We start from the raw sequence: 57,330 nt of genomic DNA on the forward strand, positions 1-57,330 counted from the left end.
CGCCGAATGGTATTCGCTGGCCGCCAAGAGCCTGAAGGGAGCGATGTCTTCGCCATACACCGAGACGACGACGGGCGACAACAATTCGATGTCCTCGATCGCCTATCCGGTCATTTCCAACGGCAAGTTGATCGGTGTCAGCGGCGTTGACGTCTCGCTGACGTCGCTCGCCAATAAGGTCAAGGACATGCATCCCTTCGGCACCGGCCGTGTGACGCTTCTGTCCCAGACCGGCAAGTGGCTCGTCGCTCCGATCCCGGACCTGCTGATGAAGGACTATGACGGCATCGGCGCCGATGTCGTCAAGAACGCGCTGGCCACGTCGCAGCCCGGAATGATCAACGATCTGACCTATGACGGCAACGAAACCTTCGAACGTGTCGTCTATCCGTTCTCCCTGCCCGATGTGAACACCACCTGGGTCGTCCTCGTCGACGTGCCGCAGAGTGCCATCAACGCTCCGGTGCTCGACCAGACCTACATGATGATCATCGGTGGCCTGATCGTTCTTGGCGCTGTGCTTCTCGGGCTCTATCTCGCCGTCCGCAGCTTTGTTCAGAAGCCGCTCGCCGACCTCGTCAGCGATGTCGCCAATCTCAGCACCGGTGTCTACACGACAGCGATCTCGGGTCAGGACCGCTCCGACGAAACCGGCTCGGTCGCCAAGGCGCTGGAAGGTTTCCGCCACCGGCTCGCCGATACCAAGCGCCTGGAAGCCGAGGCACGCCATGAGCGTCAGCAATCCGAACAACAGCGCAGCCAGTCGGAATCGGAGCGCGCCCAGTCGAACGCCACCCAGCGCGAGATCGTCGCCAAGCTCGCCAAGGGCCTGTCGCATCTCTCGTCCGGTGATCTCGCCTATCGGATTTCCGATAATTTCCCCGGCGAATATGCGCAGCTGAAGAGCGACTTCAACTCGGCCATGGAAAGCCTCGAAGAGACGATCCAGACGGTCAACACCTCGGTCGTCAACATCGGCAACGGCACCAGCGAAATCAGCAACGCCGCCAACGACCTGTCGCACCGCACTGAACAGCAGGCTGCAAGCCTGGAAGAAACGGCGGCAGCACTCGATGAGTTGACCTCGCAGGTCAATGCCAGCGCCGACAATGCCAAGGTGGCCGCGAAATCCGTGGAAACCGCAAGCAACGATGCCGAACAGTCCGGTGAAGTCGTCCAGAAGGCGATTGCTGCCATGAAGGGCATCGAACAGTCGTCCGGCGAAGTCAGCCGCATCATCGGCGTCATCGACGAAATCGCCTTCCAGACCAACCTGCTCGCACTGAACGCCGGCGTCGAAGCGGCGCGTGCCGGTGATGCCGGCAAGGGCTTCGCCGTCGTCGCCCAGGAAGTCCGCGAGCTTGCCCAGCGTTCGGCCAATGCCGCCAAGGAGATCAAGACCCTGATCAACACCTCGGCCGGTCAGGTTCGCGACGGTGTCGATCTCGTCGGCCGTGCCGGTGGCGCGCTGCAGAAGATCGCCGACCAGGTCGTCCAGATCAACGGCCTGATCCGTCAGATCTCCGGCTCGGCTTCCGAACAAGCCGTCGGCCTGAAGGAGATCAACACGGCGGTCAACCAGATGGACCAGGTAACCCAGCAGAATGCCGCGATGGTGGAAGAGACCACGGCCGCCAGCATGACGCTCAACGAGGAGGCACGCTCGCTCAGCACGCTGGTATCGCGCTTCCAGGTGACCCGGCAGGGGACCTCGGCGGACATGCTGCGCGGCACCGCCGAACGCATGCGGGCGCCTGCCAAGACTCCGGCGGCAAGCTACAACGCACCCGCAAGGGCGGCTCCCGCCCGCACCGTCGCCCCGGTCCAGAAGGCCGCTCCGCAGGTCTCCGGCAACACGGCGCTGGCACAGGACAATTGGGAAGAATTCTGAGGTCCTGGACTGATCAAGAAGCAAACGGCGCCCCTGTGGCGCCGTTTCGCATTTGAGGGCGCCTGCACGGCTTGTTTGAATTGTTCTCTGGCAGAACGCTCGACGGGCATGTCCAGCGGAACTTCCGCGAAGGTTTCGCGTTTTACCGATAGTTATCAACCCGGAGGAATTCCAGATGACTGATCGTGGACCCACAGTTATCAATACAGGCCGCAGCAGCAATACAGGCTGGGCGGTTGCCGTTATTCTGGCAGTCGTCGTCATCGGCGGCTTGCTGATGTTTACCGGCGTCATCGATATCGGCGGCGGTGGCGGCAATACCGACGTGAATGTCAACGTTCCGGCTGTCGAGACCCCGTCGACCGACACCAAGCCGGCCACCGACACGCCGGCAACAGCACCGGCAACGACGACCCAGTAATTGCATCCAATCTACGACTATCCCCCGAATGCACAACGGCGCCCTCATCAGGCGCCGTTGTTGTATCATCCAATCGGTCAGGCAGCCTCTCAAAGACGGCCGATGCGTTCCGTCAGCAGGTCGAAAAAGCCTTGGTCGTCAATTTCGCGCATGACTTTGGCATTGTGCTTGCGCTTGGTGACCTGCCACCAATCGACCACGGTCATGCCGACGGTCAACTCGGACTGTGTCTCGATCTCGACATTGCAGTCGCGGCCCTTGAAGAGTTCGGGGCGCAGCAGGTAGGCGATAACAGTCGGATCGTGCAGCGGGCCGCCATCCGTACCGTATTTCTCCACGTCGAAGCGCTCGAAGAATTCCAGCATCTCGGCCATGGCGACGGCCGCGGGCGAGCCGATCGCCTTGATCTTCTCGACCCGTGCCTTGGTGGTCAGGACCCGGTGCGTCACATCGAGCGGCATCATCACGATCGGGATACCGGACTTGAAGACGATCTCGGCCGCGTCCGGATCGACATAGATGTTGAATTCGGCGGCCGGGGTGATGTTGCCGCCCTCGAAGAAGCCGCCGCCCATCATCACCAGTTCCCGCACGCGTGGCGCGATCTCCGGCGCCTTGTCGAGCGCCAGCGCGATATTGGTCAGTGCGCCGAGCGTGCAGAGCGTCACAGTGCCCGGTTCTGCGGTCAGCAATGTCTCGATGATGAAATCGACGGCGTGCTGCGGCTGCAGCGGCATGGTCGGCTCTTCCACCACCGGGCCATCGAGGCCGGTCTTGCCATGCACGTGTTCCGCCGTCACCAGTTGGCGTTTGAGCGGCCGATCGGCGCCGGCATAGACCTTGATGTCCCGGCGGTTGGACAGTTCGCAGACGACGCGGATATTGCGGGAGGTCTGCGCGACCGGAACGTTGCCGGAGACGGCGGTGATGCCCAGCACGTCGAGTTCGTCCGGGCTGCCGAGCGCCAGCATGATCGCGGCGGCGTCGTCCTGCCCCGGATCGGTGTCGATGATAATCTTTCTCGGCGCGGCCATTCGGGTCTCCTTGCAAATCAGCGAGCGGACTATGATTTGCCTCCCCTCCCGGCGCAAGCGCCTTGCGCTCGCTACGCACAGCTACCATATTGAGCCGTGCGGATGCTGCCTCGCAGGCCCGTGCAACGGTCGCTTGACAGCCAAGGACTAACGTATGACCCGGATTACGCCCTTTACGAGCCCGCTATTGCTCGGTTTCGATGCCATGGAAAAGACCCTTGAGCGGATTGCCAAGGGCAATGACGGCTATCCTCCCTATAATATCGAACGCGTCCGCCGTGATGAGACATCCGGCGAGCCGGAGCGGCTGCGAATCACGCTGGCCGTCGCCGGCTTCGGCGAGGATGACCTCGACGTTACCACCGAGGAAAACCAGCTGATCATCCGCGGCCGGCAGGCGGAGACAGGCGAACGCGACTATCTGCATCGCGGCATCGCCGCCCGTCAGTTCCAGCGCATGTTCGTTCTGGCCGATGGAATGCAGGTCTCGAAGGCCGAATTGAAGAACGGCTTGCTTTCCGTCGACCTCATCCGTCCGGAACCGGTCCGCATGGTAAAGAAAATTAATATTTTGGTCCCAGAGTAGGATAACCGGCAAAGCAATGCCGGCTGCATCAGGCGCCGGCTTTGTCCCAAAGGCTGAAACTTCGTGCAGCGAATCAATGAGTTACAGTTTTCCGCGTCATTGGTTGGCGAGTGATTCTGTAAAGCCACGGAGTATCACTCATGGGATTGAAACACGTCAGCTCGCACCTGTCGAAAAACGACCTGGCCCATCTCGGCGCCGGTGAAGTTGGCTATATCCGCAAGATGCGGTCCGACGAAGTGTCGCGCGTCTTCCCGGAAGCGCCTGACATGGATCCAGGCCTCGACCTCTGGGCCCTTTTCGGCGCCGATGGCACGCCGATCCTCTTGACCGACAATCGTTCCAGCACCTTTTTCAAGGCCGCTGAAGACGACCTGCGGACCGTCAGCCTGCACTAAACCGACTTGATAATAGCGTTCCGGCTTTTGTTTAGAGCCGCCGGAACGTCAGATAGGCAGATTTGCGCCCTTCCCGTCGTGCCTTGGCCTCGTAGCGCGTGCTCGGCCAGCCGGGATAGGGTGTCAGCCAGTCGCTCGCATTGTCCGCCGTCCATTCGAAGGCGGCATGATCGCGACAGAACGACAATGTCCAGTTCACATAACCGTCGATATCCGAGGCGAAGCAGAACGTGCCGCCGGGCTTCAGCACCCGTGCGAAACGATCGAGGTTGACGGCGGAAACGAAGCGGCGCTTCCAGTGCTTCCGCTTCGGCCAGGGATCCGGATAGAGCAAATCGATCTGGTCGATCGAGGCGTCCGGCAGCCAGTCGAGCACCTGCGTCGCATCATCGTCGTGCAAGCGGATATTCCGGGCACCCTTCTCCTCGATATGCCCCACGAGCTTCGCCATCGAATTGACGAAGGGCTCGACGCCGATGAAGCCCATGGCAGGGCTTTCGACGGCCCGATGGATCAAGTGCTCGCCGCCGCCGAAACCAATTTCCAGCCGCACGCGATCGACAGGATGGCTGAACAGCGCCTTGATATCGTTCGGCGCCGGCGAATCGAGCGACAGGCGCAGCACCGGCAGCACTGTCTCCAGATGGGTCGCCTGCAGCGCGCGCAGGGGTTTGCCCTTGCGGCGCCCGAAGAAGGCTTCGGTCGAGCGGTTGCGGTGCTGGTCGGTCATGGCAGTGGTCTTTCACGATAAAAGCGGACGTCTCCGCCCGGAGACATCCGCTTTACAGTCTTATCGGACTGTCCGTCCAGAGGTCTGGTCGTCCAGATGCTCAGGCGGCCTTCAGCGCTTCCTTGAGCGGCTTGACGAGGTCGAGCTTCTCCCAGGAAAACGAACCGTCACGGCCAGCCTTGCGGCCGAAATGGCCGTAAGCGGAGGTCTTGGCATAGATCGGCTTGTTGAGGTCGAGGTGACGGCGAATACCCGACGGCGACAGGTCCATCGCTTTGCGGATCGCGTCTTCGACCTGGTCCTCGGTAACCTTGCCGGTGCCGTGCAGGTCGACATAGATCGACAGCGGCTGGGCAACGCCGATCGCATACGAAATCTGGATCGTGCAGCGATCCGACAGGCCGGCGGCAACGACGTTCTTGGCGAGGTAGCGGGCTGCATAGGCCGCGGAACGATCGACCTTGGTCGTGTCCTTGCCGGAGAACGCACCACCGCCATGCGGGGCAGCCCCGCCATAGGTATCGACGATGATCTTGCGGCCGGTGAGGCCCGCGTCACCATCCGGACCGCCAATGACGAACTTGCCGGTCGGGTTGATGTACCAGTTGCAGTCATCGGCGATTTCGATGTCGTGCAGCGCTTCGCGGATGTAAGGCTCAACCACCGCGCGAACCTTGGCGGAATCCCAGCTTTCGTCCAGATGCTGCGTCGATAGCACGATGGAGGTGACTTCCGCCGGCTTGCCGTCGACGTAACGCACGGTCACCTGGCTCTTGGCATCGGGACCAAGCCGTCCGGCATCGCCCTCTCCCGTCTTGCGGGCGGTTGCCAGCAAAGCAAGAATGCGGTGCGAGTAATAGATCGGGGCCGGCATGAGGTCGGCGGTTTCGCGGCAGGCGTAACCGAACATGATGCCCTGGTCGCCAGCGCCTTCGTCACCCTGCTTGTCGGCAGCGTTATCGACGCCCTGCGCGATGTCGGCGGACTGCGGATGCAGGAGTACATCGATCTTCGCGGTCTTCCAATGGAAGCCGGCTTGCTCGTAGCCGATTTCGCGGATCGCCTTGCGGGCGGCAGACTTGAACTTGGCGGGATTGATGACCGGGTGGCCGGCTGCGTCCTTGACGACGTTGCCGTCCTTGTCCTTCTTCAGGAGCGTATCGGGAACGCGAACCTCACCGGCGATCACGACCCGGTTGGTGGTCGCCAGCGTTTCGCAGGCGATTCGAACACCCCAGGGATCGACACCCGTTTTCGCAGCTTCACGATACACAAGATCGACGATTTCATCCGAAATCCGGTCACAGACCTTGTCGGGATGGCCTTCTGCTACGGATTCACTCGTAAACAGGTAGTTTGTGCGCATGCGGGAAGTCCCCTCAAAGAAAAAACTGCTTGGAACGTGTTAGTGATTTTGCCATCAAAAAACAAGCACACAAGGACATAAATATATCTTTATATCCGCGCCAGAGGAACGTTTTTCCTGCTTTTTGATGCAGTATGCCGCACTTCGCGACAAACAGCCGCCGCTTCGACGCAGCAACGCATTCACCGAAGCGTCACATCCGGGCACAAAAAAAGCGGCACTGTCCGGCCGCTCTTTTTCAGTTTCGGCTTGCGCCAGCCTTATTCGGCTTCCGCCTCGGCAGCGAGCGCCTTGACGAGATCGACCAGTTTGCGGCGCACCTTGGGATCGCCGATCTTGACGAATGCGCGGTTGAGCTGGAGGCCTTCGGAGGAGGACAGGAAATCAACCACATAGTTGGAGCTGGACGCTTCCGCCATGCCTGACGGGCCTGACAATCCAGAATCGCCCGGTGCGTCCTCGAAGAAAAACGAGACGGGAACATTCAGAATGCTTGAAATATTCTGGAGACGGCTGGCGCCGACCCGGTTCGTGCCCTTCTCGTATTTCTGGATCTGCTGGAACGTGATCCCGAGGCTCTCGCCGAGCTTTTCCTGGCTCATTCCCAGCATGGTACGGCGAAGACGAATCCGGCTACCGACGTGGATGTCGATCGGATTTGGCTTTTTCTTGTTTTCTATCATGATGGTTTCCTAATAAGCAAAGTTTCAGTTTCTCCATAACCTGGACACTTGCCGAGAGCAGACTACACGCCACGTTGTGTAGCCGGGCGGAAACCCTCTGAACATAGGTGAAGATCTATGGTGAAGACCACTATGCAATTTTAGGGGTTTTTGGTCAATTCTCTCGCAAAATAAAACTAACGCGGGAAATAATCGCGAGCGCCAGCAGGAAAGCGGCGATGACCATGCCGTTCCGCTTCTGCTCCTCCGGGCTCATAGGCAGAGCAAGCTTTCCCGGCAAAATTGTGTCAACAAAGCCGCGGGTTCCAAACGGAAAACCGGTGACGATTTCGCCGCGCGCATCAACGACCGCCGAAATTCCGGTATTGGCGGCGCGGATGAGCGGCATTCCGTTTTCGACGGCACGCAGCCGCGCCTGCTGGAAATGCTGATAAGGGCCAGGGGTATTTCCAAACCAGGCATCGTTGGTCAGGTTGAGCAGCGCGCTGGTGCGCAGAACGTCATCACTGATCTCGTCCGGGAAGATCGCCTCATAGCAGATCAGCGGATAAAGTGCTGCCCCACCCGGCAGGGTCAGGAGCGAACGCGTCGCGGCCGCTGAAAATCCGCCGGGCATGGACGCGGCGATCGCATTCAGGCCGGCCGAATAGAGCAGGCTTTCCATCGGCATATATTCACCGAAGGGAACGAGATGCACCTTGTCGGACGCGCTGATGATCTGGCCTTGGTCATCGATGACATAGATGGAATTGTAGTAGCGCGGCGGCAGGCCGGCGCCCGCATCCTCGGCCCGCACGGCGCCGGCGATCAGCACCTGCCCGTCCTGCAGAACGTCGGCGATCCTCAGCAATGCATCCGGATTTTCGGTGATGATGAACGGCACAGAGGTTTCCGGCCAGACGACGATATCCGGGCGCTTGGCGCCATCGAGCGGCGCGTCCTGCGTCAGCTTCAGATGCTCCTCGAACACGGAGGACCGCTCCTTGTCGTCCAGTTTCTTCGACTGGTCGATCATCGGCTGCACGAGCCGGATGGTGACGGCCGGATCGGCCGGCGGCGGCGAGGGTTGGTGCAGACGATAGAAACCATAGCCGAAATGGGCGCCGATCAGGAGCGTGGCGAGGCCCAGCCCCAAACCCATGCCCTTGCGCGTTCCGATCAGCGCCGGGGCGGCGAACACGAAGACGGCAAGCATGGTGACGCCGGCAAGACCGATCACCGATGCCGACTGCATCATCAGCGGCATGGGCATGGCGGCATAGCCGATGGCGTTCCAGGGAAAGCCGGTGAGGACGAAGCCGCGCAGCCATTCGAACAGACCGAATGCAAAGGCAAGGGCGGCGATCCGCCCCAGGCCGTTCGACCAGAGCAGGCGTGCCAGCAGCACCGCGAAAGCGTGGAAGACGGCGAGGAAGGCGGGCAAGCCGATGACGGCGAGCGGCAAGGCCCAGGCGAACTCATCCGCCTCGACCAGCAGCGCATTGCCGAGCCACCAGAGACCGCCGAGAAAATAACCGAAGCCAAAGAACCAGCCGATGGCGAAGGCCGGAAAGCCGCGCCGGATCGCGCCGTGATCGGGATCACCCGACGCGCCGTCGATCAGCCAGACGAGGATGGGAAAGGACAGGAAGGGAGCCGCGAAGATGCCGAAGGGCGGCAAAGCCAGAACGGCGATCAATCCGGCGACGAAGGCGACAAGTGCCCGGCGGGCTCCCGACAACAGCATGATCCTGCCCGCAAGCCACTCCATTCAGTTCTCCCGTTCTACAGCGCCGCGCGTCAAGTATGAAGCGCAAAGGTCGCTGTAACACTTTAAAGATGCTGCATAATTTATCCTTAAATCGATTTCGATTTTAAGGCATTACACAGTAGCGCGGGCCGCCACCGGCCTAAGGTCGGGGCAAGCAGCAAAGCGCAGAGATCGCCCGTCCGAATCAACGCGTGGGCAGTCTTCCAAAAAAGCGGCTGCTTGTCCCGCCTTGAAACGACTTATGGGATCTCGCGGCTGACGGTCATCCAGCTTCGCGCATGGTTTTCTCAGGCGCGTCGGCTTGCGCGGTCTCGACCGGCAAATCCTCTTCACCCTTGACCATGCGACGGCGGGCCGGCGGACGTTTGCGCACGATGCGGACGCGCTTCACGCGGCGCGGATCGGCATCGAGAACCTGGAATTCGAAGCCCGGCAGGGCCTGCACGACCTCGCCCCGGGCCGGTATCCGGCCAAGCGATGCGAAGACCAAGCCACCGAGCGTATCGACATCCTCAAGCTGTTCACGGACATCGAAATCCGGGCCGATCGCGGCGGCGATCTCTTCCAGTTCCACGCGCGCATCCGCAACGAAGACGTCGTCCGACGTCTTGGCGAACATCACTTCTTCGTCGTCATGCTCATCCTCGATATCGCCGACGACCATCTCGACGATGTCCTCCAGCGAAGCCAGCCCGTCGGTTCCGCCATATTCGTCGATGACCAGCGCCATCTGGATACGGGCAGCCTGCATGCGCTGCATCAGGTCGGAGGCATGCATGGACGGCGGCACGAACAGGACCTGCCGGATGATGCCGGCCTCTTCCACGGTCTTGCTGAGATCGATGCGGGCAAGATCAAAGACGGCCTTCGGCTGACGGGGCGACTTTTCAGGTCTCTCACCCGCCGTTGCGACCACGGCAGGCGTGCGACTGCCGGCGCGGCGCTTATTGCGCGCCTGCTTGGTGACATAGGATAACAGGTCGCGGATATGCACCATGCCGCGCGGATCATCGAGGCTTTCGCTGTAGACCGGCATGCGCGAGCGGCCCGACTCCTCGAAAATCACCATCAATTCGGCGATCGTGATGCTCAGATCCACCGCTTCGATATCGGCGCGCGGCACCATCACGTCCTCGACGCGGACTTCGCGAAAGCGGAGGATATTGTTGAGCATGGCGCGCTCGGCCGGCGAAAAGGCCGTATCGGCCTCGGCGCCACTGGTCATCAGCGCATCTGCAAGATCTTCGCGCAGGCTTGAGCCGCTGCTGGCGCGCCATATCCGCGCTGCCCGACTCCAGAAGGAGGAGCCCGATTTGCCGTTTTCAGGTTTCTGGCCGGCGCTACTACTGCCGCCCTCGTCCTGACTGGAGGCTTCCGCCTCATCTCTAACAGCCGCGGTCGGCTGTGCTCTAAAATCGCTCATTGTTCCAAACTATCAAACGGGATCGCTGTCCCCATAGGGATCAGATAAACCAAGACCGGCTAAAATACGAGTCTCGAGGCTCTCCATTCTTTCCGCTTCGTCGTCTTCCAGGTGATCATACCCGAAAAGATGCAGAAATCCATGCACGAGCAAATGGGTGAGATGCTCGTTGAACGGCTTGCCGAGGTCGTCGGCCTCGCGCACCAGGGTCTCGTGGGCGAGAATAATGTCGCCGAGCATCGGCCCCGGCTTCTTGCCCGGCATCAGCGGAAAGGCCGGAAAGGACAGGACATTGGTCGGCTTGTCCTGCGAGCGCCACTCGGCGTTGATCGACCGGATCGACGCATCGTCGGTGAAGACCAGCGAGACTTCCGGCGGCACTTTCGGAAACGGCTGCTTTTCCTCGCGCTTCAGGAAATCGGCGGCGGCCGTAAGCACGCGTTCGCTCAAGGCCTGGAGGTCCGCCTCGGAAGGCCAGGGGCCTTCCTCGATACTGATCTGAATATCAAGCATGATCATGGGATGGGCTTGCGGCCGCCTCAGCGGTCGCCCTGCTCGCTTTCATCGTGAACGGCGGTCGTCGCCTCATAGGCGCGAACGATGCGGGCCACCATCGGATGACGAACGACATCGGCATCCTTGAAGCGGATCACCGAAACGCCCTCGACGCCTTTCAATATCTGAAGAGCTTCCACAAGGCCCGACTTGACGCCGCGCGGCAGATCGACCTGGCTCGGGTCGCCGGTGACGATCATGCGGCCGTTTTCGCCGAGGCGCGTCAGGAACATCTTCATCTGCATCGCCGTGGTGTTCTGGGCTTCGTCAAGAATCACGGCGGCATTGGCGAGCGTCCGCCCGCGCATGAAGGCGAGCGGCGCGATTTCGATCACGCCGGCGGTGATCGCCCGCTCCACCTTGTCGCCGGGCATCATGTCGTAGAGGGCATCGTATAGCGGCCGCAGATAGGGATCGACCTTGTCCTTCATGTCGCCGGGCAGGAAGCCGAGGCGTTCGCCGGCTTCGACGGCCGGCCGTGACAGCACGATACGATCGACCGCGCCGCGCTCGAGCAACTGGGCCGCATGCGCGACCGCCAGATAGGTCTTGCCGGTACCGGCCGGACCGACGCCGAAGACGAGTTCGGACCGTTCGAGCGCCCGCATATAGGCATCCTGCGTCGGCGTGCGCGCGGCGATGGTCTTCTTGCGGGTGGAAATCTGGGCGAGGTTCAACTTGGCCTTCTTTTCCATGGTCGGCAGTTGCAATTGGTCATCCGCGGCCATGGCCATGCGGATAGCGCCTTCGACATCGGAAGGCTCGACGCTGCCGCCGCTTTGCAGGCGGCCATAAAGATAGTCCAGCGCCCGGCGGGCCTGGTTCGTCGCAACGATTTCGCCGGAAATGGCAACGGAATTGCCGCGCGGACGAGCATCGATGTGAAGCCGCTGTTCGATCAGTTTGAGGTTCTGGTCGAACTGGCCGAAAAGCTCGCTGGCGAACCGGTTGTTCTCGAAAGTAAGCACGAAGTGATTGACGTCTGTCGCGGATGTTTTCGACTGGCGCGGCGAAGATGAAACCAATTCGTGTCCGTTCAAGCGGTAAGGCTCCTTGAGCTGGCGGTCCCTTAGCTTACCACCTCGGCAAACAGACTGTTAGGGCCCGCACCAGTGATTCGTACACTTATAATGTCACCGATTTGCGATGACATTGCATCAACATTCACTGATTGCAGCCAGGGAGAGCGGCCGATCAGCTGCCCCGGCATGCGGCCGGGTTTCTCCAGAAGCAGGTCGATCGTCTTGCCGATGCACGCTTGCGCAAAGTCATTCTGCTGCTTCAAAAGCAAAGCCTGCAATCTTTCCAAGCGCTTCGCCTTCACGGCCTCCGGCACCTGATCGTCGAGATCGGCGCCGGGCGTTCCCGGCCTGGTGGAATATTTGAAGGAAAATGCCTGTGCATAACCGACCGTCTCGACGAGACGCAGCGTGTCCTCGAAGTCCTCATCGGTCTCGCCGGGGAAGCCGACGATGAAATCGCCCGACAGCGCCAGGTCCGGGCGGGCAGCCTTGATACGGGCGATCAGCGCGATGTATTCGGCCGTCGTATGGCGCCGGTTCATCGCTTTCAGGATGCGATTGGAACCAGACTGGATCGGTAGATGCAGGTAGGGCATCAGTTGCGGCAGGTCGCGATGCGCCTCGATCAGGCTGTCATCCATGTCGCGCGGATGGCTGGTCGTGTAGCGCAGACGGGCGAGCCCATCGATTTCGCTCAGTCGGTGAAGCAGTTCGCCGAGACCCCATTTCGCGCCGTCCGGGCTGGCGTCATCCGGACCTGCGCCGTGCCAGGCATTGACGTTCTGGCCGAGCAGCGTGATTTCGCGCACGCCGCCATCGACCAGCTTCTGCGCCTCGGCGACGATCTGGGCGACGGGGCGGGAGACTTCGGAACCGCGCGTATAGGGCACCACGCAGAAGGTACAGAACTTGTCGCAACCTTCCTGAACGGTCAGAAAGGCCGTGACGCCCCGCGCTCTGGTCTTTGCCTTGTCCGGCGCCGGCAGGTTCTCGAACTTGTCCTCGATGGCGTAATCGGTTTCCAGCACCCGCTCGCCGCGTTTGACACGCTTCAGGGCTTCCGGAAGCCGGTGATAGGTCTGCGGGCCGATGACAAGATCGACCGCAGGCGCGCGGCGCAGGATTTCGTCGCCTTCAGCCTGGGCGACACAACCGGCGACACCGATCATCATCTCGCGGCCTTTGCCGGCTTTTTTCTTCTTCAGGTCACGCAAGCGGCCAAGCGCCGAATAGACCTTTTCCGCCGCCTTCTCGCGTATATGGCAGGTGTTCAGGAGGACAAGATCGGCATCTTCCATGACGTCGGTCGAGACATAGCCGTCCTTCGACAGCGCGTCCGTCATCCGGTCGGAATCATAGACGTTCATCTGACAGCCATAGGTCTTCACGAAAACCTTGCGGACGGGCGCGACGTCGGGAGCCAAATCTGGCTTTGCGGACAAAACGGATGTTTCCTGGGTCATGCGGCGTTCCATAGAGCATCGAGGGGCGAAATTGAAGCCCCCCAAGGCTTCAGCGCCCGCGCAGCTTCAGCGACAGCATGGAGCGGATGCTCTTCTCGACCTGGCGACTGACGACCTTGCGGTTGCTGTCCGCCATATAGGTGATCTGCTCGCCGAAGATCACATCGACATCGACCGCGCCCTCATAAAGAATGCCAAGCAGATGCGGCGCCAGCGGAATGTCGCCGGGCCAGGCGGCGATCGGCCGGTGATAGCGTCCCATCGGCATGCCGTGGATGCCGGTATAGGCAATGGCGACGGGCTGAACGTGGACGGCGCCGGTCGGCGACAGGGGTACGGCCGCGGCGGCGGCGCCGAACAGCGAGGTCTTGATTTCCAGCAGGCGATTGCCGTCCGATGTCGTGCCTTCGGGAAACAGGACGACGATCTCGCCGTCAGCCAGTCTCTTGCCGATCTCGTTGACCTGATTGCCGGTCGTGCGCTTTTGCTCGCGGTCAATGAAGATCGTCTTCTGCAACCGGGCCAAAAGACCGAAAACCGGCCATGCCTTGACGTCGGACTTGGCGACGAAGGCCACATCGGCGATCGAACCGAGGACGAGAATATCCTTCCAGCTGGCATGATTGGACACGAGCATCAGCGGTCGCTGGGAATCAGGCTTGCCGTGAACGTGGACCCGGATGCCGACCAGGCGGCAGGCGATGCGATGCCAGAGCCGGGGCAGCCGACGCCGGGGCGACACGTCCAGCCAGAGCAGGACGATCTGGATCGGCGCCAGAACGAGCGTAGCCGTGATCAGGGCGATCATGCAGACCGTGACGCGCAGCCAGTTGATCACGCGGTCAATCCTCGCAGGCACGAAAACCCACGCTTGGTCTGCTTCTTCCGATCCATTCTGATCTGGTTGGATTGGCGGCTCAAAGGCTTTCCTCGTTCAGCGCTACGGCCTAACCAAGATCGAGCCGCATGACAAGGGCGGCGGTTTTTGCGCCGTTAACACTCTGATAATACGCGCGTCTTTCGCCCACCTTGGCAAAGTGCAGCTTCCGGTAAAGCGCGACGGCGGCGATATTGGTTTCGTCGACCTCCAGGAACACCGCTTCGGCGGCCTGATCCCGCGCCTCGCGGATCGCCGCCCGCATCAGCCGCCAACCGAGACCAAGACGGACAAATTTCGGATCAACGCCGATCGTCAGGATTTCCGCTTCGCCGGCGGCGACGCGCGCCAGGACGAAGCCTGCGGTAATCGGACGCGCCAGCGCATTGCTCTGGCGGGCGATGAAGCCGAAGACCGTATCCTGGACCAGGAGGGCATGCAGTTCGCCGTCGCTCCACGGGGGCGTGAAGCGTAGCTTATGAACAGCGGCGGCCTGCGGCAGGTCGGCGGCTTCGAGAGGGAAGATGTCGAATTCCGGCTTGCGAGCGAAATAATCGGTCAGCGCCATCTTACGCCCGCGCCACCGCGAAACCGGCTTGGGACTTGACGTCCGGTCCGCGCAGGTAAAGCGGGCTCGGCTTGCCCAGCGCGGGATCGGCCATTGCTCCAAGGCGGGCGACGATACCGATGTCGCATGCATCGGCTTGCGAAACGCCCGGTGCCGGCTCGGCGATCAGGTGCCGTGTCGCGGAACCACAGATGATTCCTTCAAAGCCGGCAAACATCTCTTGGGCATCCGCCAGCTCGACGACCTGCGCTTCGGTGCGCGGCGTACCGTCGGCTTCAAAAATCTGGCAATAGAGTTCGTCCCGCTTGGCGTCCATGGCGGCCAACACCGCTTGTCCGAGATGTAGCCGACGGGGGGAAGCAGCAAGGGCTGCCAGCACGGAAACGCCGACAGCAGGCACGCCGAGCGCTAAGGCGAAACCACGGGCGGCGGCCACGCCGACGCGGATGCCGGTAAAGGAGCCCGGACCGACGGTGACGGTGATCCGGTTGATATCGGCGAGTGAATGCCCGCTCTCCGCCAGCGCCTGATCGATGAAGGCCATCAACCGCTCGGCATGGCCACGGCCGATATCGGCGCCCGCCGATGCCAGCACACGATCGTCACCGCTGTCATAAACAGCCGCGAAACAACCCGTCCCGGCCGTATCGATGGCCAGGACGATCATGGATTTTCAATCTGGATAAGGAATTGCCGAAGCACGATCGGACGCTCGCTCAGACGGCCTCGACTGCCTGCACTTCGGGAACGAAATGGTGCAGCAGGTTCTGCACGCCATGCTTCAGCGTCGCCGTGGAGGACGGGCAGCCGGAGCATGCACCCTTCATGTTGAGGAACACCGTACCGTCGCGGAAGCCCTTGAAGGTGATATCACCGCCATCCTGCGCGACCGCCGGACGAACGCGGCTTTCGAGCAGTTCCTTGATGGTGGCGACGATGGTCTCGTCACCGGCTTCATAGAATTCGCCGTCCTGATCGCTTTCCTCGGCACGGGTCTGCACCGCCATGACCGGCTGGCCGGACATGAAATGCTCCATGATCGAGCCGAGAATGGCCGGCTTCAGGTGCTGCCATTCCTGCGCTTCCTTGGTCACGGTGATGAAGTCATAACCGAAATAGACACCGGTCACGCCGGGGATGGCAAACAGGCGCGACGCGAGAGCGGAGCCGGCAGCAGCCTCTTCCTCGTCCCGGAATTCCGCCGTGCCGTTCTCCATCACTACCTTGCCGGGCAGGAATTTCAGCGTAGCGGGATTCGGCGTGGCTTCGGTCTGGATGAACATGTCTTTCTCCGCATCGGCCGGGAATGCGCTCAACCAGCCTGTTTAGAATTATTCAAAAGAATATAAGCCGTTTGGATGGGCGCTTCAAGACATGGCAGGTCACATCTTGAAGAATTGAACCCGCCGCTTTGCCCCTCACCCTAGCCCTCTCCCCGCAGGCGGGGCGAGGGGATGACGGAGTTTGCTGCATGTCCCTTCTCCCCGCCTGCGGGGAGAAGGTGCCCGACAGGGCGGATGAGGGGCCGAAAGGCACACCCAATCCAATCCACTCAGCTCAGCGCGTCGATTTCCTCATCCGTCAGCAAATCCGGAATAACCGTGACCGGGATGGGGAACGCGGCGGTCTTGCCGGCGATCGAGGATACCAGCGGCCCCGGCCCGTCCTTGGCCGAACCGGCTGCGAGTACTAGAATGGCAATATCCCGGTCTTCCTCGATCAGGCCGTAGATCTGCTCGGTGGCGCTGCCTTCCCGGATCACCATTTCCGGCTCGATACCGATGGTTTCGCGAACTGTCTGGGCGATCTTGGCGAGCGTGGCCTCGGCTTCGGCGCGGGCTTCCGCGCGCATGATGCCCTCGACGCCCAGCCATTGCTGGAAGTCGGCATCCGCGATGACATAAAGCAGGACAAGGCCGCCGCTGGAATTCCTGGCCCGCATTCCGGCATAGTGCACGGCGCGGCCACATTCCGGGGTATCGTCGATCACCGCCATGAATTTACGGCGGTGACCTTCCATTCTCGAGAGTCGTGTTGAAACCATGGCGGGACTCTTACACCCGATATTTTTGGCTGCAAGGACTCTTTTGCGGCAATTTATTGCAGAAAGCCGACGATCTCGCGGACCTGTTTCATCGTCACTTCCGCCCGCGCCCGGGCGCGCTCGCCGCCGTCGCGCAGGATGGCGTCGATATGCGTCGTGTCGTCCATCAGGCGACGCATTTCACCGGAAATCGGCGCGAGAACATTCACCGACAGATCGACCAGCGCCGGCTTGAAGACCGAGAACTGCTGACCGCCGAACTCCGAAAGCACATCCTGCTTGGTCTTGTCCGACAGGGCAGCGTAGATGCCGACGAGATTGTCGGCTTCCGGCCGGCCCTTCAGGCCGTCCACTTCGCTCGGCAGCGCGTCCGGATCGGTCTTGGCCTTGCGGACCTTCTTGGCGATCGTCTCGGCATCGTCCATCAGGTTGATGCGCGAAAGATCGGATGCATCCGACTTCGACATCTTCTTAGTGCCGTCGCGCAACGACATGACGCGCGGGGCAGCGCCGCCGATCAACGGCTCGACCATCGGGAAAAAGGCATGCACCGGCTCTTCACCGACCTTGATGTCGACGCCGTAGTCGGTCTTGCGGATATGATCGCCAAAATCAATGTTGAACTTCTGGGCGATATCGCGGGCCAGTTCCAGATGCTGCTTCTGGTCGTCACCGACCGGAACATGCGTTGCGCGGTAAACGAGGATGTCGGCCGCCATCAGGCTCGGATAGGCGAGCAGGCCAAGCGACATCTGCTCGGCATTCTTGCCGCTGGACTTGTCCTTGAACTGGGTCATGCGTTCCATCCAGCCGATGCGGGCGACGCAATTGAAGATCCAGGCCAGTTCGGCATGCTGCGGCACGGCCGACTGGTTGAAGACGATGTGCTTCTTCGGATCGATGCCCGAGGCGATGAAGGCGGCGGCGATCGAGCGGATCTGGCCAGGCATATCCTCATGCACCAGTTGCGCGGTGATCGCATGCAGATCGACGACGCAATAGATGCAGTCGTTGTTTTCCTGCAGCGCCACGAATTTACGGATTGCGCCAAGATAATTACCGAGATGCAGATTTCCCGTCGGCTGGACACCGGAGAAAACGAGCGGCTTGAAGTCTGACATGCTGTCCTCGATCGGGCTTGTGGAGGGCCCAGTTTGATTGATGTTTCGGGGCTTATGCACACAGGCGTTGCGGCGATCAAGAGGCATGCGTCCTGGGGGGACGGCAAATTCCACCCATGTTGGCCGAACCGGTTGCCAAGGCTTTGAATCCGCAGATTGAAATTGGAAATTTTTCCTCTAATATAATTCCTCAGCTCCCAGAGATAGCGGGGCAACAAGGTATTGACTTTCGCACTAAGAAGAAAATTCCATAAATTCGCTTCATTTCGGATGAATTTGCCAGTCGTTACCGCAACCAGGTTCTTTAGCCGAGCTCATTGAGCTGTACTGCGCACACAATGGCGCGGCGAACCGACATTTGCATGGGCCTCGCTCCAAAACGGACGCTGAAAGGGCGCATGCCGAGGGGATTGTCATGCGTAATCTGTTATTGCTTGCTCTCGCCTGCCTGATAACCGTTTTCAATTTCACTGCTGCCGAAGCCAGAAATGACCGACCGCGTAAAGTGAAGCTTCCCGTGCACAGCAGAACGATGGCTTATGCCGTCCAGACCGTATCCGTCAGAACAGGCTGCTTTTCGCCTCGCCTTGAGGGTATTCTGGCGCATATCGCCATGAAAACCGGGCACCGTCCGCTGGTCACCTCGGGCCATCGCCCGCGCGCCCATCGTGCGCGTTCGCTGCACCGGTTTTGCCAGGCTGCGGATATCCGTGTGCCCGGCGTTTCGGAAAGCAAAATCCTTGCTGCGGCGAGAACGGCCCCGGGCATCGGCGGCATCGGCCGCTATTGCAACGGCATTGTTCACGTCGATACCGGCCCCAGGCGCCAATGGGCTCATTGTGGCAAATCGAAACGCCATTTCCTCAGCGCCAAGCGCCGTTCGGGAAAGCGCGCCTGAAGCCTGTAATTGCTTCAAGGATCGACAGGAGGTGGCGGTGGTGCTGCCTTGCGCTTCATATTGCGCCGGATCATGCCGAGATCGGCGCCGCCGATCAGGAAGGCAACGGCGAAATAGACAGCCATCGAGACGGCAATCAACAGGGCGAGCGCACCGAGCTTGGTCCACAGCGGCGAACCCGTTGCGAGCGAGGTGGCAAAGATACCGCGCAGATAGATCAGCACACCACCCATCAACGCAGCTGAGACAACCTGCAACGCCGCGCGGCGCAACAGCGACCATTCCCATACCAGATGGCCGCGGCGCAACAGCGTCACGAACAAAAGAATGGTGCTGATCCAGCCGGCCGTCGCCTCCGCAATGGCGATGCCGGGCGCGCCGAGACGGGGAAACAGGGTGATGGCCAGCGCGCAGTTGGCGGCAACGGCAACGGCCGAAAAGCGCATCGGCGTCCTGGTATCCTCGCGGGCATAGAAGCCCGGCTGCAGCGCCTTGATCAGCACGAAGGCCGGCAGGCCGATGCCGTAGATTGCCAGGATCGAGCCGACGACAGCGGTGTTCTGCTCATGGAATGCGCCGCGCTCATAGAGTACGCGGATGATCTCGTCGGAGAGGATCCAGAGCGCGAAGGCGGCGGGAATGGTCAGGAACAGCACGAATTCGATCGAGCGGTTCTGCAGGTTCCCCGCCTCACGCAGGTTTCCGCCTTTCAAGGCACGCGACAACTCCGGCAAGAGCACGACGCCGACGGCGATGCCGACAACGCCGAGCGGCAGCTGGTAGATCCGGTCGGCATATTGCAGGGCCGCGATGGCGCCGTCCTGGGCGGACGCGATGGCCTGGCCGATCAGTTGGTTGATCTGGGTGATGCCGCCCGTGATGGCGGCGGGTACGGCGAGGATCAAGAGCCGCTTGACGTTGGGGGTGAAACGCGGGAATTTCAGCCCGATGCTCATGCCGGCATGGAGCACACCGAAATAGACGACGGCCAACTGCAGGATACCGGCGACCAGCACGCCCCAGGACAGATACCAGGCGGTGGTCAGCGGATCGGCACCGTTATAGAGCGCGTAGAGCAGCGCCCCGATCATAACGACATTGAGGAAGATCGGCGCGACGGCGGCGGCGAAGAAATGGTGCAGCGAATTGAGCATGCCGCTCATCATGGCGGTCAGCGACATGCACATGAGATAGGGGAACATGACCATCGCCATCTTCACCGTCAGGGCGGATTTGTCGACATCGTCCGCAAAACCCGGCGCTATGACGAACCGCACCAGAAGCGGCATGGAGAGTTCCATGACAATGGTGATCAGAAGCAGGACGGTGAAGAGGACGCCAAACACTTCCTCGGAAAAACGCTTGGCCCCATCGACGCCGTTCGCCTCGATCTCCTTGGAAAACAGCGGCACGAAGGCGGCGTTGAAGGCGCCCTCGGCAAACAGCCGGCGGAAGAGGTTCGGAAAGCGGAAGGCGGCATAGAAGACGTCGGCCATCGGGCCAGTGCCAAGCGCCGCCGCCATCAGTGTTTCGCGGGCGAAACCGAAGATGCGGCTGCCGAGCGTGGCGCCGCCGACCGTCATGAATTTCCGAACGAGGCTCATGGTTCCGCCTTGGCCTTCCTTGCGCCGGCCACCGACCGGGTATTCTGCGGGGCGATCATGCCGGACGGCATGCGGTCACGCATTTCGTCCGCCTCGTCCGACATGACGGCCTTCAGCCGCGCGATGATATTGCCGTGCCGCGCCTCGTTGGTGATCTTCTGGCCGACAAGATCGGTGACGTAGAATGTATCGATGACTTTCTCGCCGAAGGTGGTGATATGCGCCGAGGCAATGTCGAGCGAGAGATCAGATAGGACGGCGGTCACTTCAGACAGCAGACCCGTCCGGTCGAGGCATTCGATCTCGATGACGGTAAACTTGTTCGACAGGCCGTTGTTGATGATGACGGCCGGCGGCACCGTGAACGCCTTGTTGCGCTTGCGATGCTTGGTGCGGCTGGCGATCACTTCCGGCAGACGCTTCGACCCGGACAGCACGTTCTCGATCATCTTGCCGATATTGGCCGCGCGGCGCATTTCGTCGTCATCGACGGGGAATTCACGGTTGATCAGGATCGTGTCGAGCGCGCGCCCGTCCGACGTTGTGAAAATCTGCGCGTCGACGATGTTGGCCCCGGCCGCGGCGCAAGCGCCGGCGATGACGGCCAGAAGACGCGGATGGTCTGGCGACAGGACGGTGATTTCGGTGATCGCATGGAATTGGTGCGTGCGCACCATGGTCGCCAGCGCCCGGCCCGTCTTGTCGGCCTCGCGGATGAAGCGCGCATGGCGCAGCTGGTCCTCGAGCGGTACCGAAAGCAGATAGGGCTGATAGTGCAGCTTGGTATAGGTCTTGCGGTCCTTCTGGCTCCAGTCGTCGAGCGCGTTGAAGAGCACATCGGCTGCGTGGACGGCGCGCTCCTTGCGCGGCATTTCGGAAAAGCCGCCGGAGAGGAGCAGTTCAGTCTCGTAGTAGAGCGTGCGCAGCAACTGGCCCTTCCAGCCGTTCCACACGCCGGGACCGACGGCGCGAATATCGGCGATCGTCAGGATCATCAGCATCTTCAGCCGGTCGAGCGACTGCACTTTTTCAGTGAAGTCGATGATCGTCTTGCGGTCGTTGAGATCGCGCGTCTGCGCGACCATCGACATGGTCAGGTGTTCCTCGATCAGCCAAGCGATCGTTTCCGTCTGTTTCGGCGTCAGGCCGAAGCGCGGGCAGAGCTTGCGCGCCACTTTGGCGCCGGCGATGGAATGATCCTCCGGGCGACCCTTGGCGACATCGTGCAGGAAGACGGCGACGAACAGGGCGGCGCGGTCGTCGATCGTCGGCATCACCTTGAAGGCCAGCGGATGCAGCTCCTCGTCCTTGCCCTGGTCAATACGGGAAAGAACATCGACGGCCCGCAGCAGATGCTCGTCCACCGTATAGTGGTGATACATGTTGAACTGCATCAGCGAGACGATCTTGCCGAACTCCGGAATGAAGCGGCCGAGCACGCCGGCCTCGTTCATCCTGCGCAGGATCAGTTCGGGATCGCGGCGCGAGGTCAGGATCGAGAGGAAGAGACGGTTGGCCTCCTCGTTATCGCGCAGGACAGGCGTGATCAGGTTCAACGACCGCGTCACCTGCTTCAGTGCCGCCGGATGGAATTCGAGCTTGTTGATATCGGCGACATGGAAGATGCGGATCAGATTGACAGAATCGCGCTTGAAGATATCCGGGCTTGCCAGCGCGATGCGCCCGCCATCGTCGACAAATTCCAGCGTGCCGGGGATCTTGCGGATGCGGTGCGTGAAGCGGCTGATGACGGCGGTGATGCCCGGCAGGCGCTTGGCCTGCTGGTCCTCCAGCGCCGCGCAGAAGATGCGGGTGAGATCGCCGACATTCTTCGCCACCAGGAAGTAGTGTTTCATGAAGCGCTCGACGGCGGTCAGGCCGGGGTGATCATGATAGCCGAGCGCTTCGGCGATCTCGCGCTGGATGTCGAACGACAGCCGCTCTTCCGCCTTGCCGGTGAGGAAATGCATGTGGCAGCGCACAGCCCAGAGGAAATCGTCGGCCTTCTGGAACAGCGTATATTCCTGTCGCGAGAGGACGCCGAGCTTGATCAGGTCGGCGGAATCCTTGACGCGGTAATAATACTTGGCGATCCAGAACAGCGTATGGATGTCGCGCAGGCCGCCCTTGCCTTCCTTGACATTGGGCTCGACCAGATAACGCGTGTCGCCGGCCTTGCGGTGGCGTTCGTCACGTTCGGCGAGTTTGGCGGCGATGAAATCGGGGCCGGTATTCTTGACGATCTCGTTGTCGAAGCGGGTTTCGAGCTCGTTGGCAAGCTCCCGCGAGCCGCAGATGAAGCGGGTTTCGAGAATGGCCGTGCGGATCGTCATGTCTTCGCGCGACAGCCGGATGCACTCCTCGACCGTGCGCGTCGCATGGCCAACCTTAAAGCCGAGATCCCAGAGGATATAGAGCATGAACTCGATGGCGGGTTCCGCCCAGACCGCTTTCTTGACCGGCAGGATATAGAGAAGGTCGATATCGGACCCCGGCGCCAGCGTGCCGCGCCCATAGCCACCGACGGCGGTGACGGCGATCCGGGTCCAGGGCTGCGCGTTCGCGGCATTGAAGACCTCATTCAGGACGAAATCATGCAGGACGGTGATCAACTGGTCCTGCAGCCAGGAAATCCGCTGGGCGCATTTCAGCCCGCCGCCATCCTCGATCAGCAGTTCACGGGCTTTTTCGCGGCCTGAGAGATTGGCCTGCTTGAAAGCCGCCAGCAGCGCCTGACGCATCAGATCGCGCTGTTCGGCATGGGCCGAAGCGATGAAACTGCACTTGGCCCTCAGCGCATCGACATTGAGGATATCGGGAAATGACGTTTCGTGTCTGACCATCAAATGCCGATCGTCTTCCTGTCCCGCGTGCTCTGCGAGCCGCTTCCTGTTCATGCGCTATAAACCTTTTGTCCGAGGATGGACAAGACTGTAGCGATCAACAATTGCCAAGTGGTTTCTGCAGCGCACAAACGAGAAGCCGGCGTTCGCCAGCCGCGCAGCGTCGCCCAACATGTCAACCCGCCAGTTGCTTCTTCAGCGCATAAAGCGCGTCCATCGCCTGGCGCGGGGTCATGTCGTCGGGGTTGAGGATCTTCAGTGCCTCCTCGACCTTGGACGGGCCGGCCTTGACGCGTTCCTCACGGCGGATGGCCACCTGGAACAGGGGGAGGTCGTCGATCAGCTGGCTGGCCGGGTTCTTCCGGTCGGCGTCCTCGAGCTTGGCCAGCACATCCTTGGCGCGGGCGACGACGGAGGCCGGGAGGCCGGCGAGACGGGCGACCTGGATGCCGTAGGAACGATCGGCGGCACCCGGACCAACCTCGTGCAGGAAGATGACGTCGCCGTCCCATTCCTTCACCCGCATGGTGGCGTTGGAGAGCCGAAGAAGCTTTTCCGATAGCACCGTCAGCTCATGGAAATGGGTGGCGAACAGGCCACGGCAACGATTGCCCTCATGCAGATGCTCGACGGCGGCCCAGGCGATCGACAGGCCGTCGAACGTGGCGGTGCCGCGGCCGATTTCGTCGAGGATGACCAGCGACCGGTCGGTCGCCTGGTTGAGGATCGCGGCGGTCTCGACCATTTCGACCATGAAGGTCGAGCGCCCACGCGCCAGGTCGTCTGAGGCGCCGACACGGGAAAACAGCCGGTCGACGATGCCGATATGGGCTGATGTCGCCGGGACGAAGGAACCCATCTGCGCCATGATGGCGATCAGCGCGTTCTGGCGCAGGAAGGTCGATTTACCGCCCATGTTGGGACCGGTGAGAAGCCAGATCGCTCCATCGCCTTCCCTGGCGCCCTCGCCGTCATGGGGCGAGAGATCGCAGGCATTGGCGACGAAGGCCGTGCCCGACTGGCGGCGCAGCGCCTGCTCGACGACCGGATGACGGCCACCGTCGATGGCGAACATTTTCGACTGGTCGACCAGCGGCCGGCAATAGGCCTGTTCCTCGGCGAGCGTCGCAAGACCGGCCGAGACATCGACGACTGAAAGCGCAAGCGCAGCCGCCTTGATCGCCTCGGCTTCCGCGACAATAGCGGCCGACAGCCTGTCGAAGGCTTCGAGCTCGATGGTCAGCGCCCGGTCGGCGGCATTGGCGATCTTGGTTTCGAGATCGGAGAGTTCCGTCGTGGTGAAACGCATGGCATTGGCCATGGTCTGGCGATGGATGAAGCGGGCTTTTGCCTCCGGGCTGTCGGTCATCGGTCCGGCATTGCCCTGCGTCACCTCGATGAAGTAACCGAGCACGTTGTTGTACTTGATCTTCAGCGACTTGATGCCGGTTTCCTCGGCATAGTTCAGTTGCAGGCCGGCAATGACGCGGCGCGACTGGTCGCGCAACGCCCGCATCTCGTCGAGTTCGGCGCTGGCGCCATCGCGCAGGAACCCGCCGTCGCGCTTCAGGAGCGGCAGGTCGTCGCCGAGGATGCTGGCCAGTTGCTCAATCATCTCGCGTGGCAGTGCGCGGACAGCATGAAGCGCTTCGCCGAGTTCCTCCGAGAGGTTTCCGCGCCCGAGCAGGCCGGCAACCTCGATCGCCGCCTGACATCCGGCAAGGATGCTGCCGAGATCGCGCGGGCCGCCACGGCCGAGCGAGAGGCGTGACAAGGCGCGCGGCATGTCGGGCACATGCTTCAGAGCCGAGCGAATATCACTGCAGAATGCCGGCTGGTCGGCAAGCGCCGTGATGGAATCGAGCCGGGCATTGATGCGCTCGGGATTGGTCAGCGGCGACATCAGCCGCTCCGCGAGAAGCCGCGCTCCGCCACCCGTCACCGTCCGATCCACCGCCTTCAACAGGGTGCCGTTGCGATCGCCGGACTGCGTCTTGACGAGTTCGAGATTGGTGCGCGTGGCGGGGTCGATGAACAGCGTCGAGGCGGCACTTTCGCGCTCCGGTGCCCCGAGCGGCGGGCGCTCAGCCAGTTGGGTCTTCTCGACATAGGAAATGGCCGCGGACGCGGCCGCGAGTTCCGCCCGCGAAAAGCTGCCGAAACCATCGAGCGTCTTGACCCCGTAATAGCGCGTCACACGGTTTTCAGCCGTCGCGCTATCGAACAGGACGGCAGGCTGCGGCACGGCGACACGGCCGAGAACGTCGATGACCGGGCGCATGTCCGGATCGTGGAACACCGTATCAGCAAGGATCAGCTCGCGCGGCTCGATGCGCAGGATGTCGGACAGGAGCCGCGTCTCGGTGGTTTCCGCCAGCCGGAAGACGCCGGTGGAAATATCGATCCAGGCCAGCGCGATCGCCGGCTCGCTGCCACCGCGAATGCGGGCGAGTGCCATCAGGTAGTTGGATTCAGAAGGCGACAGAAGCTTGTCTTCGGTGATCGTTCCCGGCGTCACCAGCCGGACGACATCGCGCTTGACGACGGACTTGCCACCGCGCTTCTTGGCCTCCGCCGGGTCCTCGACCTGTTCGCAGACGGCGACCCGGAAGCCGAGACCGATGAGTTTCTGCAGGTAATCGTCGGCGGCATGGACCGGCACGCCGCACATCGGGATATCCTGGCCGAGATGCTGGCCGCGCCGCGTCAGCGTGATGCCGAGCGCCCGCGAGGCCTCGACCGCATCCTGGAAGAACAGCTCGTAGAAGTCGCCCATCCGGTAGAACAACAGTGAGTCCGGGTTGTTCGCCTTGATCTCGATGAACTGTTCCATCATCGGCGTGGCCGTGGCGCGGCTCTCCTCCGTCGCCAGTTGAACGGCGGTCAGAACCTCGGTGTTGCGGATGATCGGCTCGGTCACAAAAGTCATGCTGGTCCCAGAAAAGTGGTGCCACACTATCCATGCGCGTTTATAGAAGACAACAACAAAGCGGCTGAGGAGAGCCGTCGCCCACAAAAGGTTGGAGGACCCATGGCCGGAAACGAAAAGACCAGTCGCAGCGTGACGGATCAGGAAGCCCTGGATTTCCACGCGCATGGACGCCCGGGAAAGCTGGAAATCTCGCCGACCAAGCCGATGGCGACGCAACGCGACCTGTCGCTCGCCTATTCCCCGGGCGTCGCCGTACCGGTCAAGGCAATCGCCGCCGATCCGGCCAAGGCCTATGATTATACGACACGCGGCAACATGGTGGCCGTCATCTCCAACGGCACCGCCATTCTCGGCCTCGGCAATCTCGGCGCGCTGGCCTCCAAGCCGGTGATGGAAGGCAAGTCCGTCCTATTCAAGCGCTTCGCCGACGTCGATTCCATCGATCTGGAAGTCGATACCGAAAATGTCGATGAGTTCATCAACTGCGTGCGCTTCCTCGGCCCATCCTTCGGCGGCATCAATCTCGAGGATATCAAGGCGCCGGAATGTTTCATCATCGAGCAGAAGCTGCGCGAGATCATGGACATCCCGGTATTCCATGACGACCAGCATGGCACCGCCATCATCGCCGCCGCTGGCCTGATCAACGCGCTGACGCTAACGGGCCGCGACTTCAAGACGACCAGGCTCGTCTGCAACGGCGCAGGCGCGGCTGCCATCGCCTGTATCGAACTGATCAAGTCGATGGGCTTCAACCCGGCCAACATCATCCTCTGCGACACCAAGGGCGTCATCTTCCAGGGTCGTACCGAGGGCATGAACCAATGGAAATCGGCGCATGCGGTCAAGACCGACCTCAGAACGCTGGCGGAAGCCATGGACGGCGCCGACGTGGTCTTCGGCCTGTCCCAGAAGGGCGCTTTTTCGGAAGACATGATCCGCTCCATGGCGGACCGGCCGATCATCTTCGCCATGGCCAATCCCGATCCGGAAATTACCCCGGAAGAAGTCGCCCGCATCCGCGACGACGCCATCATGGCGACCGGGCGGTCGGACTATCCGAACCAGGTCAACAACGTGCTGGGCTTCCCCTACATTTTCCGGGGCGCGCTCGACGTTCATGCGACGACCATCAACGAGGAAATGAAGATCGCCGCGGCGCAGGCGCTTGCCAGCCTTGCCAAGGAAGACGTCCCGGATGACGTCGCAGCTGCCTATCAGGGCAACCGGCCACGTTTCGGGCCACAATACATCATTCCGGTGCCGTTCGATCCACGCCTGATCTCGGCCATTCCGGTCGCCGTCGCCAAGGCAGCCATGGAAAGCGGCGTCGCGCGCAAGCAGTTGCCGGATCTTGCCGCCTACGGCCGGCAGCTTTCGGCGCGGCGTGACCCCATCGCTTCGACGCTCCAGCGCATCTATGAGCGCGTCCGCCGCCAGCCGAAGCGGATTGTCTTTGCCGAGGGTGAAGAAGTGCAGATGATGCGCTCGGCCGTCGCTTATGCCAACCAGGAACTGGGGACGGCGCTTCTGCTCGGCCGCGAGGACCGGATGCGCGAGACGGCGGAGCGTGAGGGTATCGATCTCGACCGCCCCGGCATCCAGCTGGTCAACGCCCGCATTTCAAAGCGGACCGGCGCCTATACCGACTACCTTTATGCGCGGCTGCAACGGCAGGGTTATCTCTTCCGCGATGCCCAGCGGCTGATCAACAACGACCGCAACCACTTTGCCGCCTGCATGGTGGCGATGGGTGACGCGGACGGCATGGTGACGGGCATTACCCGCAACTATTCGACCGCGCTCGATGATGTTCGCCGTTGCATCGATGCGAAACCCGGACACCGGGTGATCGGCGTGTCGCTGGCGCTCTGCCGCGGCCGCACGGTGCTGGTGGCCGATACCGCGGTTCACGACATGCCGACCTCGGAAGAGCTGGCCGATATCGCCGAGGAAGCGGCCGGCCTTGCCCGTCGCCTCGGCTACCTGCCGCGCGTGGCGATGCTGGCCTATTCCACCTTCGGCCATCCGTCCGGCGAACGGTCGGAGCGGGTGCGCGAGGCGGTCAACATTCTCGACAAGCGCCGCGTCGATTTCGAATATGACGGCGAAATGGCGGCCGATGTCGCTCTCAATCCGAAAGTGATGGAGCAGTATCCGTTCTGCCGCCTGTCGGGCACCGCCAACGTCCTCGTCATGCCGGCGTTCCATTCGGCCTCGATCTCGACGAAGATGCTGCAGGAACTCGGCGGCTCGACGGTCATCGGCCCGCTTCTGGTCGGCCTCGATAAATCCGTGCAGATCGTCTCGATGTCGGCCAAGGATTCGGACATCGTCAACATGGCGGCGCTGGCCGCACACAATGCCGGCATGTAAATCTACATGGCAACCATGTAAAACCGTAAAGACGTCGGACGAAAAAGCCCGCCCTGGATGACCGGAGCGGGCGTTTTCATGCGAAATGTCGATCTTTATCAAAACTACGAGGATATAATACTTGCGACGCAATATACATAACTGATCAAGAAATTCCTATTCACAACTATACTATAAACAAAATGCTGCAATGCGTCAAATTATTTTGCGGTGCGAAATAACACTTTTTAACGATCAGCTTGCAAACCGGCCGGCATCGGCACCGTAGTAGTTGAGATAACGGCCGGAAATATTGGTGATCGGCAGAACGATGAGGACGTCGGTCGTGCGGAAGGCGTGATCGACGACCGCACCCTTGCCGACCATGGCGCCGAGGCGCATGTAGCCCTTGATCAGCGGCGGCAGGGCGGCGAGCGCCTTGCGCATGTTGATCGCTTCGGACGGCATCAGGTCCATGGTGCGGAACAGTTCCGGACGGGCCGAGACATCCCACTCATCGCGAACGACCATATTGTGATGCAGGAAGGAGAGTGCCAGCGCATGCTCTTCCGGAATGACGCCGGGGAAGGAGCCGCAGCCGAACATGGCATCGACGCCGTATTTCAGAGCATAGGCCCAGTTGCCCTGCCACAGAAGTTCGACCGTGCGCTTGGTGCGGTACTGAGGCAGCACGCAGGAGCGGCCAAGCTCCATGAATGTCTTGTCAGGATGATGCTCCAGCAGCGAGCCGACCGAAAATTCGGAGGCCGAATAGAACCCGCCGGTGCGCACGGCAACGTCCTGGCGCAGCAGGCGATAGGTGCCGACGATCTGGTCTTCCGCGTCTCCCTCGATCGACGTGTCGAGCACCAGAAGATGGTCGCAAACGAGATCCCAGGCATCGGCGTCGCGCTTGCGGCGTTCGGCATCCTGTGGAATCTGCGCCTTCATCTCCTCTACGAAGACCTTGTAACGGACAGCCTGCGCAGCATCTATCTCGGACGCGGTCCGGGCAAGGCGCGTCTCCAGGTTGCCGATACGGCCGAGTATGTCATGCGTCGGGGCACTGACGCTCCGGACGCGGGCCTGCGGCCGCTCAGCCACCACGACCAGATCCAAAGGTTCGATTGTCATCGCGCGTCATCCTAGTCGCTTGATCCTGTCGCGGCTTAAACCATGTTTCTGCGACAGGATAGTGACATTGGGGCTACAAGAAAACCACCAGATTAACGTTCGAGCAACCGATCGATCTCCGCCGTCAGCGCTTTCGGATCGGCCGGCTTCGCCAGAACGGCGCTGGCGCCAGCCGACAGCAGGCGCAGCCGAGTATCGACCTGGGTATCGGAGGTGAGGACGATGACAGGGACGGGCATGGCTCCCGCCTGCCGTTCGTCTTCGCGTAGACGTTTCAGCATGGAAAACCCATCGCCGCCCGGCATGTTGAGATCGCTGACGATCAGTTCAGGCGCGATCCGGAGGGCCGGCGGCGCGTCGAACAGAGCGACGGCAAGTGCTTCGAAATCGCCGACGACGCGCACCGAATGACCGGCTTTCTCCAGGACGGAGCGCACCATCAGGGCATTGATCGGATCGTCCTCGGCCAAGAGTACACCGCCTTGCTGCGGCTTTTCGCGCTGGGCCGGAACCTCGCGCAGCATCGGCCGGTTGTCGTTGATTGCGTCACGCACTTCCATTCCCTTCATGCGGCCCCGCAGAACCTCGACCAGCGACTTTTCCCGCAGTGGACGGATCAGCCAGGCATGGTAGCCGTCCATCTGATTGATCTGGCGGCCGTTGCGTTCTTCCGGATTGACCAGATAGGTCTTGCGCAGCTTCTGGCGTTCAAGTGCCGGCATTTGGGCCAGCAGCCGGCGGAACTGCGCGGCGTGGCGGTGATCGACGATGATGTCGGTGAGCGCCGTCGCCGTGGAAATGGCGCGAATGGCTGCAGCCTGCGCATCCTCCAGCGTCTCGACGCATTCGCACTCACCGCCGAGCGTGCGGATCGTTGCCGAGAGTGCCCTCGATGCCGGACCGGTCGGTGCCATGACGAGAACGCGCGAACCAGCAAGCACCCCGCGCCGGGCGCGGGTGGCGGCGGCGAGATCGCAACCGAGCGCGGGGAAACGGATTTCGAACGTGCTGCCCTTGCCGGGAATGCTGGAAACCGTCAGCGAACCATTGCCCTCTTCGATGATGCGCCGGGAGATGGCGAGGCCAAGGCCGGAGCCACCGGTGCGCTGGGCGTTGCCGCCGGCCTGTTCGAATTCGTCGAACACACGCGCCTGCTCCTGCGCATTCATGCCCGGACCGGTATCCTCGATGCGCAGCACGATCTCCTGCTGCTCGACGCAGGCGCTGACGAGCACGCCGCCCGCATGGGTGAATTTCACCGCATTGCCGACCACGTTGAACAGGACCTGACGCAGGCGGGCGGCATCGAAATCCATCAGGCCGGGCACATCCGCCGTCACCGTCGCGCCGATCTCAATGCCTTTTTCATGGGCGCGGTGCGACAGCATTTCGACGACGCTCTCGATGGTTTCGCGCAGCGGTTCCTGTGCGGGGCGCAACTGGAAACGTCCGGCCTCGATCGATGAAAAGTCCAGAAGATCGTCAACGAGTTGAACCAGCGCGTGGCCGGACTGGCGCATGCCGGCGAGATAGTTCTTTTGCTCGCTGGTCAGCCGGGTCTGGCTGATCAGGTGGCTCATGCCGAGAATGCCCGACAGCGGCGTCCGGATTTCGTGACTGACGGTTGCCAGAAGCCGTGACTTCGCCTGGCTTGCCTGCTCGGCCCGGCGGCGCGCCTCCTCGCTTTCGCGAGCAATCCGGCTTTCCTCGGTAATGTCGCGGGCGATGCTGTGCAGCATGAAGGCGCCGCTCGCCGGCTCGCGGGCAATCACGTCATGCCAGTCGAAGATTTTCACACCCGTGTCCGTGGCGATACGGACCTTGTAGTGATTGGTGCCGCCAGTCGGCTCGAATTCGATGCCGAGCGCGTCACAGGTCATACCCTCCGGCTTCAGCCAGCCTGTCAGGCGGCAGAAGACGGCATTCGCCTGAACGATTTTGCCGCCGGGCTCGCGGATGATGGCGATGTCGCCGAGCGCGTCATGGATGGTGGAGAGAAGCTGCGAGGTTTCGCTGCGCTCCCAGCGGTTGTCGCTCAAGCGTTCCTCACGAACGCGGCCATGAGCAGCGACAGGCTTGACGTTTGACCGGTACCAATCCCGAAGAAGCAGGCCCGCACCGGCAACCCCGGCCACGGCAAGACCGCCGGACAGGAGGTAGAAGCCGGCATCGATGCCGGCTCCGAGGATCGCCGCCGAGCAGAGAAGCCCTGCTCCAGCCAGAGCCGGCTTCAAGGCCGGATAGCGCTCTTTCATTCCATTGAAGCCGTCTTCCGGCTTCAGCGAATGCGGATCGTCATCCCCGGGGGTATCGGACATGGACCGATGGCTCAGCGTGCGCTTGGGCGCGTTGAACTCGGATGCAATCCGTTCTCGAAGGGTTGACAGGTCGCTCATACCGCAAGCCCCTAGCACGGCAAGGGTTTTGAATGACTTCAGCCGGTCCGTAAAATTTTAGCGATCCCGCTTTTTCATCTGCAGGAGCTCGTCCAGGATGATGCAACCGGCGCCGACCGTGATGAAACTGTCGGCGAGATTGAAGACCGCGAATGACCATGTCGCGGTGTGGAACAGGATATAGTCGATGACATAGCCGAAGATCAGCCGGTCGATGAGATTGCCAAGCGCGCCGGCGATGATCATCGCATAGCCGAGATGCGCGAAAAAGCGATCCTTCGGCGTGCGGCGCCAGAGCCACAGCACGAAGGCGACGACGACGAGGCGCATGCTGACGATGAACCAGCCCTCCATGCCCGACAGCATGGAAAAGGCGACGCCGTAATTATAGGTGCGGTACAGCGCCAGCATCGGCATGACCGATACCGCCTGCTCCATCGGCAGCCACAGTTCGACGGCGACCTTGATCGCCTGATCCAGGAGGATGGCAAGGATGATGAACACGGCAATGGGCACAGGCCGCGAAAACAGTACCGGCTTTTCGGTCATGCCCTGTCGTCCAGTGTCAGCAGATGGCGGCGCACCTCGAACAGCATGATGCCGGTGGCGATTGCCAGATTGAGCGAATCCGCCCGGCCCTGCTGCGGGATGCGGGCAAGCGCGGTCGCTTCCTTCGCCAGTTCGTCAGGCAGGCCGGCCTGTTCATTACCCATCAGAAGCACGACCGGCTTCTTGCGGTAATCGATGGTGCGGTAATCGACAGCACCAGCCAGATGCGTGGCGACAACCTGAACGTCGGCCGCCTTCTGCCACTTGATGAATTCGGCGACGCTGGCCCGGATTACCGGCATGGCGAAGACGGAACCCATCGTGGCCCGCACGGTTTCGAGCGAGAAAGGATCGGTGGTTTCGCCGACCAGAATGACACCGGATGCGCCGGAGGCATCGGCGGTGCGGATGATCGTGCCGAGGTTTCCGGGATCACGGACCCGGTCGAGCGCCACATAGGTTTCGCCGACAGCCGGCTTGATGTCGCGCAGATTGCCGTAGCGCTGCTCGAACACGCCGACGACCATCTGCGGATTGTCGCGGCGGGTGATGCTCGACAGCACCTTTTCGCTGACTTCAAGCACAAGGCCGCCGGTGGCGACTGTCTTCAACGCAACCTGCTCGACCTGCGGTTTGCCCTTGGCGGCCTTGGCGTAGACCAGCGTCTTGATCGTCCAGCCCAGTTCGAGCGCATCGATGACCAGCTTCAGGCCTTCGGCGATGAAGGTGCGGCTTTCGTCACGCTCCTTCTTGTTCGACAGCGCCTTGATGTCCTTGATGATCGGATTGGAAAGGCTGGTGACTTCCTTCACTTGGCCCACACGGCGGGGGCCGTTATCCCTGTAGTCGTCGCTCATTTCGGCACCCAGCGGCTGAAGAGAGAAGTGGAAAGCGCGCGGCCCGGCTCGTTGCCGTCGAGGCCGCCTTCGCGCAGGATAAGTTCGCCGGATTCGACCGCGCCGCCGCGCCCGCGCATGGTTTCGCGCATCAGCTCGTGGATCGAGTAGAAGCTGGCACGGATGGAATAGGCCGTCAGCACCAGGCCCCTGGCCTCCGGCGACAGGATTTCGCGGCAGATGTCCAACATCAGGGCAAGATGGTCGAACAGCTGCCAGACCTCACCATTGGGGCCGCGCCCGAATTTCGGCGGGTCGGTGAGGATGATGTCGTAGCGGCTGCCGCGGCGTTCCTCGCGCTGGATGAATTTCATCGCATCCTCGCAGATCCAGCGGATCGGCAGGTGTTCGGCGCGGCCGAGTGCCTGGTTTTCCCGCGCCCAGCCGATCGCCTTCTTCGAGGCATCGACATGCGTGACCTCGGCGCCAGCTTTCGCGGCGATCAGCGAGGCGACGCCGGTATAGCCGAACAGGTTCAGGACCTTCAGCGGACGGCCTGCCGTCTCGATCTGTTCCTTCATCCAGCTCCAATGAGCCAGCTGCTCGGGGAAAACCCCGACATGGCGGAAGGCGGTGAAACGGCCGTAGAATTCCGCATCGAGTATCTGCATGGGCCAGGTCTCGCCCAGCGCCTGACGCGGAAAGCGCCAGCGGCCCATGCCGTCCTCGTCGGTGTCGCCGGTGAAGATCGAATCCGCATTCTCCCAGACATGCGACGGCAGCGTCTTCGGCCAGAGCGCCTGCGCTTCCGGGCGAACGATCCGGTAAGGCCCATATTGCTCGAGCTTCAGGCCATCGCCGCTGTCGATCAGGTGATAATCGCGCGCGCCCTTGGTTTCCAGAATGATCGGCACCCGTTCGTCCGGCTTGGCGCCGGTGCGGATGCGGACTTCGGCGCGCGGTGGGCCGGCATCCGCGATCGCCTTCTCGGCCACGACCTTCACGGGAGCAGCCTTGATGGGCGCACGCCCCTCACCGCCACGGCTGGCCTGCGGGGCGCCCTGTGGCGACCGCGTCCTTGCCGGTTGAACGGCGCGGCCCTGCACGCCACGGGATGACGTGGCCGGTCCGGCTTTGCCCTTGGGCCGTCGATCTTTGTCTTTCACGCCGTTTCGTCCGTCATTTTCGTGTGTTTGAAGGCTGCAAATAGCACCGCTCTTTCTCTTGGCAAAGCTGTTTCCGATCTGCGATACATTGGAAACGGTGTGATCAGGGAGGATCATCATGGATATGAACGGCGAAGAACGCATCGCGGCCCCTCGTGATGTCGTGTGGGCGGCCCTGAACGACCCGGATATTCTCCGGCAATGCATTCCCGGCTGTCAGTCGCTGGAGATGACGTCGCCGACCGAGCTCACCGCCAGCGTCAAGATCAAGATCGGTCCGGTTTCCGCATCCTTCTCGGGCAATGTCACCCTGTCGAACATCAATGCGCCGGAGAGCTACACCATTTCAGGCGAAGGCAAGGGTGGTATCGCGGGTTTTGCCAAGGGCGGCGCGGATGTCGTGCTGACGGAAGACGGCGACGAGACAATTCTTGCCTACGAGGCCAAGGCCGAGATCGGCGGCAAGCTGGCGCAGTTGGGCTCCCGGCTGGTCGGATCGAGCGCGAAGAAGCTGGCGCAACAATTCTTCGCCGATTTCAGCGCTGTCGTCACCGAGCGCTCCGCCGCCGGCTGAACAATCTTACTTGGAAGGAAGCAGGGTCTGCGCCGCCATGGTTTCGGCGCGGGTGCGATGCTTTTCGGCTTCCGCATGCCATTTGACGGCCTCATGGGCCTCGTTGCGGGCGCGCTTGCGGTATTTGCCCTGGCCGAACCAGGTGGCGAGCGAACCGACGATCAGGCCGAAGATGACGGCCAAAAACAGGAAAACGAAGAAGGGTGCCGATGCCGAGAGCACGCTGTCGGCCGGATTGAACGGATTGAGCGCCAGCGTGACGGTCTGCCGGTTGGCGACCGACAGGACGATCAGGATGATCGCAATCGGAACCAGCACCACGATATTCACAATCTTCTTCATCATCATTGCGTCTCCGTCATTCCACCTGTCCGGCGCCTTCGGGCACCAGACGGTTCAGGCACGGCTCATTCATCGTCTTCATCGTCAGCGCCGGGATTGAGGCGCTCGCGCAATTCCTTGCCGGTCTTGAAGAAGGGAACCCATTTTTCCTCGACGAACACGCTGTCGCCGGTGCGCGGATTGCGACCGGAGCGTGAGGGCCGGTTCTTTACCGAAAAGGCCCCGAAACCACGCAATTCGACCCGGTTTCCGGCGGCCAGGGCATCCGTGATCTCATCGAGAACCGCATTGACGATATTTTCGACATCACGGTGATAGAGATGCGGATTGCGAGCCGCAACAATCTGCACCAATTCTGACTTGATCACTATCGCCCCCTCTCGTGAATTTATATTTGTTCTTAAAGCGTTACGCCCATCGGGTGGACATGTCCACCTGTCGGGACGACGCCGCGCCCGTTTCGACCCTGGAAAAAATCACAAGGCGATCCCGGCCGGCTTTCTCAATCGCTGCCAACCTGCCAAACGGAAACCAGACCGTCAAGAAACAACTTCTCGCTGCCCAATTTTTCGAGGCTGCCAAGATACGGAAAAGCTTCATATCCCAAGGATTTGACCCATGCGGCGGCAGCCGAGCCGATGCCGAACGGCAGCGACGTGCGCGGCGCTTCCCAATCGATGATATCGAGCGACTTTGCGACCTTGCGGTCTTCGAGGAAGGTACGAATCTGATCATCTCCACCGAGGTCATCGACCAGTTTCAGCTTCAGCGCCTGGCGACCGGTGAAAATGCGTCCGTCGGCCAGCGCCAGGGCCTCGGCGCGCGGCATCTTGCGGCGGTCGGCGACGAGGTCGACGAACCAGTTGAAGCTGTCGTCGATCATGGCCTGAATGACCGCCTTTGCTTCATCGCTCGGCGGATGGAAGGGTGATGGCTCGGCCTTCAGCGGCGCCGACTTGATCTCCTCCAGCGAAACGCCGACCTTGTCCATCAGGTCCTTGACCTGCGGGTACTGGAAGATGACGCCGATCGAGCCGGTGATGGAGGTATCGCCCGCCACGATCCGGTCACCGGCGAGCGCAATCATATAACCGGCGGAGGCTGCCAGCGTGCGCACGTCGGAGACAACCGGCTTTTTCTCCGCGACCTTTCGGATCGCCTTGAACAGCACTTCGCCGCCATAGGTCGTGCCACCGGGCGACGAGATGGTGACGATCAGCGCCTTGGCGGAATCGGCCTCGGCAATGCGATCCAGCCGTTCCAGTAGTTCCCGGTCGTCCTGGATTATGCCGGAAATCGTCACCCGCGCGATGTGCGGGCGTACCGTCCCCTGCCCCGCTCCGGAATAGGAGTAGACAGCAAGGCCTACGCACAGGACAAGCGCGATGGAGACGAGCCGCCAGAAGCCGAGTTTCCGCCGAAGCTGCCTCCGGTCGGCGATGCCAAGCTGGTCCATGATCTTTTCTCCCTATCCACGAGCCGGCCGGCCGCGGCGCAAATCACCGTCTGCAAGAACGCCGAATGCACATAGCGGCGACGTGCCACGTTGTAACCCGGTTTGAACAAATTTCGAGCGTCCATTGTAGGAGGACAAAAAAATCTCCATATTCGTAATCACTCAAATCGCCTGACCGGCGAGGCGTAGCCGCGTCCGCACCACGACCGGCTCCGTGATGAATTTGAATGACAGGTTTATTTTATGCTCAATGACGTGCAATTTGCCGACGCCGTGCCCCATTCGGGTGCCGTTCTGGTCGATGCCTATGCCGATGCGTCCCGCCATTCCGCGCGCGTCCGGCGACTGAAAGTCATCCTGCCGCTGTTGGCTTTTCTGATCGGCGCCGTCTTCGTGGCCGTTTCGGTCGTGCGCGCCTTCCTGCCGGAAAACCTGCAGATCGAGAACGCGACGATCGAAAACGGCAAGATCGTCATGCAGAATCCGGCCATTTCCGGACGCAACAAGCAGGATATCAGCTATTCGATGAAGGCGCAGCGCGCGCTGCAGGACATTTCCAATCCCGATATCATCACGCTGGAAACGATCCATGCGGAAATGCCGGTCAACGACACGCTGATCGCCACCGTCGAGGCCGCCAGCGGCATTTATGACCGGGGCGGCAACACGCTGAACATGAATGCACCGTTCAGCATCACCATGAACAACGGCCTCGTCGCCGACTTCCAGGCGGCCTATCTCGATATCAATGCCGGCGAAATGGAAACCAGGAAGCCGATCGCAATCAGCATGAACGGCGGTTCCATTGTTGCACAGTCGCTGAGAATGACGGATAAGGGACGTATTGTAACGTTTGAAGGTAAGGTCAAGGTCATTGCTGACCCCAAGACCATTCGCAAAACCACCAACTAGAAAAACCCGGGGCACACATGTCGGCCATTTCCGCCTTTTCTTTTCGGCTTGCCGGAACAGTCATTCTTTTAAGCCTTTTCGCGACTGCCCCGCTCTCCTCGGCCTCCGCACAGGCAACGACGAGCAAGATGAAAGGTCTTGAACTGTCCAACGACGAACCGATCCAGATCGAGAGTGACAAGCTCGAAATCAAGGACGCGGAAAGCAAGGCGCTGTTCAGCGGCAATGTGAAGGTCGTTCAGGGCACGACGACGCTGCAGGCCGGCAACATGGTGGTTTACTACAAGAAGGGCGGCGGCGCGATTTCCGGCGGCGATGCCGATATCGATCGCATCGAGGTCAGCCAGAAGGTCTTCCTCCAGTCCGGCACCCAGCAGGCGACCGCCGACACCGGCGAATTCAACATGACGGCGCAGACGCTGGTGCTCAAGGGCAAGCAGGTCGTGCTGTCGGAAGGCAAGAACGTCTTTACCGGCTGCCAGCTCAACGTCCAGATGAATACGGGCGAAGCACAACTGGAAGCTTGCGGCGGACGCGTCCAGATTCAGCTCGACCCGAAGTCCCAGAAGACGAACTGATGCAGACTCCGACGTGAACATTCCTTTCCTTCACAAACGCAAGCGGGGCGGCAAGCCTGATGCGGCCGGCACATCCCGTATCATCGACAAGGCGCGCTACGAAGGCACGCTGATCGCGCGCGGATTGACCAAGTCCTATCGTGGCCGCCGCGTTGTCGGTGGCGTGTCGCTGGTCGTGCGCCGGGGCGAGGCCGTCGGGCTGCTCGGTCCCAACGGCGCCGGCAAGACGACCTGCTTCTACATGATCACCGGCCTCGTGCCGGTCGATGAAGGTTCGATCGAGATCAACGGCAACGACGTGACGACGATGCCGATGTATCGGCGCGCGCGCCTCGGTGTCGGCTACCTGCCGCAGGAAGCCTCGATTTTCCGTGGCCTGACCGTCGAGGAGAACATCCGCGCCGTGCTCGAGGTTCACGACAAGAACCGCGATCGGCGCGAGAGCAAGCTCAACGAACTCTTGGGCGAGTTCAACATCTCGCATCTGCGCAAGTCGCCGGCCGTCGCCCTTTCCGGTGGCGAGCGCCGACGGCTGGAAATTGCCCGCGCACTGGCAACCGATCCGACCTTCATGTTGCTCGACGAACCCTTTGCTGGCGTCGACCCGATCTCTGTCGCCGACATCCAGGCGCTGGTGCGGCATCTGACTTCGCGTGGCATCGGCGTCCTGATCACCGACCACAATGTCCGCGAAACGCTGGGCCTGATCGACCGCGCCTACATTATCCATGCCGGGGAAGTCCTGACGCATGGACGCGCCAACGACATCGTTACCAATCCCGATGTCCGACGCCTTTATCTCGGAGATAATTTCAGCCTTTGAGGCATATCTCCGTTGTAGCAGGATAGAGAAACGCGGCGGTGGCAATCCGCCGCTTTTAAAACACGCCTCTTGTTGCTGGCCTCAGCGCTTCCGTGAAAATCGAAGACATGGAGCGAAGACGGCCCAAACAACTCAGTTCGGGCTTGGAGCGCGAATTGCTTAAAAAATGCCAGCTGCCGCAAAATTCATCTTATTTCTAGGCGACGCTTGACCAAACCTCATTAATAAGCAATTTTTGGGCCAGTTGACGAGCTGGCGCTTTCAACCCGAAAAGACAAAGGCCGGCTCGGAAAATCGAGGGGAGTTTCGCGTCCGAATGGCACTGTCAGCCAGCCTCTTCCTGCGCCAGAGCCAGTCTCTGACGATGACCCCGCAGCTGATGCAATCCATCCAGCTGCTGCAGATGACGCATTTTGAATTGAACCAATTCATCGAGCTGGAAGTCGAGAAAAACCCACTTCTCGAGTTTGCCGCCGGCGACGACACCCCCACTCTCACGGACCGGCACGGCAAGGACGAGCTTCATATCACGCCGGACGAGCGCAGTGACCGCGAGAATGCCGATACAGCGGGCTTTGACCCCATGGGTGATGTCTATGACAGCACGACGTCGGCGACCGGCGAGCGAATGAGCGAACAGCTCGACTCCAACTTCGAAAACGTCTTTCCCGACGACACGACACCGCAGCGCGCCGATGCGCCGGAACTGCTCAGCCAGTGGAAATCCATGCCGGGCGGCGGCGAGGGCGAAAGCAGCGAAGGTTACGACCTCGACGATTTCGTCGCCAACCGCTTGACGCTGCGCGATTTTCTCAACCAGCAGGTTCCTTTCAGCGTGCATGGCGCGGCGGATCTCCTGATCGCCCAGCACCTGATCGACCAGATCGACGAGGCCGGTTATCTGTATGCCGATCTCGGCGAAATGGCCGAGCGGCTCGGATGCGCGGCAACGGACGTGGCGCGGGTGCTCGGCAGCCTCCAACAGCTGGATCCGCCGGGTGTCTTTGCCCGCTCACTCAGCGAATGCCTCGCTATCCAGCTCAGGACACGCGACCGGCTCGACCCGGCCATGGCGGCACTACTCGAAAACCTCGATCTTCTCGCCCGGCGCGACTTTGCCAGCCTGAAACGCATTTGCGGCGTTGACGAGGAAGACCTGATCGACATGCTGGCGGAAATCCGCAAGCTGGACCCGAAGCCAGGCACCGGTTTTGAAGCGAGCCCATCCGAAGCGATCGTTCCGGATGTCGTCGTGCGCGCAGCGCCGGACGGCAGCTGGGCGATCGAGCTCAATCCCGAGACGCTGCCGCGTGTATTGGTCAACCAGACCTATTACGCCACGATCTCGAAGCATGCGCCGAAGAACAGCGCCGACCATGCCTTCCTGACGGACTGCCTGCAGACGGCCAACTGGCTGACCCGCAGCCTTGACCAGCGCGCTAGGACGATCATGAAGGTGGCAACCGAGATTGTGCGCCAGCAGGACGCATTCCTGGTGAGCGGCGTCGATCATCTCCGGCCCCTCAATCTCAAGACGGTCGCCGACGCCATCAAGATGCATGAATCGACCGTCAGCCGCGTCACCTCGAACAAATACATGCTGACGCCGCGCGGTCTGTTCGAGCTGAAATATTTCTTCACGGTCTCGATCGGCTCGGCCGAGGGCGGCGACGGACATTCGGCGGAATCCGTTCGCCATCGCATCCGCAACATGATCGTCGTGGAAAGCCCGGATGCGGTCCTGTCGGACGACGACATCGTCGACATCCTGAAAAAGGGCGGCGTCGACATCGCCCGCCGGACGGTTGCGAAATATCGCGAGGCGATGAACATCCCTTCCTCGGTGCAGCGCCGCCGGGAGAAGCGGGCGCTTGCGAAGGTCTCGGCCTGATCCGCGGCTGCCCCAGCCTGCACGACCGGAGGTTATCCCCGCTATACAGGCTTTCAACAGACCAAACGGCCGCAAACCCCGGCTTCTCAACCATCCTGTTGACTTTTCGGGCAACCGGGGGTATGAGGCCGCCCCAATAGGCAATGGCATGGAGCCTGCCTCAAGCATATCCCTTCAAATCCTGGCCGGCATGACGCAAATTTCTTTTGCGTGCGTGAAGTGCTTGGATGACGGAAGCGGTTGGAATAGACTGGCTACGCAAATCACGAAAAGAGAGGAAACTCCATGAGTGTGCGTGTATCCGGTAAACATATGGAAATCGGCGAAACGTTTCGTCTGCGGATCGAAGACCAGATCGAACAGGCCGTAACCAAATATTTTGACGGAGGATATTCAAGCCAGGTCACTGTGGAAAAGTCTGGATCTCGGTTCAACGCAGACTGCAAGATACACCTCGATTCCGGTGCTGCCTTGCAGGCAAGTGGAGAAGCGAACGACCCGCAAGCCGCGTTTGACGCAGCGTCGGAACGGATCGCCAAGCGCATCCGCCGTTACAAGCGGAAGCTCAAGGACCACCACAATGGCAATGGCCATGCTGGATTTGCTGAAGTTGCCTACACCGTGATGGATTCAGTGCCCGATGAAGACGATGATCTTCCGGACAATTATGCACCGACGATCGTCGCGGAAAGTTCAAAACAGTTGAGGACGATGTCCGTCGCGAACGCCGTGATGGCGCTCGATATGACGGATGATCCCGTCCTCATGTTCCGCAGCCCAGGAAACGAGCAGTTGAATATCGTCTATCGACGCAACGATGGAAACATTGGCTGGATTGATGCAGCCAATATCAAGGGCTGAGTGGATCAGACCGGATAGCGGCATGTCGCCGTCCGGCCTGCCGCTTCTTCTGGTGGTGGATGCGGGCGCAGCCGATGAGGGCGCGCCCGCAATTCCAGCCGGCGAACGAGGACAAAAGAATGGCATTGGCAGGCTTGCTGCAGCAGAATGCGATACTCCCGGCCATGAAGGCCAACTCGAAGAAGCAATTGCTTCAGGAATTGGCCGCGAAAGCATCCAAGATCACCGGACTGCCCGAACGGGAAATTTTCGACGTCATCCTTCAGCGTGAGCGCCTGGGTTCCACCGGTGTCGGCAACGGCATCGCCATCCCGCATGGCAAGCTTTCGCACCTGTCGTCGATCGTCGGGATTTTCGCGCGCCTGGAATCGCCAGTCGATTTCGAGGCGCTGGATGACCAGCCCGTCGATCTCGTCTTCCTGCTGCTCGCCCCGGAAGGCGCCGGCGCCGATCATCTGAAGGCACTGTCGCGCATCGCCCGGGTGCTGCGCGATCAGGACATGGTCGCCCGCCTGCGCGCGACCGACTCGGCCACGGCCATCTACGCCTTCCTCAGCGACGACCAGGCCTCCAACGCGGCCTGACCCCGTGTGACATTACTGATTTCGTGAGAGCGCGGCCGTGAGGTCGCGTTTTTTTGCGTTTCGGATCGAAGTGTTCGGCGCCACCCAAAAATTGTCGAACCCGGCCTGACGACATATCGACACGGCTGCGCGGCTCGACAATACTCCCTTGCAACACACGAAGGGGACGGGCATGGCAGGACGTTTGGCTGGAAAGACTGCATTGATCAGCGGCGGTGCCGGCGGGTGCGGCCTTGCCGCCTCGCAATTGTTCGCCCGGGAGGGCGCGCGTGTCGGCATTGTCGATCTGCCGCGCAGCAAGGGGGAAGAGGTTGCCGCCGCGATCCGCGCCGAGGGCGGCGAGGCGATCTTCGCCCCGGCCGACGTCTCGGTGTCCGCCGAGGTCAAGAGCGCCGTCAAGGCGGTCGAGGATGCTTTCGGGCCGATCCGCGTTCTCTTCAACCATGCCGGCATCCTGGCGGTCGGTCCCTTCCTCGAAACGGAAGAGGACGAGTGGGACCGGCTGATGGCCGTCAATGTCCGCTCGATGTTCCTGATGACCAAGGCCGTTCTGCCCGGCATGCTGGCCGCCGGCGGCGGCAGCATCGTCTCGACGTCCTCGATCTCCGCCGTTGCGGCAACACCGATGGAGGTGCTCTACGACACGACCAAGGGCGCCTGCCACATGTTCGCCCGCGCCATCGCCGTCGAGTTCCGCGATCGCGGCATCCGCTCAAACGCCGTCTGCCCCGGCTTCATCGCCACCGATCACGGTAAACGCGAGCTTGTAGGCCTGACGAAATACGGCGTCGACGTCTCCGACGCCGCTATTGCTGCCAGCCAAGGCCGGATGTGCGAGCCGATGGAAGTGGCGCAGGCCGCGCTGTTCCTTGCCAGCGACGAGTCGAGCTTCGTCAACGGCACGCATCTGTTTGTCGACAATTGCTTTACGGCGGTGTGAGCGAAAACCGAAAGAGTGAGGGAAGAGCATGATGCAAGCAGGCGGTCATTGGCGGAACTGGGTCGGTAATCAATCGTGCATCGTGCGGCACAGAGGCGCGCCGACGAGCGAGGCGGCGCTGGCGGAAATGGTGCGGGAGGCGACATCGAACGGTCTCAACGTGCGCTGCGCCGGTTCCGGTCATTCGTTCACGCCAGTGGCGCTGACCAGCGGCCTGCATCTCACCCTTTCAGGCCTGCAGGGCATCACGAATATCGACACGGCGCGCAAGCGGGTCTCCGTCCATGCCGGCACGACGATCAACACGCTCGGCAAGGCGCTGAAGCGCAGCGGGCTATCGATGATCAACCAGGGTGATATCGACAGCCAGGCGCTGGCCGGCGCGCTCACCACCGGCACCCACGGTACGGGCCTAAAGCTCGGCAACATGGCCTCCCAGATTGTCGGCATGCGACTGGTGCAGCCGGATGGCAGCATCCTGGCCATCGACGACAGCGAGCCGGACATGCTCAACGCCGCCCGCGTCTCGATCGGCATGCTCGGCGTCATCTCCGAAATCACCCTGCAGGTGATGGACAGCTACAATCTGCATGAGAAGCTGTGGCGCTGCACCTTCGACGAATGCATGGAGCAACACGACGACCTCGCCGCCAATAACCGGCATTTCGGCTTCTTCTGGTGCCCGGTGCCGGAAAGCCGCCATTGCTACTGCCTGCCGGACACATCCTCGGTCTCGACCACGACCAGCCTGTCGGATGTCTGCGAAATGAAGACGATCGACTTCACCGACACGGCGCCGATGGAGCAGGGTTTCGAGAAGATCGCCTATTCCTCGGAAATCTACCCGATCGAATATGTGCCGAACTTCCACGAACTGGAATATGCCGTGCCGGTCCAATACGGCAAGCAGGCCTGCACGGAAGTCAGGAAGCTGATGCTGGAGAAGCACCCGACCTGCATCTATCCGATCGAATACCGCTTCACCGCCGGCGATGGTGGCTGGATCAGCCCGTTCTTCGAGCAGGATTCGATCACGCTCTCGGTTTCCGGCCAACCGGGCACGGATTACTGGAATTATCTCAAAGACGTCGACGACATCCTGCGCCAGTTCGGCTCACGTCCGCATTGGGGCAAACTGCATTTCATGGGCGCCGAGGATGTCGATGCGCTCTACCCCCGCGCCGGCGACTTCAAGGCCCTGCGCGACAGGCTCGATCCGGAAGGCCGGTTCCTGAACGATCATCTGAAGCAGTTGTTTGGCTGATATCGCGCAGCCTGGTAGCAGCAACATTCGAGGCGCCGGCTGGCGTCCTGAATGTTCGGCAGGCGTTGCGCGAAGTGAAAAAATTGGGAGGCTCGCAATGAACGGCGCTGATATTCTCTGCGATGTGCTTTTGGCCAATGACGTCAATGTCTGCTTCGCCAATCCCGGCACGTCGGAGATGCATTTCGTCACGGCGCTCGATCGCCGCCAGGAAATGCGCTGCGTGCTGGGACTGTTCGAAGGTGTCGTGACCGGCGCGGCCGATGGTTATGCTCGGATGACCGGACGGCCGGCAGCAACCCTGCTCCATACGGGACCGGGCCTGGCAAACGGGCTCGCCAACATTCACAATGCCCGACGCGCCCGTATTCCGATGATCAATGTCGTCGGCGACCATGCCTCCTACCACCTTCCGCTCGACGCACCGCTGACGACCGATATCGAGAGCCTGGCCGCGCCGATGTCCGACTGGGTACGGCGGATCGCGGGGCCGGATGATGTCGCGGCAGCGACGAAGGCCGCCGTTCACGCCTCGCTATCACCGCCCGGCATTGCCACCCTCATTCTGCCCGCCGACGCGGCATGGAGCACGGCAGAGCCGCCGGTTTCGCTCACGATCGAACACCCCCAACCCGGCACTGCCGGCCCCGAAGCCATACGCTCCGCCGCCGAAGCGATCCGTAAAGCGCGAGGCCGCGCCGGAATGATCGTCCGGGGAGCGGCGGCAATGGCCGATGCGTTGGAGATTGCCGGTCAGATCTCGGCCGCGTTCGATGTGCGCCTGTTCAGCGAGGTGCAGGTGGCGCACATGCAGCGCGGACGCGGACGCGTCGCGCCCACCCGCGTCCCCTACCCGGTCGATGCCGCACTGGAGACACTGGCCGAGATCGACGTGCTGATCCTCGTCGGCGCGTCCGAGCCCGTCGCCTTCTTCGCCTATCCCAGCAAGCCGGGGCGCCTCGTTCGCGAAGAGTGCCAGGTTCTGACGCTCGCTGCCCATGGCGACGATCTGAAGCGGGCACTGGAAGAGCTGCGGGATGAACTGGGGATCAAAAGCACTCAAGCTTTGCTGCGCACAACCAGCATTCCCGATGAGGGAAAACCTTCGGGGCCGCTGACGGAGGACGCGGTGGCGGTGATGGTGGCGCAAAAGCTGCCCGACAACGCCATCGTCTGCGATGAAGCCATCACCTCGGCCCGGCGGTTCTTTGCGCTGTCCGAACACGCGGCCCCGCACGATTTCCTGATGATCACCGGCGGCGCGATCGGCATGGGCATCCCCGTGACCATCGGTGCTGCGATTGCCCGCCCGGATCGGAAGGTCGTGAACCTGCAGGCCGATGGCAGCGGCATGTATACGGTCCAAGGCCTCTGGACCCAAGCCCGCGAAAACCTCGACATCGTCACCATCATCTTCGCCAACCGCACCTACGCAGTGCTGCATGGCGAAATGCGCAATGTGGGCGTTCAGACCATCGGCGAAAACGCCCGGCGCATGCTCAACCTCGACAATCCCTCGCTCGACTGGGTTTTGATGGCCAAGGGAATGGGCGTTGAGGCGGCGCGGGCTGATACATGCGAGACGTTCGGCAGGCTTCTCAACCACGCTCTGTCGCGTCCGGGGCCGTTTTTGATCGAGGCGGTTATTTGAGAGCCGATGGTCGCGACCCGGAATCCCACATCTGATTGTCGGGGAGTGACTTGCTCCGTCGTCCCCTCTCCCCGCAAGCGGGGAGAGGGTTAGGGTCAGGGGCAAAAACCCAAACAAAAAGAGGGGCACGAAGCCCTCATCCGCCCTGCGGGCACCTTCCCCGCCTGCGGCAGGGCTATCGCATATGGAAAAAGACCCCCTCTGGCCTGTCGGCCATCTCCCCCACAAGGGGGAGAGACCCAGCCGCCGGCCTTCGTTTCCGATGACAGACGGGGCGGCGGGTTAAGCCCCTCCCCCTTGTGGGGAGGGGTTGGGGAGGGGACTTTTCCATATGCGATTGCCCTGCCGCCTGCGGGGAGAAGGACAATCCAGTAAAAATCAAACCGCCGGCGTTTCTTCCGTGGCGGCAACAGCCTTCGGGCCGCCCTTGGCGACGCCGACCATGGCGGGGCGGAGAACGCGCTCGCCGATCGTGTAGCCGGCCTGGACGACCTGGACGACGGTGTTGTTCGGCACTTCCGTGTTCGGAACCTCGAACATGGCCTGATGGAAGTTCGGGTCGAATTTCTGGCCGACGGGATCCAGCTTCTTGATACCATGACGCTCGAGCATCGTCAGCATCGAGCGTTCCGTCATCTCCACGCCTTCGACCAGCGCATTGAAACCGGTGTCACCAGCCCCGCGGGCTTCCGCCGGAATGGCTTCCAGCGCGCGGCGCAGGTTGTCGGACACGGCCAGCATGTCGCGGGCAAAGCCGGCGGTCGAATAGGACTTGGCGTCTTTCACGTCGCGCTCGGTGCGGCGGCGCAGATTGTCCATCTCGGCGGCGAGCCTCAGGTAGCGATCGCGGAAATCGGCGGCTTCAGCCTTGGCGAGTTCCAGCGGATCGGGTTCGGCAACGGGCGCGTCGACCTGTTCCGCGGCAGCTTCGGCATAGCTTGCGGCAGCAGCGTCGGCCGCATTTGCTTCAGCAGCACCGTGTTTGTTCGTATCGTCGGTCATGACGGTCTCCGGAATGTCAAACTGTTAGGATTTGGTGTCGATATCGAGCTTTGAAGCCGAAAAATCAAGGGTGCAATCGAAAGTGGCCGGAAAAACCGGCCTTTCGCATGACCCTACCGCGACAGGCGCGACATCAGTTGCGCCGTATAATCCACCATCGGAACGATGCGGGAATAGTTGAGCCGCGTCGGGCCGATGACGCCGACGGCGCCGACGATCTTGTCGTCGCTGTCCTTATAGGGCGCGACGATCAGCGACGAGCCCGACAGGGAGAACAGCTTGTTTTCCGAGCCGATGAAGATCCGCACGCCCGGCCCGCTTTCGGCAAGGTTGAGGATCTCGATCAGGCTATCCTTCTTTTCCAGATCGTCGAACAGCATGCGCAGCCGGTCGACATCCTCGGCGCCGGCCAAGCCCTCCAGCAGATTGGCGCGGCCGCGCACGATCAGTTGCGTCGGCTTGTCGTCCACCTCGCTGCCCGACCAGATGGCCAGCCCGCGCTCGACCAGATCCTGGCTCAGCGTGTCGAGTTCACGCCGCACGGTTTCCTTGACCTTTTCCAGCTGGCCGCGAACCTCGGGCAGCGTCTGGCCGGCGAGATGGGCATTGAGGAAATTGGCGGCCTCGGTCAACTGCGAGCTGGTGACCCCGGTCGGCAGCTCGATGATGCGGTTTTCCACCTGGTCGTGCTCGCCGACCAGCACGGCCAGCGCCTTGGTCGGCGCCAAGCGAACAAACTCGACATGGCGCAGCACCGGATCGTTCTTCGCCGTGATGACCAGCCCTGCCCCGCGCGACATGCCCGACAGCATCTGGCTGGCATCATTGAGCAGCGTCTCGACCGGCTGGTCGCGATCGGCGCGGCGCACATGCCGGTCGATCGAGGCGCGGTCTTCCGGCGACAGGTCGCCCACCTGCATGAAGGCATCGACGAAGAAGCGCAGGCCGACCTGCGTCGGCAGTCGGCCGGCGCTGATATGCGGCGAATAGATCAGGCCGAGGTCTTCAAGGTCGCTCATCACATTGCGCACGGACGCCGGCGACAAAGACATCGGCAGGATGCGCGAAAGGTTGCGGGATCCAAGCGGCTCGCCGCTTTCGAGATAGCTTTCCACGATGCGGCGGAAGATTTCGCCCGAGCGCTCGTCGAGCGCCGAAAGCCTTTCGTGCATCGCAGTTTTGTCCAGCACCATTTCGAACGCGAAAACCCATGTTGTTGAAGTCTCTTGGAATATAGTGATCCCTGCCCGGATAGCAAAAGGGAAAATGGCTGCACAGCCTGCCTTATCGGCTTTTGCCGCCCGATCACTCTTTTGGAGCAAATGATTTCCCTTCCACGCAAGTTGGGATAGAAGGCTGACAAACATCACAGGAGTTCATGATGCGGCCTTCCGGCAGAAAAACCGACCAGATGCGCAAGGTTTCCTTCGAGCGCAATGTTTCCAAGCACGCGGAGGGTTCCTGCCTCGTCAAGTTCGGCGACACCCATGTGCTGGTGACGGCGAGCCTGGAAGACAAGACGCCGCCATGGCTGCGCAACAGCGGCAAGGGCTGGGTCACCGCCGAATATGGCATGCTGCCGCGCGCCACCGGCGAGCGCATGAAGCGCGAGGCGGCATCCGGCAAGCAGAGCGGCCGCACCCAGGAAATCCAGAGGCTGATCGGGCGATCGCTCCGTGCTGTCGTCGATCTGCAGGCGCTCGGCGAACGCCAGATCTCGATCGACTGCGACGTCATCCAGGCGGATGGCGGCACGCGTACGGCGTCGATCACCGGCGCCTGGATTGCCTTGCACGACTGCCTGAAATGGATGGAAGCCCGCAACATGATCAAGGTCGAAAAGGTCCTGAAGGACAATATCGCCGCCATCTCCTGCGGCATCTTCGCCAACCAGCCGGTCATCGACCTCGATTATCTCGAGGATTCCGCAGCCGAGACCGACGCCAATTTCGTCATCACCGGATCGGGCGGCATCGTCGAGATCCAGGGCACGGCGGAGGGCAAGCCGTTCTCGGAAGAGGAGTTCAGCACCCTGCTCGGTCTTGCGAAGAACGGCATTGCGGAACTGGTGGAAATGCAGAAGCAGACGGTGGCTGGATAACGGAATAGCCATGGCGAGCGCCCTCACAGCTTTGCCCATCATCCTAGCCCACTCCCCGCAGGCAGCAGGGCTATCGCATATGGAAAAGTCCCCTCCCCAACCCCTCCCCACAAGGGGGAGGGGCTTAATCCGCCGCCCGGCCCATCGTTTGAAACGAGGGGCAGCAGCTGGGCCTCTCCCCCCTTGTGGGGGAGATGGCCGACAGGCCAGAGGGGGTCTTTTTCCACACGCGATTGCCACACCACAAGCGAGGCGAGGGGACGATGGAGTTGGCGGTTGGCTTCCTCTTCTCCCCAGCGGGGAGAAGGTGGCCGCAGGCCGGATGAGGGGGGCCGAAGGCCACCTTGCGAATTTGACGCCTGGCTCCGGCTACGCCGAAGCCCCCCTCATCGCCTCGCTATCGCTCGGCACTTCTCCCCGATGGGGAGAAGAGAAACCCAGCCATTCGGGAGGCCCGCGCCATGGCTGACGCCCTCGAAGGCATCCTCGAAACCGCGCTCTACGCCGACGATCTCGATGCCGCCGAACATTTCTACGGCACCGTTCTCGGCCTGCAAAAGATTACCCGCGCCGGCAATCGTCATGTGTTCTTTCGCTGCGGTCAGGGCGTTCTGCTGATCTTCAACTCGGAAGAGACCATCAAGCCGCCGCATGAGGGTGCGCTGCCCGTGCCGCCCCACGGCACGAAGGGAAACGGGCATGCATGCTTCCGGGTGGCGGCTGACAAGCTCGACAGCTGGATCGAAAAGTTGACATCCGCCGGCATCCCGATCGAAGTGGATATTCGCTGGCCGACGGGCGCCCGATCCTTCTATTTCCGCGATCCCGCCGGCAACAGCCTGGAATGCGCCGAACCCGGCCTCTGGGCCATCGATTGAGAGAGACACGCATGCGCAAGCTCGAAGACAAGACCATCATCGTCGCCAGCCATAATGCCGGCAAGATCCGTGAAATCCGCGACCTGATCGGCCCGCTCGGCTTTCAGGCCAAATCCGCGGCCGATCTCGCTTTCGAAGAGCCGGACGAAACCGGCACGACCTTCGAGGAAAACGCCACGATCAAGGCCCTGGCTTCGGCCAGAGCATCCGGTCTTCCCGCCCTGTCGGACGATTCCGGCCTCGTCGTCGATGCGCTGAACGGCGATCCCGGCGTCTACACCGCCAACTGGGCGGAGACCGCCGACGGCACACGCGACTTTGCCATGGCGATGGAAAAGGTCGAGACAGCCATCCAGGAAGCCGGCGCCACCGCCTTCGACCGGCGCACCGGCCGCTTCGTCTCGGTCCTCTGCCTCGCCTGGCCGGATGGCCATGTTGAACTCTTTCGGGGCGAAGTCGAGGGCCATATCGTCTGGCCGCCGCGCGGAACCCAGGGCTTCGGCTACGACCCGGTCTTCCAGCCGCTCGGCTACGACGTCACCTTCGGCGAAATGAACGCCGAGGAAAAGCACGGCTGGAAACCCGGCGACGAAAAGGCGCTGTCGCACCGGGCGCGGGCGTTCAAGATTTTTGCGGAGACGTGTTTGAGTGCTTGAACATTGGGGCCAATCCCTCTTCTCCCCAGCGGGGAGAAGTGCCGAGTTAAACGAGGCGATGAGGGGGCGACGGCGCGAGCCGGCGCGTACGGCATAGTCGAAGCGTGGCCTTCGGCCCCCTCATCCGGCCTTCGGCCACCTTCTCCCCGCTGGGGAGAAGAGAATGCCGACAGAGGGGGTTAACCAGCCCCGATTTCAAATCGTAGAGAGGCCCAGGCAAGCCGCATCTAACATAGGATAGCCTTTCACGTCCTTAATCTCTAAATAGCATTCAACACGACCCCGCGCCACGCGCGCCTGAAAGACCAAAGACCAAATGGCCAGCCTCTCCTCGATCAGCGACAGCAAGGACCCCGGTTTCGGAGTCTATGTCCACTGGCCCTTCTGCGCCGCCAAGTGTCCCTATTGTGACTTCAACAGCCATGTCCGCCACCAGCCTGTCGACCAGCCGCGTTTTGTCAGCGCCTTCCTGACCGAGATGGCCGCGATGCGGCATATGTCGGGGCCACGCACCGTCACCAGCATCTTCATGGGCGGCGGCACGCCCTCGCTGATGAACCCGGCGACGGTCGAGGCGATCCTGGATGGCATCGCCAATCTCTGGCATGTGCCCGACGGTATCGAGATCACCATGGAGGCCAATCCCTCCAGTGTAGAGGCCACACGCTTCCGGGGCTACAGGTCTGCCGGCGTCAACCGCGTCTCGCTCGGCGTGCAGGCCTTGAACGACCGGGATCTCAAATTCCTCGGCCGGCTGCACAATGTCGAGGATGCGCTGAAGGCGATCGGCCTGGCCCGCGACATCTTCCCGCGCATGTCCTTCGACCTCATCTACGCCCGTCCGAACCAGACGGTGGAAGACTGGGAGCAAGAGCTGAAACAGGCCGTCTCCTATGCCGTCGATCACCTGTCGCTCTACCAGTTGACGATCGAGGAAGGCACGCCCTTCTACGGACTGCACAAGGCCGGCAAGCTGATCGTGCCGGATGGCGAGCATTCGGCCGTGCTCTATGAGGCAACACAGGAAATCACGGAAGGCTTCGGCATGCCCGCCTATGAGGTCTCCAACCATGCTGCCCCCGGTGCCGAGAGCCGACACAACCTCACCTACTGGCGTTACGGCGACTATGCCGGCATCGGCCCCGGCGCCCACGGCCGCATCACGCGCGGCCGCGACAAGATCGCCACCGCCACCGAGCGCAAGCCGGAGGCCTGGCTGCAACTGGTCGAGGAACATGGCCACGGCATGGTCGATCAGGAGGTGCTGGGTTATGACGAACAGGCCGACGAACTCTTGCTGATGGGCCTGCGGCTCAAGGAAGGCATCGATCTCGTCCGCTGGCAGGACCTGTCCGGCCGCGAACCGGACCCGGAACGCGAGCAGTTCCTGATCGAACACGGCTTCATCGAACGCCTCGGCAATTCCCGCCTCCGCTGCACGCCAGCCGGCATGTTGATCCTGGATTCGGTTGTGGCGGATTTGGCTTGCTGAGGCAGCAGCCGCATAGTGCCTCATGCTTGCTGACAAAGTCATCTTTCGGCGACGTTGGAAATCATTTGGGACGTGCCGAGCTACCATCCCGTCCGTCATCTCTGTGCTTGTCACAGAGATCCAGCCATCCCAAGTCCTTGGGATGGAAGAGTCCTTTGACCCGACAGACGTCGGGTCGCTGGATCCCCGCCACAAGGGCGAGGAAGACGGAGAATGGGTCGTATAAAGGGAACGATACTCTAAACAATCGGCTTGAGAGTTTGTCAGCAGTCTGAGCCGCATTGCGGCTTGGCGTGCTGCCCGCCCTACTCGAACGTCGCCAGGTATTTCTTCACGATCGCATCGAGCGCCGTCCGCTCGTCGGGATCGAGCAGTTCCGTCAGCCGGTGTTGGTTGGCGACATGGGCGGTGACGGCGCGTTCCACCAATTCCAGACCTTCCGGTTTCAGCGCGATCAGCACGCTGCGGCGGTCTTCAGGATGGGTGAGGCGCTCGACGAGGCCCGCCTTTTCCAGCTGGTCGATCCGGTTCGTCATCGTGCCGGAGGTGATCATCATCGTCGCCAGCAGGTCGCCGGGCGAAAGCCGGTAGGGTTTGCCGGAGCGACGCAAGGTCGCCAGGACGTCGAAGCTGGCGGAGGTCAGTCCGAGCGACAGGAAGGTCTTTTCCACCTCTCGGCCGAGATAGGTCGTCAGCCGTGCCATCCGGCCGAGCAGGCCCATCGGCTCTACATCAAGGTCGGGACGTTCGCGGCGCCACTGTGTCAGAATTCTGTCGACATGATCATCCATGCATTCCGTGGTAGGTAGAATTCATCTTGACGTCAAGACAAGTGGAGTTATGCTCCTTTTATCTTGAAATCGAGATACTTCATATGAAGATAAGTTCCGTCGGCAGCGATATCGCCCTTACCGCCGTCGCGCCCGCTATCTGGGGCAGCACATACCTCGTCACCACCGAGTTCCTGCCGCCCGGCTATCCGCTGACTGCCGCCATGCTGCGTGCCCTGCCCGCCGGCCTCATCCTGCTGCTCATCGTCCGCCAATTGCCGTTCGGAATCTGGTGGAGGCGCAGCTTCATTCTCGGAGCCCTCAATTTCTCGTTCTTCTGGGCAATGTTGTTCATCTCCGCCTATCGCCTGCCCGGAGGCGTTGCCGCGACCGTCGGCGCGATCCAGCCGCTGATCGTCGTCCTCATTGCACGGTCCTTGATCGGTACGCCGGTCAAACCGTTGGCGATCATCGCTGCCTTGATCGGCATGGCCGGAGTCGGCCTTTTGGTGCTGACGCCGAGCGCGGCGCTGGATCCGATCGGCGTGATCGCCGGCCTTGCCGGCGCAGTGTCCATGGCTTTCGGCACGGTGCTGACCCGCCGCTGGGCGCCGCCCGTTTCCAGCCTGACCGTCACCGCCTGGCAATTGACGGCCGGCGGGCTGCTTCTGCTGCCGGTCGCCCTGCTGCTGGAGCCCACCCTGCCGGTGCCGACCTTGGCCAATGCTCTCGGGATGGCCTGGCTGGGGCTGATCGGCGCCGCCTTCACCTCGGTTTTGTGGTTTCGTGGCATCGCCCGGATCGGACCGGCGATCGTTGCGCCGCTCGGCTTCCTCAGCCCGTTGGTCGCGACGCTGCTAGGCTGGAGCGTGCTCGGCCAGAGCCTGACGCCGCTGCAGATCATCGGCGTGGTCATGGTATTGACAAGCGTCTGGCTCGGACAACGGGCGCAGATGGCGCCGCGTACCGCAGCACCGGTCACGGCCATGCCGGCGTCCGGCCGTTAAATCCCACCCCCCCCCGCGACCATGATCACGGGGGAGACGTCTCAAAAAATCAGGCCCATTCGCCCTTGCGCATGACCGGAACCCTGGCACCGTCGGTGCGCACGCCGTCGATATCCACCTCGCCGGAGCCGATCATCCAGTCGATATGGATCAGGCTGGAGTTGCCGCCCTGCGCCTTGATCTGGTCCTGGCTGAGCGACGCGCCGTCGAGGAAGCATTTCGAATAGCACTGGCCGAGCGCGATATGGCAGGAAGCGTTTTCGTCGAACAGCGTGTTGTAGAACAGGACGCCGCTGGCCGAGATCGGCGAGGAATGCGGCACCAGCGCCACTTCGCCAAGACGCCGCGCGCCTTCGTCCGTATCCAGCACCTTGTTCAGCACTTCCTCACCCTTCGATGCCTTGGCCTCGACGATCCGGCCGCCTTCGAAACGAACCTGGATATTGTCGATCAGCGTGCCCTGATGCGACAGCGGCTTGGTGCTCGATACATGGCCTTCGACGCGCAGCGCATGCGGCGTGGTGAAGACTTCCTCGGTCGGAATGTTCGGATTGCAGGTGATGCCGTTCTTCGCCGTCGAGGCGCCGCCATGCCATTCATGGCCGTCTGCGAGGCCCACCGTGAGGTCCGTGCCGGGGCCCGTGAAATGCAGCGCCGAAAAGCGCTCGCCATTCAGCCAGGACGACCGCTTGGCGAGATTGGCGTTGTGTTCGGCCCAGGCCGCGATCGGGTCGGCGGCATCGACGCGCGAGGCGGCGAAGATCGCATTGGCGAGCTTTTCGACGGCAACGATCTCTGGATCGTCCGGAAACATCTGCTTGGCCCAGGCCGGGTTCGGATAGGAGACGATGTTCCAGTTGATATCGAAATTGGAGATTTTCTCCAGCGCCGGCTTGTAGGCCATCGACAGCGCCTTGTTGGCGCGCGCCACCTTGGCCGGGTCCTGGCTCGCCAGCATCATCGGATTGTCGCCGGAAATGGCAAGGCGGGCCGTGTTGGCGCCAAAGGCCTTGGCCATGCCGTCGTAAAGCCAGCCGGTCGCCCGGTCGAAGCTTTCGTCCGGCGCATGCGCATAGCGCGAGAGCGTGGTTTCCTCATCGGAATAGAAGGTCGTCACCAGGCCGGCGCCGGCGATATAGGCATGTTTGGTGATCAGCCGCACCAAAGGCATGGCTGCGACGGGCGCGGTAATGAGGAGGTCCTGCCCGCGCTGCAGCTGCAACCCGACCTTGACGGCGACTTCGGCGAGCTTGTCGAGTTTGACGGGATCGACGGCTTGGTGGGCGGGGGAGGTCATCGCATATCCTGCTGGCTGTTTGGTTCGAGCCACCTATGTAGAGCGCTTCGGACCAAACCGGAAGACGTTTGCGACGACCTCCCCTCGAGCTCCATCCCAATCGGCCATGTCGGTACGAAATTGCCGGATGCCGAGGCAGCGCGGTTCGCCGCCCCTGCTCCGGAAGCTGACCTGACTCACTCTTGAGGCCGCGACCGCTACGTAAGCGCGGGAAAGCACCATTTGCAGACCGGCTTGAGGCGAATGTCGATCAGTCTTAGGCGGTCAGCGAGACCGCGACGGCGCTCAAGGCCTTGCGGGCATCCTCCGGCGCCAGCCGCACCTGCAATCCGCGCTGGCCGCCATTGATATAGACCAGTGCCTCGGCCAGCGCCGCCTCCTCGATCGCGGTGGGCACCTGCTTCTTCTGCCCGAACGGGCTGATGCCGCCGACATGATAGCCGGTCAACCGCTCGGCTTCCGCCGGCTTCATCATACTGGCCGATTTACCATGAAAGGCAGCGGCCAGTTTCTTCATGCTGACCTCGCGATCGGACGGCACGACGACACAGACCGGCTTCCCGTCAACCTCCGCCATCAGCGTCTTCAGGACACGCCGAGGCTCCTCGTCCAAAGCCTCCGCCGCCGCCATGCCGATCCGGTCGGCGGAAGGGTCATAGTCATAGCTGTGAACCGTAAACGCCGCCCCCGCCTTGGTCAGCGCCAACGTCGCCCGCGTGCTTTTCGACATGGCCTCAGCCCTCCAGAAACCGCTCGTAAATCTCCGGCTTGAACCCGGCGATGAACTGGCCGTCTCGATTGAGGATCGGCCGTTTGATCATCGAAGGCTGGGCGAGCATCAGGGCGACGGCCTTCTCAGGGTTGAGGTCCTGCTTGTCGGCATCCGCAAGCGCGCGGAATGTCGTGCCGGCGCGGTTGAGCACGGTTTCCCAGCCAAGCGCCGCCGTCCAGCGTTCGAGATCGGCGCGCGCAACGCCCGACGCCTTGTAGTCGTGGAAATGATAGGCGACGTCATTGCCGTCCAGCCAGGTCCGCGCCTTCTTCATCGTGTCGCAATTCTTGATGCCGTAGATCGTCACGCTCATGCTTCATGCCATCCCTTTGCTGCAGGCGAAGCGGGATAGCATGAAGGAGACGGCCTGAAAATACGGCAGTAGTGGGCGGCCATCAGGCCTCCAGCGTTCCCGGCTTGCGGACGGCCTTTGTCTTTTCGGCACAGGCAATCTTCATCAGGTTGTCGCGGCGACGGGCGAAGCGCTGCGAGGTGCGGGTGGCGATCAGCCCGGCCTGCGGGGCCTGCAGATCGACTGTGCCGCCCTCGGTTCCCGGCGCGGTGATGATCGTCGCCAGAAGATCGCCGGCCTCGACATTGTCGCCGATATTGCGGTGAAACAGCACGGTGCCGGACAGCGGCGCGCGGATCATCTCGATATTGTCGAGCGGTGTCGCTGGTCCGGTAAACGCGGTAAGCGGGTTTGCGTCGCTGGCGACGACGCCACGGGCGACGAGGAAATGGAACAGGCCTCTAGCATCCTTGCGCGCCATGTCCGGATAGACATCCCGAGTGCCCCGCAGTTCCAATGTCGTCGATAGCCGGCCGGGCAGA

The 57,330-nt window shown here is 61.8% G+C and carries 54 protein-coding genes (2 of these 54 running past the window's edge); 21 read left to right on the forward strand and 33 right to left on the reverse strand.

All coding sequences use genetic code 11. The features are described 5' to 3' along the window. Nucleotides 1-1,891, forward strand: the 3' portion of a protein-coding gene (locus ACST81_RS21840) for a methyl-accepting chemotaxis protein (protein WP_438750536.1). It extends 476 nt beyond the left edge of the window; 1,891 of the gene's 2,367 nt are visible here — the last part of the coding sequence; its start codon lies beyond the left edge, outside the window; its stop codon occupies nt 1,889-1,891. A gap of 175 nt (nt 1,892-2,066) precedes the next feature. Beyond that, on the forward strand, nt 2,067-2,312 hold the full coding sequence (locus ACST81_RS21845) for a hypothetical protein (protein WP_438750538.1): 246 nt from the start codon (nt 2,067-2,069) through the stop codon (nt 2,310-2,312). Nucleotides 2,313-2,401: 89 nt separating this feature from the next. Here the strand turns inward: ACST81_RS21845 and ACST81_RS21850 are convergent, their stop codons facing one another. Then, nucleotides 2,402-3,346 carry a nucleoside hydrolase gene (locus tag ACST81_RS21850; RefSeq protein ID WP_438750540.1) on the reverse strand — a complete coding sequence of 315 codons (945 nt, stop codon included), beginning with the start codon at nt 3,344-3,346 and terminating at the stop codon, nt 2,402-2,404. Between the two features lie 154 nt (nt 3,347-3,500). Here ACST81_RS21850 and ACST81_RS21855 point away from each other — a divergent pair, with 154 nt between their 5' ends. Together ACST81_RS21855 and ACST81_RS21860 are read left to right on the forward strand one after the other, a co-directional pair. Beyond that, the gene (locus tag ACST81_RS21855; protein WP_438750541.1) at nt 3,501-3,932 is read left to right on the forward strand and encodes an Hsp20 family protein; all 432 of its coding nucleotides are present in this window, start codon (nt 3,501-3,503) and stop codon (nt 3,930-3,932) included. Between the two features lie 140 nt (nt 3,933-4,072). Further along, nucleotides 4,073-4,330, forward strand: a complete 258-nt coding sequence (locus tag ACST81_RS21860; RefSeq protein ID WP_062582878.1) for a DUF1150 family protein — start codon at nt 4,073-4,075, stop codon at nt 4,328-4,330. Between the two features lie 31 nt (nt 4,331-4,361). On the opposite strand, the gene trmB is transcribed toward ACST81_RS21860, so the two are convergent. From trmB to trpS, 14 genes are all read right to left on the reverse strand, one after another. Beyond that, nucleotides 4,362-5,060 (reverse strand): tRNA (guanine(46)-N(7))-methyltransferase TrmB, encoded by a 699-nt coding sequence (gene trmB, locus ACST81_RS21865; protein ID WP_438750543.1) that lies wholly within the window; start codon nt 5,058-5,060, stop codon nt 4,362-4,364. A 100-nt stretch (nt 5,061-5,160) separates the two neighbouring features. Next, nucleotides 5,161-6,426 carry a methionine adenosyltransferase gene (gene metK / locus ACST81_RS21870; protein WP_438750544.1) on the reverse strand — a complete coding sequence of 422 codons (1,266 nt, stop codon included), beginning with the start codon at nt 6,424-6,426 and terminating at the stop codon, nt 5,161-5,163. A 260-nt stretch (nt 6,427-6,686) separates the two neighbouring features. Beyond that, nucleotides 6,687-7,109: a helix-turn-helix domain-containing protein gene (locus ACST81_RS21875; RefSeq protein WP_438750545.1), complete on the reverse strand. Its 423-nt coding sequence runs from the start codon at nt 7,107-7,109 to the stop codon at nt 6,687-6,689. A 154-nt stretch (nt 7,110-7,263) separates the two neighbouring features. Then, nucleotides 7,264-8,859: an apolipoprotein N-acyltransferase gene (gene lnt / locus ACST81_RS21880; RefSeq protein WP_438750547.1), complete on the reverse strand. Its 1,596-nt coding sequence runs from the start codon at nt 8,857-8,859 to the stop codon at nt 7,264-7,266. Between the two features lie 262 nt (nt 8,860-9,121). Continuing rightward, nucleotides 9,122-10,282: a transporter associated domain-containing protein gene (locus ACST81_RS21885; RefSeq protein WP_438750549.1), complete on the reverse strand. Its 1,161-nt coding sequence runs from the start codon at nt 10,280-10,282 to the stop codon at nt 9,122-9,124. A gap of 12 nt (nt 10,283-10,294) precedes the next feature. Beyond that, on the reverse strand, nt 10,295-10,801 hold the full coding sequence (gene ybeY / locus ACST81_RS21890; protein ID WP_438750550.1) for an rRNA maturation RNase YbeY: 507 nt from the start codon (nt 10,799-10,801) through the stop codon (nt 10,295-10,297). Nucleotides 10,802-10,821: 20 nt separating this feature from the next. Continuing rightward, nucleotides 10,822-11,877 (reverse strand): PhoH family protein, encoded by a 1,056-nt coding sequence (locus ACST81_RS21895; protein ID WP_438750551.1) that lies wholly within the window; start codon nt 11,875-11,877, stop codon nt 10,822-10,824. A 29-nt stretch (nt 11,878-11,906) separates the two neighbouring features. Beyond that, nucleotides 11,907-13,322, reverse strand: a complete 1,416-nt coding sequence (gene miaB, locus ACST81_RS21900) for a tRNA (N6-isopentenyl adenosine(37)-C2)-methylthiotransferase MiaB (RefSeq protein WP_438750552.1) — start codon at nt 13,320-13,322, stop codon at nt 11,907-11,909. A gap of 49 nt (nt 13,323-13,371) precedes the next feature. Further along, complete coding sequence (locus tag ACST81_RS21905) at nt 13,372-14,160, reverse strand: lysophospholipid acyltransferase family protein (RefSeq protein WP_438750553.1); 789 nt, start codon at nt 14,158-14,160, stop codon at nt 13,372-13,374. 109 nt (nt 14,161-14,269) lie between these two features. Beyond that, nucleotides 14,270-14,767: a GNAT family N-acetyltransferase gene (locus tag ACST81_RS21910; RefSeq protein ID WP_438750554.1), complete on the reverse strand. Its 498-nt coding sequence runs from the start codon at nt 14,765-14,767 to the stop codon at nt 14,270-14,272. 1 nt (nt 14,768) lies between these two features. Continuing rightward, on the reverse strand, nt 14,769-15,434 hold the full coding sequence (gene tsaB, locus ACST81_RS21915; RefSeq protein WP_438750555.1) for a tRNA (adenosine(37)-N6)-threonylcarbamoyltransferase complex dimerization subunit type 1 TsaB: 666 nt from the start codon (nt 15,432-15,434) through the stop codon (nt 14,769-14,771). Between the two features lie 49 nt (nt 15,435-15,483). Continuing rightward, nucleotides 15,484-16,050: a NifU family protein gene (locus ACST81_RS21920; protein ID WP_438750556.1), complete on the reverse strand. Its 567-nt coding sequence runs from the start codon at nt 16,048-16,050 to the stop codon at nt 15,484-15,486. A gap of 269 nt (nt 16,051-16,319) precedes the next feature. Continuing rightward, entirely contained in the window at nt 16,320-16,811 is a 492-nt protein-coding gene (locus ACST81_RS21925) for a universal stress protein (protein ID WP_438750557.1), read from the reverse strand. Nucleotides 16,812-16,864: 53 nt separating this feature from the next. Next, complete coding sequence (gene trpS, locus ACST81_RS21930) at nt 16,865-17,932, reverse strand: tryptophan--tRNA ligase (RefSeq protein WP_438750559.1); 1,068 nt, start codon at nt 17,930-17,932, stop codon at nt 16,865-16,867. 415 nt (nt 17,933-18,347) lie between these two features. On the opposite strand from trpS, the gene ACST81_RS21935 reads away from it, so the two are divergent. Beyond that, the gene (locus ACST81_RS21935; RefSeq protein ID WP_438750560.1) at nt 18,348-18,830 is read left to right on the forward strand and encodes a YcbK family protein; all 483 of its coding nucleotides are present in this window, start codon (nt 18,348-18,350) and stop codon (nt 18,828-18,830) included. Between the two features lie 14 nt (nt 18,831-18,844). On the opposite strand, the gene murJ is transcribed toward ACST81_RS21935, so the two are convergent. The 3 genes from murJ to mutS form a co-directional block, all read right to left on the reverse strand. After that, nucleotides 18,845-20,434 carry a murein biosynthesis integral membrane protein MurJ gene (gene murJ, locus ACST81_RS21940; RefSeq protein ID WP_438750562.1) on the reverse strand — a complete coding sequence of 530 codons (1,590 nt, stop codon included), beginning with the start codon at nt 20,432-20,434 and terminating at the stop codon, nt 18,845-18,847. Beyond that, the gene (locus tag ACST81_RS21945) at nt 20,431-23,277 is read right to left on the reverse strand and encodes a [protein-PII] uridylyltransferase (RefSeq protein WP_438750563.1); all 2,847 of its coding nucleotides are present in this window, start codon (nt 23,275-23,277) and stop codon (nt 20,431-20,433) included. Before ACST81_RS21945 ends, murJ begins: the two co-directional genes overlap by 4 nt. A 175-nt stretch (nt 23,278-23,452) precedes the next feature. Then, the gene (mutS, locus tag ACST81_RS21950) at nt 23,453-26,206 is read right to left on the reverse strand and encodes a DNA mismatch repair protein MutS (protein ID WP_438750564.1); all 2,754 of its coding nucleotides are present in this window, start codon (nt 26,204-26,206) and stop codon (nt 23,453-23,455) included. Nucleotides 26,207-26,308: 102 nt separating this feature from the next. On the opposite strand from mutS, the gene ACST81_RS21955 reads away from it, so the two are divergent. After that, complete coding sequence (locus ACST81_RS21955; protein ID WP_438750565.1) at nt 26,309-28,585, forward strand: NADP-dependent malic enzyme; 2,277 nt, start codon at nt 26,309-26,311, stop codon at nt 28,583-28,585. Nucleotides 28,586-28,819: 234 nt separating this feature from the next. Here the strand turns inward: ACST81_RS21955 and ACST81_RS21960 are convergent, their stop codons facing one another. The 5 genes from ACST81_RS21960 to ACST81_RS21980 form a co-directional block, all read right to left on the reverse strand. Then, complete coding sequence (locus ACST81_RS21960) at nt 28,820-29,698, reverse strand: GNAT family N-acetyltransferase (RefSeq protein ID WP_438750567.1); 879 nt, start codon at nt 29,696-29,698, stop codon at nt 28,820-28,822. A 92-nt stretch (nt 29,699-29,790) separates the two neighbouring features. Beyond that, nucleotides 29,791-32,094, reverse strand: a complete 2,304-nt coding sequence (locus ACST81_RS21965) for an ATP-binding protein (protein WP_438750568.1) — start codon at nt 32,092-32,094, stop codon at nt 29,791-29,793. 57 nt (nt 32,095-32,151) lie between these two features. After that, nucleotides 32,152-32,643 (reverse strand): signal peptidase II, encoded by a 492-nt coding sequence (gene lspA / locus ACST81_RS21970; RefSeq protein WP_438750569.1) that lies wholly within the window; start codon nt 32,641-32,643, stop codon nt 32,152-32,154. Next, complete coding sequence (locus ACST81_RS21975) at nt 32,640-33,500, reverse strand: TrmH family RNA methyltransferase (RefSeq protein ID WP_438750571.1); 861 nt, start codon at nt 33,498-33,500, stop codon at nt 32,640-32,642. Before ACST81_RS21975 ends, lspA begins: the two co-directional genes overlap by 4 nt. After that, nucleotides 33,497-34,645 carry a class I SAM-dependent methyltransferase gene (locus tag ACST81_RS21980; RefSeq protein WP_438750572.1) on the reverse strand — a complete coding sequence of 383 codons (1,149 nt, stop codon included), beginning with the start codon at nt 34,643-34,645 and terminating at the stop codon, nt 33,497-33,499. Before ACST81_RS21980 ends, ACST81_RS21975 begins: the two co-directional genes overlap by 4 nt. 118 nt (nt 34,646-34,763) lie before the next feature. Here ACST81_RS21980 and ACST81_RS21985 point away from each other — a divergent pair, with 118 nt between their 5' ends. Further along, complete coding sequence (locus tag ACST81_RS21985; RefSeq protein ID WP_438750573.1) at nt 34,764-35,219, forward strand: CoxG family protein; 456 nt, start codon at nt 34,764-34,766, stop codon at nt 35,217-35,219. Between the two features lie 6 nt (nt 35,220-35,225). Here ACST81_RS21985 and ACST81_RS21990 read toward each other — a convergent pair whose 3' ends face one another. From ACST81_RS21990 to sppA, 3 genes are all read right to left on the reverse strand, one after another. Beyond that, nucleotides 35,226-35,564 carry a DUF1049 domain-containing protein gene (locus ACST81_RS21990; protein WP_438753759.1) on the reverse strand — a complete coding sequence of 113 codons (339 nt, stop codon included), beginning with the start codon at nt 35,562-35,564 and terminating at the stop codon, nt 35,226-35,228. A gap of 62 nt (nt 35,565-35,626) precedes the next feature. Beyond that, nucleotides 35,627-35,929, reverse strand: a complete 303-nt coding sequence (locus ACST81_RS21995) for an integration host factor subunit beta (protein WP_062582825.1) — start codon at nt 35,927-35,929, stop codon at nt 35,627-35,629. Nucleotides 35,930-36,063: 134 nt separating this feature from the next. Continuing rightward, nucleotides 36,064-37,017: a signal peptide peptidase SppA gene (gene sppA, locus ACST81_RS22000; protein WP_438750574.1), complete on the reverse strand. Its 954-nt coding sequence runs from the start codon at nt 37,015-37,017 to the stop codon at nt 36,064-36,066. Nucleotides 37,018-37,260: 243 nt separating this feature from the next. Between sppA and lptC the strand changes: the two genes are divergently transcribed. The 9 genes from lptC (at nt 37,261) to ACST81_RS22045 (ending at nt 46,521) form a co-directional block, all read left to right on the forward strand. Then, a complete protein-coding gene (gene lptC / locus ACST81_RS22005; RefSeq protein ID WP_438750575.1) occupies nt 37,261-37,929 on the forward strand; it encodes an LPS export ABC transporter periplasmic protein LptC in 669 nt (222 codons plus the stop codon). Between the two features lie 17 nt (nt 37,930-37,946). After that, on the forward strand, nt 37,947-38,507 hold the full coding sequence (locus ACST81_RS22010; RefSeq protein WP_438750576.1) for an LptA/OstA family protein: 561 nt from the start codon (nt 37,947-37,949) through the stop codon (nt 38,505-38,507). Nucleotides 38,508-38,520: 13 nt separating this feature from the next. Next, nucleotides 38,521-39,330 (forward strand): LPS export ABC transporter ATP-binding protein, encoded by an 810-nt coding sequence (lptB, locus tag ACST81_RS22015; protein WP_438750578.1) that lies wholly within the window; start codon nt 38,521-38,523, stop codon nt 39,328-39,330. A 316-nt stretch (nt 39,331-39,646) separates the two neighbouring features. Further along, entirely contained in the window at nt 39,647-41,221 is a 1,575-nt protein-coding gene (gene rpoN, locus ACST81_RS22020; RefSeq protein ID WP_438750579.1) for an RNA polymerase factor sigma-54, read from the forward strand. Between the two features lie 285 nt (nt 41,222-41,506). After that, complete coding sequence (gene hpf, locus ACST81_RS22025; protein WP_438750580.1) at nt 41,507-42,082, forward strand: ribosome hibernation-promoting factor, HPF/YfiA family; 576 nt, start codon at nt 41,507-41,509, stop codon at nt 42,080-42,082. A 119-nt stretch (nt 42,083-42,201) separates the two neighbouring features. Continuing rightward, nucleotides 42,202-42,666: a PTS IIA-like nitrogen regulatory protein PtsN gene (ptsN, locus tag ACST81_RS22030; RefSeq protein ID WP_438750582.1), complete on the forward strand. Its 465-nt coding sequence runs from the start codon at nt 42,202-42,204 to the stop codon at nt 42,664-42,666. Between the two features lie 172 nt (nt 42,667-42,838). After that, a complete protein-coding gene (locus tag ACST81_RS22035; RefSeq protein WP_438750584.1) occupies nt 42,839-43,606 on the forward strand; it encodes an SDR family NAD(P)-dependent oxidoreductase in 768 nt (255 codons plus the stop codon). A gap of 28 nt (nt 43,607-43,634) precedes the next feature. Then, the gene (locus ACST81_RS22040) at nt 43,635-44,870 is read left to right on the forward strand and encodes a D-arabinono-1,4-lactone oxidase (RefSeq protein WP_438750586.1); all 1,236 of its coding nucleotides are present in this window, start codon (nt 43,635-43,637) and stop codon (nt 44,868-44,870) included. A 97-nt stretch (nt 44,871-44,967) separates the two neighbouring features. Then, on the forward strand, nt 44,968-46,521 hold the full coding sequence (locus ACST81_RS22045; protein WP_438750587.1) for an acetolactate synthase large subunit: 1,554 nt from the start codon (nt 44,968-44,970) through the stop codon (nt 46,519-46,521). 378 nt (nt 46,522-46,899) lie between these two features. Here ACST81_RS22045 and grpE read toward each other — a convergent pair whose 3' ends face one another. Beyond that, a complete protein-coding gene (gene grpE / locus ACST81_RS22050) occupies nt 46,900-47,523 on the reverse strand; it encodes a nucleotide exchange factor GrpE (RefSeq protein ID WP_438750589.1) in 624 nt (207 codons plus the stop codon). Between the two features lie 113 nt (nt 47,524-47,636). Continuing rightward, nucleotides 47,637-48,695, reverse strand: a complete 1,059-nt coding sequence (gene hrcA / locus ACST81_RS22055; protein ID WP_438750591.1) for a heat-inducible transcriptional repressor HrcA — start codon at nt 48,693-48,695, stop codon at nt 47,637-47,639. A 209-nt stretch (nt 48,696-48,904) separates the two neighbouring features. Here hrcA and rph point away from each other — a divergent pair, with 209 nt between their 5' ends. The 4 genes from rph (at nt 48,905) to hemW (ending at nt 52,650) form a co-directional block, all read left to right on the forward strand. Continuing rightward, on the forward strand, nt 48,905-49,624 hold the full coding sequence (rph, locus tag ACST81_RS22060) for a ribonuclease PH (protein WP_438753761.1): 720 nt from the start codon (nt 48,905-48,907) through the stop codon (nt 49,622-49,624). A gap of 461 nt (nt 49,625-50,085) precedes the next feature. After that, nucleotides 50,086-50,502: a VOC family protein gene (locus tag ACST81_RS22065; RefSeq protein ID WP_438750592.1), complete on the forward strand. Its 417-nt coding sequence runs from the start codon at nt 50,086-50,088 to the stop codon at nt 50,500-50,502. Between the two features lie 11 nt (nt 50,503-50,513). After that, nucleotides 50,514-51,158, forward strand: coding sequence for an RdgB/HAM1 family non-canonical purine NTP pyrophosphatase (gene rdgB, locus ACST81_RS22070; protein WP_438750593.1), 645 nt, complete (start codon nt 50,514-50,516; stop codon nt 51,156-51,158). A 316-nt stretch (nt 51,159-51,474) separates the two neighbouring features. Further along, a complete protein-coding gene (hemW, locus tag ACST81_RS22075) occupies nt 51,475-52,650 on the forward strand; it encodes a radical SAM family heme chaperone HemW (protein ID WP_438750595.1) in 1,176 nt (391 codons plus the stop codon). Between the two features lie 305 nt (nt 52,651-52,955). Here hemW and ACST81_RS22080 read toward each other — a convergent pair whose 3' ends face one another. Continuing rightward, on the reverse strand, nt 52,956-53,441 hold the full coding sequence (locus ACST81_RS22080; protein ID WP_438750597.1) for a MarR family winged helix-turn-helix transcriptional regulator: 486 nt from the start codon (nt 53,439-53,441) through the stop codon (nt 52,956-52,958). Nucleotides 53,442-53,524: 83 nt separating this feature from the next. On the opposite strand from ACST81_RS22080, the gene ACST81_RS22085 reads away from it, so the two are divergent. After that, the gene (locus ACST81_RS22085; protein WP_438750599.1) at nt 53,525-54,427 is read left to right on the forward strand and encodes an EamA family transporter; all 903 of its coding nucleotides are present in this window, start codon (nt 53,525-53,527) and stop codon (nt 54,425-54,427) included. Nucleotides 54,428-54,476: 49 nt separating this feature from the next. Here the strand turns inward: ACST81_RS22085 and ACST81_RS22090 are convergent, their stop codons facing one another. The 4 genes from ACST81_RS22090 to ACST81_RS22105 all read right to left on the reverse strand — a co-directional run. Beyond that, complete coding sequence (locus ACST81_RS22090; RefSeq protein ID WP_438750602.1) at nt 54,477-55,724, reverse strand: aminopeptidase; 1,248 nt, start codon at nt 55,722-55,724, stop codon at nt 54,477-54,479. A gap of 256 nt (nt 55,725-55,980) precedes the next feature. Continuing rightward, complete coding sequence (gene ybaK, locus ACST81_RS22095) at nt 55,981-56,454, reverse strand: Cys-tRNA(Pro) deacylase (RefSeq protein ID WP_438750604.1); 474 nt, start codon at nt 56,452-56,454, stop codon at nt 55,981-55,983. Between the two features lie 4 nt (nt 56,455-56,458). Then, complete coding sequence (locus ACST81_RS22100; protein ID WP_438750605.1) at nt 56,459-56,809, reverse strand: ArsC family reductase; 351 nt, start codon at nt 56,807-56,809, stop codon at nt 56,459-56,461. 82 nt (nt 56,810-56,891) lie between these two features. Next, a protein-coding gene (locus tag ACST81_RS22105; RefSeq protein WP_438750607.1) for a peptidase M14 crosses the window boundary here: on the reverse strand, nt 56,892-57,330 show its 3' end. Its footprint extends 620 nt past the window's final position; 439 of the gene's 1,059 nt are visible here — the last part of the coding sequence; the start codon falls outside the window, past its right edge — the gene reads right to left on this strand; the stop codon is at nt 56,892-56,894.

Origin of the sequence: Pararhizobium sp. O133 (genome assembly GCF_051669845.1) — a bacterium.
Taxonomy (GTDB): Bacteria; Pseudomonadota; Alphaproteobacteria; order Rhizobiales; family Rhizobiaceae; genus Pararhizobium.

Bases quoted from the DNA above. Each gene is read 5' to 3' on its own strand.
- metK (WP_438750544.1), bottom strand. From the start codon at position 6,426: ATGCGCACAAACTACCTGTTTACGAGTGAATCCGTAGCAGAAGGCCAT.
- lptC (WP_438750575.1), top strand. From the start codon at position 37,261: ATGCTCAATGACGTGCAATTTGCCGACGCCGTGCCCCATTCGGGTGCC.
- ACST81_RS22090 (WP_438750602.1), bottom strand. From the start codon at position 55,724: ATGACCTCCCCCGCCCACCAAGCCGTCGATCCCGTCAAACTCGACAAG.
- hemW (WP_438750595.1), top strand. From the start codon at position 51,475: ATGGCCAGCCTCTCCTCGATCAGCGACAGCAAGGACCCCGGTTTCGGA.
- trmB (WP_438750543.1), bottom strand. From the start codon at position 5,060: ATGACCGACCAGCACCGCAACCGCTCGACCGAAGCCTTCTTCGGGCGC.
- ACST81_RS22045 (WP_438750587.1), top strand. From the start codon at position 44,968: ATGAACGGCGCTGATATTCTCTGCGATGTGCTTTTGGCCAATGACGTC.
- ACST81_RS22080 (WP_438750597.1), bottom strand. From the start codon at position 53,441: ATGGATGATCATGTCGACAGAATTCTGACACAGTGGCGCCGCGAACGT.
- ACST81_RS21910 (WP_438750554.1), bottom strand. From the start codon at position 14,767: ATGGCGCTGACCGATTATTTCGCTCGCAAGCCGGAATTCGACATCTTC.
- ACST81_RS21885 (WP_438750549.1), bottom strand. From the start codon at position 10,282: ATGAGCGATTTTAGAGCACAGCCGACCGCGGCTGTTAGAGATGAGGCG.
- ybeY (WP_438750550.1), bottom strand. From the start codon at position 10,801: ATGATCATGCTTGATATTCAGATCAGTATCGAGGAAGGCCCCTGGCCT.
- miaB (WP_438750552.1), bottom strand. From the start codon at position 13,322: ATGACCCAGGAAACATCCGTTTTGTCCGCAAAGCCAGATTTGGCTCCC.
- ACST81_RS21850 (WP_438750540.1), bottom strand. From the start codon at position 3,346: ATGGCCGCGCCGAGAAAGATTATCATCGACACCGATCCGGGGCAGGAC.
- rpoN (WP_438750579.1), top strand. From the start codon at position 39,647: ATGGCACTGTCAGCCAGCCTCTTCCTGCGCCAGAGCCAGTCTCTGACG.
- ACST81_RS21920 (WP_438750556.1), bottom strand. From the start codon at position 16,050: ATGTTCATCCAGACCGAAGCCACGCCGAATCCCGCTACGCTGAAATTC.
- rph (WP_438753761.1), top strand. From the start codon at position 48,905: ATGCGGCCTTCCGGCAGAAAAACCGACCAGATGCGCAAGGTTTCCTTC.
- ACST81_RS21925 (WP_438750557.1), bottom strand. From the start codon at position 16,811: ATGGTTTCAACACGACTCTCGAGAATGGAAGGTCACCGCCGTAAATTC.
- trpS (WP_438750559.1), bottom strand. From the start codon at position 17,932: ATGTCAGACTTCAAGCCGCTCGTTTTCTCCGGTGTCCAGCCGACGGGA.
- ACST81_RS21875 (WP_438750545.1), bottom strand. From the start codon at position 7,109: ATGATAGAAAACAAGAAAAAGCCAAATCCGATCGACATCCACGTCGGT.
- ACST81_RS21955 (WP_438750565.1), top strand. From the start codon at position 26,309: ATGGCCGGAAACGAAAAGACCAGTCGCAGCGTGACGGATCAGGAAGCC.
- ACST81_RS21935 (WP_438750560.1), top strand. From the start codon at position 18,348: ATGCGTAATCTGTTATTGCTTGCTCTCGCCTGCCTGATAACCGTTTTC.
- mutS (WP_438750564.1), bottom strand. From the start codon at position 26,206: ATGACTTTTGTGACCGAGCCGATCATCCGCAACACCGAGGTTCTGACC.
- ACST81_RS21985 (WP_438750573.1), top strand. From the start codon at position 34,764: ATGGATATGAACGGCGAAGAACGCATCGCGGCCCCTCGTGATGTCGTG.
- hpf (WP_438750580.1), top strand. From the start codon at position 41,507: ATGAGTGTGCGTGTATCCGGTAAACATATGGAAATCGGCGAAACGTTT.
- ACST81_RS22035 (WP_438750584.1), top strand. From the start codon at position 42,839: ATGGCAGGACGTTTGGCTGGAAAGACTGCATTGATCAGCGGCGGTGCC.
- ACST81_RS22065 (WP_438750592.1), top strand. From the start codon at position 50,086: ATGGCTGACGCCCTCGAAGGCATCCTCGAAACCGCGCTCTACGCCGAC.
- ACST81_RS21860 (WP_062582878.1), top strand. From the start codon at position 4,073: ATGGGATTGAAACACGTCAGCTCGCACCTGTCGAAAAACGACCTGGCC.
- ACST81_RS21845 (WP_438750538.1), top strand. From the start codon at position 2,067: ATGACTGATCGTGGACCCACAGTTATCAATACAGGCCGCAGCAGCAAT.
- lspA (WP_438750569.1), bottom strand. From the start codon at position 32,643: ATGACCGAAAAGCCGGTACTGTTTTCGCGGCCTGTGCCCATTGCCGTG.
- ptsN (WP_438750582.1), top strand. From the start codon at position 42,202: ATGGCATTGGCAGGCTTGCTGCAGCAGAATGCGATACTCCCGGCCATG.
- ACST81_RS22085 (WP_438750599.1), top strand. From the start codon at position 53,525: ATGAAGATAAGTTCCGTCGGCAGCGATATCGCCCTTACCGCCGTCGCG.
- ACST81_RS21855 (WP_438750541.1), top strand. From the start codon at position 3,501: ATGACCCGGATTACGCCCTTTACGAGCCCGCTATTGCTCGGTTTCGAT.
- ACST81_RS21965 (WP_438750568.1), bottom strand. From the start codon at position 32,094: ATGAGCGACCTGTCAACCCTTCGAGAACGGATTGCATCCGAGTTCAAC.
- ACST81_RS22040 (WP_438750586.1), top strand. From the start codon at position 43,635: ATGATGCAAGCAGGCGGTCATTGGCGGAACTGGGTCGGTAATCAATCG.
- ACST81_RS21960 (WP_438750567.1), bottom strand. From the start codon at position 29,698: ATGACAATCGAACCTTTGGATCTGGTCGTGGTGGCTGAGCGGCCGCAG.
- murJ (WP_438750562.1), bottom strand. From the start codon at position 20,434: ATGAGCCTCGTTCGGAAATTCATGACGGTCGGCGGCGCCACGCTCGGC.
- grpE (WP_438750589.1), bottom strand. From the start codon at position 47,523: ATGACCGACGATACGAACAAACACGGTGCTGCTGAAGCAAATGCGGCC.
- rdgB (WP_438750593.1), top strand. From the start codon at position 50,514: ATGCGCAAGCTCGAAGACAAGACCATCATCGTCGCCAGCCATAATGCC.
- ACST81_RS21945 (WP_438750563.1), bottom strand. From the start codon at position 23,277: ATGGTCAGACACGAAACGTCATTTCCCGATATCCTCAATGTCGATGCG.
- ACST81_RS22100 (WP_438750605.1), bottom strand. From the start codon at position 56,809: ATGAGCGTGACGATCTACGGCATCAAGAATTGCGACACGATGAAGAAG.
- ACST81_RS22010 (WP_438750576.1), top strand. From the start codon at position 37,947: ATGTCGGCCATTTCCGCCTTTTCTTTTCGGCTTGCCGGAACAGTCATT.
- tsaB (WP_438750555.1), bottom strand. From the start codon at position 15,434: ATGATCGTCCTGGCCATCGATACGGCCGGGACGGGTTGTTTCGCGGCT.
- ACST81_RS21990 (WP_438753759.1), bottom strand. From the start codon at position 35,564: ATGATGAAGAAGATTGTGAATATCGTGGTGCTGGTTCCGATTGCGATC.
- ACST81_RS21975 (WP_438750571.1), bottom strand. From the start codon at position 33,500: ATGAGCGACGACTACAGGGATAACGGCCCCCGCCGTGTGGGCCAAGTG.
- lnt (WP_438750547.1), bottom strand. From the start codon at position 8,859: ATGGAGTGGCTTGCGGGCAGGATCATGCTGTTGTCGGGAGCCCGCCGG.
- ybaK (WP_438750604.1), bottom strand. From the start codon at position 56,454: ATGTCGAAAAGCACGCGGGCGACGTTGGCGCTGACCAAGGCGGGGGCG.
- sppA (WP_438750574.1), bottom strand. From the start codon at position 37,017: ATGGACCAGCTTGGCATCGCCGACCGGAGGCAGCTTCGGCGGAAACTC.
- hrcA (WP_438750591.1), bottom strand. From the start codon at position 48,695: ATGCACGAAAGGCTTTCGGCGCTCGACGAGCGCTCGGGCGAAATCTTC.